At 43.5% G+C, this 57,671-nt stretch carries 47 protein-coding genes, 3 tRNA genes and 1 pseudogene (2 of these 51 cut by a window edge); 38 read left to right on the plus strand and 13 right to left on the minus strand.

Going from position 1 to position 57,671, the window contains the following annotated elements; genetic code table 11:
* Positions 1–1,127 carry the 3' portion of an MAC/perforin domain-containing protein gene (locus D3222_RS08145; RefSeq protein WP_118985707.1) on the plus strand. 409 nt of this gene lie to the left of the window's left edge, so 1,127 of the gene's 1,536 nt are visible here — the last part of the coding sequence; its start codon lies beyond the left edge, outside the window; the stop codon is at positions 1,125–1,127.
* A gap of 284 nt (positions 1,128–1,411) precedes the next feature.
* Here the strand turns inward: D3222_RS08145 and kdpE are convergent, their stop codons facing one another.
* The 7 genes from kdpE to D3222_RS08180 all read right to left on the minus strand — a co-directional run bounded on the left by kdpE (position 1,412) and on the right by D3222_RS08180 (position 10,361).
* Complete coding sequence (gene kdpE, locus D3222_RS08150) at positions 1,412–2,104, minus strand: two-component system response regulator KdpE (protein ID WP_118985708.1); 693 nt, start codon at positions 2,102–2,104, stop codon at positions 1,412–1,414.
* The gene (gene kdpD, locus D3222_RS08155; RefSeq protein ID WP_118985709.1) at positions 2,101–4,794 is read right to left on the minus strand and encodes a two-component system sensor histidine kinase KdpD; all 2,694 of its coding nucleotides are present in this window, start codon (positions 4,792–4,794) and stop codon (positions 2,101–2,103) included. The genes kdpE and kdpD overlap by 4 nt, the downstream gene beginning before the upstream one ends.
* A 2-nt stretch (positions 4,795–4,796) precedes the next feature.
* On the minus strand, positions 4,797–5,384 hold the full coding sequence (gene kdpC, locus D3222_RS08160; protein ID WP_118985710.1) for a potassium-transporting ATPase subunit KdpC: 588 nt from the start codon (positions 5,382–5,384) through the stop codon (positions 4,797–4,799).
* 11 nt (positions 5,385–5,395) lie between these two features.
* Positions 5,396–7,462 (minus strand): potassium-transporting ATPase subunit KdpB, encoded by a 2,067-nt coding sequence (kdpB, locus tag D3222_RS08165; RefSeq protein ID WP_118985711.1) that lies wholly within the window; start codon positions 7,460–7,462, stop codon positions 5,396–5,398.
* Between the two features lie 20 nt (positions 7,463–7,482).
* Positions 7,483–9,189, minus strand: a complete 1,707-nt coding sequence (gene kdpA, locus D3222_RS08170) for a potassium-transporting ATPase subunit KdpA (protein ID WP_118985712.1) — start codon at positions 9,187–9,189, stop codon at positions 7,483–7,485.
* Positions 9,190–9,279: a K(+)-transporting ATPase subunit F gene (kdpF, locus tag D3222_RS26650; protein WP_118985713.1), complete on the minus strand. Its 90-nt coding sequence runs from the start codon at positions 9,277–9,279 to the stop codon at positions 9,190–9,192.
* Between the two features lie 671 nt (positions 9,280–9,950).
* Positions 9,951–10,361: a hypothetical protein gene (locus D3222_RS08180; RefSeq protein WP_118985714.1), complete on the minus strand. Its 411-nt coding sequence runs from the start codon at positions 10,359–10,361 to the stop codon at positions 9,951–9,953.
* Between the two features lie 553 nt (positions 10,362–10,914).
* Between D3222_RS08180 and D3222_RS08185 the strand changes: the two genes are divergently transcribed.
* Together D3222_RS08185 and D3222_RS08190 are read left to right on the plus strand one after the other, a co-directional pair.
* On the plus strand, positions 10,915–11,124 hold the full coding sequence (locus D3222_RS08185; RefSeq protein ID WP_118985715.1) for a YbfA family protein: 210 nt from the start codon (positions 10,915–10,917) through the stop codon (positions 11,122–11,124).
* Between the two features lie 66 nt (positions 11,125–11,190).
* The gene (locus D3222_RS08190) at positions 11,191–11,934 is read left to right on the plus strand and encodes a type 2 GTP cyclohydrolase I (RefSeq protein ID WP_118985716.1); all 744 of its coding nucleotides are present in this window, start codon (positions 11,191–11,193) and stop codon (positions 11,932–11,934) included.
* A 346-nt stretch (positions 11,935–12,280) separates the two neighbouring features.
* On the opposite strand, the gene D3222_RS08200 is transcribed toward D3222_RS08190, so the two are convergent.
* On the minus strand, positions 12,281–13,585 hold the full coding sequence (locus tag D3222_RS08200; protein ID WP_118985718.1) for a citrate synthase: 1,305 nt from the start codon (positions 13,583–13,585) through the stop codon (positions 12,281–12,283).
* Positions 13,586–14,454: 869 nt separating this feature from the next.
* Between D3222_RS08200 and sdhC the strand changes: the two genes are divergently transcribed.
* The 8 genes from sdhC to sucD all read left to right on the plus strand — a co-directional run bounded on the left by sdhC (position 14,455) and on the right by sucD (position 24,339).
* Positions 14,455–14,844, plus strand: a complete 390-nt coding sequence (sdhC, locus tag D3222_RS08205) for a succinate dehydrogenase cytochrome b556 subunit (RefSeq protein ID WP_118985719.1) — start codon at positions 14,455–14,457, stop codon at positions 14,842–14,844.
* Complete coding sequence (sdhD, locus tag D3222_RS08210) at positions 14,838–15,185, plus strand: succinate dehydrogenase membrane anchor subunit (RefSeq protein WP_118985720.1); 348 nt, start codon at positions 14,838–14,840, stop codon at positions 15,183–15,185. Before sdhC ends, sdhD begins: the two co-directional genes overlap by 7 nt.
* Entirely contained in the window at positions 15,186–16,952 is a 1,767-nt protein-coding gene (sdhA, locus tag D3222_RS08215; protein WP_118985721.1) for a succinate dehydrogenase flavoprotein subunit, read from the plus strand. It begins immediately after the preceding gene.
* 36 nt (positions 16,953–16,988) lie between these two features.
* Positions 16,989–17,705, plus strand: coding sequence for a succinate dehydrogenase iron-sulfur subunit (locus D3222_RS08220; protein ID WP_118985722.1), 717 nt, complete (start codon positions 16,989–16,991; stop codon positions 17,703–17,705).
* Between the two features lie 266 nt (positions 17,706–17,971).
* Complete coding sequence (gene sucA / locus D3222_RS08225) at positions 17,972–20,779, plus strand: 2-oxoglutarate dehydrogenase E1 component (RefSeq protein ID WP_118985723.1); 2,808 nt, start codon at positions 17,972–17,974, stop codon at positions 20,777–20,779.
* 14 nt (positions 20,780–20,793) lie between these two features.
* Positions 20,794–22,014, plus strand: coding sequence for a 2-oxoglutarate dehydrogenase complex dihydrolipoyllysine-residue succinyltransferase (gene odhB, locus D3222_RS08230; protein WP_118985724.1), 1,221 nt, complete (start codon positions 20,794–20,796; stop codon positions 22,012–22,014).
* Positions 22,015–22,293: 279 nt separating this feature from the next.
* Positions 22,294–23,460, plus strand: coding sequence for an ADP-forming succinate--CoA ligase subunit beta (gene sucC, locus D3222_RS08235; protein WP_118985725.1), 1,167 nt, complete (start codon positions 22,294–22,296; stop codon positions 23,458–23,460).
* Between the two features lie 3 nt (positions 23,461–23,463).
* Entirely contained in the window at positions 23,464–24,339 is an 876-nt protein-coding gene (gene sucD / locus D3222_RS08240; RefSeq protein ID WP_118985726.1) for a succinate--CoA ligase subunit alpha, read from the plus strand.
* A gap of 65 nt (positions 24,340–24,404) precedes the next feature.
* On the opposite strand, the gene D3222_RS08245 is transcribed toward sucD, so the two are convergent.
* On the minus strand, positions 24,405–26,216 hold the full coding sequence (locus D3222_RS08245; RefSeq protein WP_118985727.1) for a Hint domain-containing protein: 1,812 nt from the start codon (positions 26,214–26,216) through the stop codon (positions 24,405–24,407).
* 685 nt (positions 26,217–26,901) lie between these two features.
* Between D3222_RS08245 and D3222_RS08250 the strand changes: the two genes are divergently transcribed.
* On the plus strand, positions 26,902–27,939 hold the full coding sequence (locus D3222_RS08250) for an IS5 family transposase (protein WP_118985763.1): 1,038 nt from the start codon (positions 26,902–26,904) through the stop codon (positions 27,937–27,939).
* A 319-nt stretch (positions 27,940–28,258) separates the two neighbouring features.
* Here the strand turns inward: D3222_RS08250 and D3222_RS08255 are convergent, their stop codons facing one another.
* The gene (locus tag D3222_RS08255; RefSeq protein ID WP_118985728.1) at positions 28,259–30,031 is read right to left on the minus strand and encodes a Hint domain-containing protein; all 1,773 of its coding nucleotides are present in this window, start codon (positions 30,029–30,031) and stop codon (positions 28,259–28,261) included.
* A 670-nt stretch (positions 30,032–30,701) separates the two neighbouring features.
* Positions 30,702–32,228: a phage tail fiber protein gene (locus D3222_RS08260; RefSeq protein ID WP_232832448.1), complete on the minus strand. Its 1,527-nt coding sequence runs from the start codon at positions 32,226–32,228 to the stop codon at positions 30,702–30,704.
* A gap of 1,055 nt (positions 32,229–33,283) precedes the next feature.
* Here D3222_RS08260 and cydA point away from each other — a divergent pair.
* The 14 genes from cydA to D3222_RS25010 all read left to right on the plus strand — a co-directional run bounded on the left by cydA (position 33,284) and on the right by D3222_RS25010 (position 42,440).
* A complete protein-coding gene (gene cydA, locus D3222_RS08270) occupies positions 33,284–34,852 on the plus strand; it encodes a cytochrome ubiquinol oxidase subunit I (protein ID WP_118985729.1) in 1,569 nt (522 codons plus the stop codon).
* Between the two features lie 14 nt (positions 34,853–34,866).
* Positions 34,867–36,006: a cytochrome d ubiquinol oxidase subunit II gene (gene cydB / locus D3222_RS08275; protein WP_118985730.1), complete on the plus strand. Its 1,140-nt coding sequence runs from the start codon at positions 34,867–34,869 to the stop codon at positions 36,004–36,006.
* A gap of 12 nt (positions 36,007–36,018) precedes the next feature.
* Complete coding sequence (gene cydX / locus D3222_RS08280) at positions 36,019–36,135, plus strand: cytochrome bd-I oxidase subunit CydX (RefSeq protein WP_021325053.1); 117 nt, start codon at positions 36,019–36,021, stop codon at positions 36,133–36,135.
* A complete protein-coding gene (gene ybgE / locus D3222_RS08285) occupies positions 36,135–36,425 on the plus strand; it encodes a cyd operon protein YbgE (RefSeq protein ID WP_118985731.1) in 291 nt (96 codons plus the stop codon). The genes cydX and ybgE overlap by 1 nt, the downstream gene beginning before the upstream one ends.
* A 112-nt stretch (positions 36,426–36,537) precedes the next feature.
* On the plus strand, positions 36,538–36,942 hold the full coding sequence (ybgC, locus tag D3222_RS08290; protein WP_118985732.1) for a tol-pal system-associated acyl-CoA thioesterase: 405 nt from the start codon (positions 36,538–36,540) through the stop codon (positions 36,940–36,942).
* Positions 36,939–37,634 (plus strand): Tol-Pal system protein TolQ, encoded by a 696-nt coding sequence (gene tolQ, locus D3222_RS08295; RefSeq protein ID WP_118985733.1) that lies wholly within the window; start codon positions 36,939–36,941, stop codon positions 37,632–37,634. Before ybgC ends, tolQ begins: the two co-directional genes overlap by 4 nt.
* A 14-nt stretch (positions 37,635–37,648) precedes the next feature.
* Positions 37,649–38,074 (plus strand): colicin uptake protein TolR, encoded by a 426-nt coding sequence (gene tolR, locus D3222_RS08300; RefSeq protein ID WP_118985734.1) that lies wholly within the window; start codon positions 37,649–37,651, stop codon positions 38,072–38,074.
* Between the two features lie 45 nt (positions 38,075–38,119).
* Complete coding sequence (gene tolA, locus D3222_RS08305) at positions 38,120–39,190, plus strand: cell envelope integrity protein TolA (protein WP_118985735.1); 1,071 nt, start codon at positions 38,120–38,122, stop codon at positions 39,188–39,190.
* A gap of 128 nt (positions 39,191–39,318) precedes the next feature.
* Entirely contained in the window at positions 39,319–40,611 is a 1,293-nt protein-coding gene (gene tolB / locus D3222_RS08310; RefSeq protein ID WP_118985736.1) for a Tol-Pal system beta propeller repeat protein TolB, read from the plus strand.
* A gap of 42 nt (positions 40,612–40,653) precedes the next feature.
* Entirely contained in the window at positions 40,654–41,154 is a 501-nt protein-coding gene (gene pal / locus D3222_RS08315; RefSeq protein WP_118985737.1) for a peptidoglycan-associated lipoprotein Pal, read from the plus strand.
* Between the two features lie 9 nt (positions 41,155–41,163).
* Positions 41,164–41,931 carry a cell division protein CpoB gene (cpoB, locus tag D3222_RS08320; protein WP_118985738.1) on the plus strand — a complete coding sequence of 256 codons (768 nt, stop codon included), beginning with the start codon at positions 41,164–41,166 and terminating at the stop codon, positions 41,929–41,931.
* A 147-nt stretch (positions 41,932–42,078) separates the two neighbouring features.
* A tRNA-Lys gene (locus D3222_RS08325) sits at positions 42,079–42,154 on the plus strand.
* A 35-nt stretch (positions 42,155–42,189) separates the two neighbouring features.
* Positions 42,190–42,265 (plus strand) — tRNA-Lys (locus D3222_RS08330).
* 35 nt (positions 42,266–42,300) lie between these two features.
* Positions 42,301–42,440, plus strand: a tRNA-Lys gene (locus D3222_RS25010).
* Between the two features lie 223 nt (positions 42,441–42,663).
* Here D3222_RS25010 and hmpA read toward each other — a convergent pair.
* Positions 42,664–43,857: pseudogene (hmpA, locus tag D3222_RS08340) on the minus strand (NO-inducible flavohemoprotein); the annotation flags it as partial.
* A gap of 367 nt (positions 43,858–44,224) precedes the next feature.
* On the opposite strand from hmpA, the gene glyA reads away from it, so the two are divergent.
* The 5 genes from glyA to treC all read left to right on the plus strand — a co-directional run bounded on the left by glyA (position 44,225) and on the right by treC (position 51,276).
* Positions 44,225–45,478 (plus strand): serine hydroxymethyltransferase, encoded by a 1,254-nt coding sequence (gene glyA, locus D3222_RS08345; protein ID WP_118985740.1) that lies wholly within the window; start codon positions 44,225–44,227, stop codon positions 45,476–45,478.
* Positions 45,479–45,794: 316 nt separating this feature from the next.
* On the plus strand, positions 45,795–46,940 hold the full coding sequence (locus D3222_RS08350; protein WP_118985741.1) for a 3-phenylpropionate MFS transporter: 1,146 nt from the start codon (positions 45,795–45,797) through the stop codon (positions 46,938–46,940).
* Positions 46,941–47,012: 72 nt separating this feature from the next.
* Positions 47,013–47,960 (plus strand): trehalose operon repressor TreR, encoded by a 948-nt coding sequence (treR, locus tag D3222_RS08355; RefSeq protein ID WP_118985742.1) that lies wholly within the window; start codon positions 47,013–47,015, stop codon positions 47,958–47,960.
* A gap of 148 nt (positions 47,961–48,108) precedes the next feature.
* Positions 48,109–49,530: a PTS trehalose transporter subunit IIBC gene (treB, locus tag D3222_RS08360; RefSeq protein WP_118985743.1), complete on the plus strand. Its 1,422-nt coding sequence runs from the start codon at positions 48,109–48,111 to the stop codon at positions 49,528–49,530.
* An 84-nt stretch (positions 49,531–49,614) separates the two neighbouring features.
* On the plus strand, positions 49,615–51,276 hold the full coding sequence (treC, locus tag D3222_RS08365; protein ID WP_118985744.1) for an alpha,alpha-phosphotrehalase: 1,662 nt from the start codon (positions 49,615–49,617) through the stop codon (positions 51,274–51,276).
* Between the two features lie 127 nt (positions 51,277–51,403).
* Here treC and suhB read toward each other — a convergent pair whose 3' ends face one another.
* Positions 51,404–52,207: an inositol-1-monophosphatase gene (suhB, locus tag D3222_RS08370; protein WP_118985745.1), complete on the minus strand. Its 804-nt coding sequence runs from the start codon at positions 52,205–52,207 to the stop codon at positions 51,404–51,406.
* A gap of 133 nt (positions 52,208–52,340) precedes the next feature.
* On the opposite strand from suhB, the gene trmJ reads away from it, so the two are divergent.
* The 7 genes from trmJ to hscA all read left to right on the plus strand — a co-directional run.
* Positions 52,341–53,066, plus strand: coding sequence for a tRNA (cytosine(32)/uridine(32)-2'-O)-methyltransferase TrmJ (gene trmJ / locus D3222_RS08375; RefSeq protein WP_118985746.1), 726 nt, complete (start codon positions 52,341–52,343; stop codon positions 53,064–53,066).
* Between the two features lie 86 nt (positions 53,067–53,152).
* Positions 53,153–53,647 carry a Fe-S cluster assembly transcriptional regulator IscR gene (gene iscR / locus D3222_RS08380; RefSeq protein ID WP_118985747.1) on the plus strand — a complete coding sequence of 165 codons (495 nt, stop codon included), beginning with the start codon at positions 53,153–53,155 and terminating at the stop codon, positions 53,645–53,647.
* Between the two features lie 49 nt (positions 53,648–53,696).
* Positions 53,697–54,911, plus strand: coding sequence for an IscS subfamily cysteine desulfurase (locus tag D3222_RS08385; protein WP_118985748.1), 1,215 nt, complete (start codon positions 53,697–53,699; stop codon positions 54,909–54,911).
* Positions 54,912–54,935: 24 nt separating this feature from the next.
* The gene (iscU, locus tag D3222_RS08390) at positions 54,936–55,322 is read left to right on the plus strand and encodes a Fe-S cluster assembly scaffold IscU (protein WP_118985749.1); all 387 of its coding nucleotides are present in this window, start codon (positions 54,936–54,938) and stop codon (positions 55,320–55,322) included.
* A 102-nt stretch (positions 55,323–55,424) separates the two neighbouring features.
* Positions 55,425–55,748, plus strand: a complete 324-nt coding sequence (gene iscA / locus D3222_RS08395) for an iron-sulfur cluster assembly protein IscA (RefSeq protein WP_118985750.1) — start codon at positions 55,425–55,427, stop codon at positions 55,746–55,748.
* A gap of 37 nt (positions 55,749–55,785) precedes the next feature.
* Positions 55,786–56,307: a co-chaperone HscB gene (hscB, locus tag D3222_RS08400; protein ID WP_118985751.1), complete on the plus strand. Its 522-nt coding sequence runs from the start codon at positions 55,786–55,788 to the stop codon at positions 56,305–56,307.
* Between the two features lie 11 nt (positions 56,308–56,318).
* A protein-coding gene (gene hscA / locus D3222_RS08405; RefSeq protein WP_118985752.1) for a Fe-S protein assembly chaperone HscA crosses the window boundary here: on the plus strand, positions 56,319–57,671 show its 5' portion. The gene runs 498 nt beyond the window's last position; only the first 1,353 of its 1,851 coding nucleotides appear in the window; its start codon is at positions 56,319–56,321; its stop codon lies off the right edge, out of view.

The raw sequence follows: 57,671 nt of genomic DNA on the forward strand, positions 1-57,671 counted from the left end.
TCGATTTTGATACAGATAGTCTGACCGCTTTTGAGAATGCGTTTTCCCGCATTCAGTATACTTATGATCTCTATATACTTAAAAGTTCAGCAGAAGCGTTAAAAGAGTTTCTGAAAGAGAGTGTTAAAACTGCCCTTGATAAGGCGGATACTGAGGAGGATATGAATGACCTCTTTGATACCTGGGGCTCTTACTTTCTGAGTGGCGTGGTCATGGGCGGCTGTGCGCAATATTCATCATCTACGGACAAATATACTTCGAATCTAACAAACTCTCTTGACGTGGTTGCCGTAGCCTCATTTGCGGGATTTATCGGTCTCTCTGTTCGTACAGGAAATTCATTTCAGGAGGATATAAAGAAATTTCGTTCAGCATCCAATATAAAAACCCACTCCATTGGCGGTGACTTGTCTCGATTTGATCCTTTTGGTGGCGCGATAAGCGCAGAACAACCTTCCGCAGAAGAAATAGCCGCAGCGAAAAAAGCATTTGAAGACTGGAAAGCGAGTGTTCCCAATGCCCCTGAATTAGTTAACTTTGCAGATTCCAATCCCTTGACGGGGATTTGGGAATTGTGTTCAGACAGAACACAAAAGGCCAAGCTTAAAAAGCATTTTGAAACTGTCTGGGCTCCGGCGGAGTCTGCTAAACGACGTATACATGCGGATTATATTGATGAGATTATTATTGGGGTCAATAACACTAACACTCCTCCTGAAGGGTATATTGGATTAAAATCCATTAAAGGCAACGAATATCTGAATAATAAGAATAAAATTTGTATTTTCGTGCATAAAGCAAAATATGATCCCATTATCGATAATAAGGATTGCATCACTGAGTTAAAGTTCATCACTGTAAAAGATAAAAATCCGGAGGGAGCTTGGGTTAGGATCCCTCAAGATATTTGTAGCGTATCCGGTCAATATTTATATTTGTGTTACTTACCAGCAAAATATTCCTCTGAGAAGGCGATAAAGGACATTCAATTGCTATGCAGCAGTTGTGGTTCCAGCATGATACTTCCTTATGGATATAAAGATGTCTTAGATGAAAGAGGTGAGAGAGCTAACGCTACTGATGATGCAGATGTTCATTACCTTATTTATAGCGCTGGATGGAACTGAAAAATCTGCATGGCTGAGTTTTAGCCATCTGGAAATTGCTGAAAACAGAGTCATCTTTGGGGGAATCTATTTCCCCTTTATTAATTCAAAATATTCTCACCCCGCGATCTCACCGTATCTTCATCATGAGTTTACGGATTTGTTCAAACTTTGCAGTTATTGTGAGTTTGAGCACCAGTAAATTGCAGTTAATGTCAGCCGAAAAACGCGATAAATACAGGTTTGCGATATTTCAAACGCGGATTACTGCAACTAGAATCTTGTGACTTAGCAATGGGAGCAAGTCATGGCATAAATCGATAACCAATACCGGTTTCAGTCAATAAATGTTTTGGTCTGGTTGGGTCGGTTTCTAATTTTTGCCGTAAATGTCCCATATAAATCCGTAAATAGTGGTTGTGTTCAACATAATTAGGGCCCCAAACCTGATTGAGTAATTGGCGTTGGGTCAGTACTTTGCCGCTATTTGCTAATAATTCGCCTAGCAACCGGAATTCAATCGGGGTGAGATGCAGTTCTTCATCGTTTTTGGTAATTCGGCGGTTAACCAGGTCGACAACTACATCAGAAAAATGGACGATCGATTCTTCTTTATTGGTTCTGGCAAAACGGCGTAAAGCAACTCGGACTCTTGCCAACAGTTCACTGATGCCAAAAGGTTTACTCAGGTAGTCATCAGCGCCGACATCCAATGCCGCAACTTTATCCGCTTCTTTATCGCGGGCAGAGAGCACAATAACGGGAATTGAGCTCCATTGGCGCAGATCACGGATCAGGTTGATACCGTCACCATCCGGCAAGCCTAAATCAAGAATAATTAAATCAGGCTTACGAGTTCCTGCTTCAATCAGGCCCCGTTTCAGCGTATCACTGTCAAATACGCGATAGCCTTCACCTTCCAACGCTAGCCGGACAAAGCGTCGGATCTCTTTTTCATCTTCAATAATTAAAATGGTGTTATTGTTGGTAATAATCACATCTCCTCAGTAATAATTTCCGGCGGTTTCTCTAACGGTAGAACAAAGTGAAAACTTGCTCCACCTTTTTCGTTATTGGTCGCCCAAATCTTTCCTTTGTGAATGTCAATAATTGCCCGGCAAATTGCTAACCCAAGGCCCACGCCCGGAATGGCGGATTCTTTGCGAGCGCGGGAGAATTTATCGAAAATTAACTGTTCTTGCTCCGGCGGAATGCCTTTACCTGCATCCCAAACTTCAATACGAATTTGATTTTTTTCTGTTGTCGCTTTAATGCCCAGTGGTGTTTGCTCATCAGTATATTTAATTGCGTTTTCCAACAGGTTGATAAATACCCGTTCCAGTAAACTGGCATCACAATGCAACAGTAAATCGGATGGCAGGGAAACCGCGACTGGGTGACGATTGAGTGCATATTCCAGTGAACGTAAGGTACTGCCGACGATCTCTTCTAGCGATTGCCATTCCAGATTGAGCTGAATTCCTCCTGATTGGATACGCGCCATGTCCAGTAAGTTATTAACTAGACGGGAAGTGCTGAGAATTTGTTGACGGATCTGATTCACCTGTTTGGTATGTGGAGAGCCTTCGGCCGATAAATCCAACATCAGGATTTCCGCTTGTCCGAACAGGACTGTCAGTGGTGTACGTAAATCGTGAGATAGGGCCGCCAGAAGCGAGTTACGTAACTGTTCCCTCTCTGTATCCAGTTTAGCGGATTCTGCCCGGCGTGAGAGTTGCAATCTTTCCAGTGCATTGGCGATCAGGCCGGTAAATGTTTGCAGCAATCGCTGTTGTTCAGGGATCAGTAATTGGCGCAAATAGGATGGCTCAATAGCCAATACAGCCAGTGTCTGAGAAGGTGTGGCGATAGGCTGTAGTTGGTAAGGTACGCTGGGTAGGGTATCTGTTCCCGCTCCGGCCGGCAGATTTTTATCAAAACTCCATTTTGCAATGGCATCATCAATCAGCATATGACCGCCATTATTGGTCGTCAGTTGATATAAATTGCCATCGTCGTTGGGTAAAAAGAGGCCGGTTTTAGCCTGAAAACTATTGGCAAGAAAATGGTAGCTGGTACGGGCAATATCTTCTTCATTCAGCGCCCGGCTTAGTTCACGGGTCATTTCATAGAGATTACGGGTTCGTTGTTCGCGGTAACGGGCAATTCGTGCCTGATATCTCATTCCCGCTGTTAAGTTTCCAACGACCACACCCACTATCAGCATGACACTAAAAGTCAGCAGATACTGCATATCGGTAACAGCAAGCGACCAATGAGGCTGTACAAAGAAGATATCGAAACTAATGACATTAATAAAAGCGGCAAAGATTGATGGTCGGCGTCCGTAAAATAGCGCAATGATGACGACGCCAAGCAGATAAAGCGTGACAAGATTGGCTTTATCGAGGGTTAGCAAGAATGTTCGGGAGAATAAGGTGATAAGGGTACAGAGCACAATAGCGATCAGGCAGCCCTGAATCTGTACTCGCCATTTTTCACTCACAGAGCGGTTGTCTTGTTCTTTATCCCAGTGGTTGCGTTCTTCTAATGCGACAATGACCAGATCCAAATCTGGCCCCAGTTTCCCCAGTCGGTCAGCAAAACCTGGACGCCATTGCCAGCCAAATAACTTCTGTTTGGATGTACAGCGACGGCCTATCAGAATTTTGCCGAGGTTATGTTCTCTGGCATAACGTAATACGGCTTTTTCTTTGCTTGGATCGGAAAGTGTCGCGGTTTCAGCGCCCAATTCATGCGCTAATCTGAGTGCTTTTAAAATAGTGCGCCGTTTACCTTCGGGTAATTGGTACAGTTTTGGGGTTTCAACATAGATTGCATGCCAGATACAGCCTAATCGGGCCGCAAGGCGAGCGGCAGTGCGGATGAGCTTTTCATTACCTGAGCTGTTACCAATGCATAGTAGGAGATTATCACGGGTATGCCAGACGGGTTCATGCCCTTGTGTGTCGCGGAAAGCACGCATTTGATCATCAACGCGATCAGCTGTCCGGCGCAAAGCGAGCTCTCGCAATGCAATCAAATTACCTTTGCGAAAAAAATTTTCAATAGCACGTTCTGCCTGGCTAGGAATATATACCTTACCTTCATTGAGCCGCTGGCGCAGATCATCTGGGGGCAGATCAACTAAGACAATTTCATTCGCCTGATCAAAGATATGATCCGGGATGGTTTCCCTGACCCGAATACCGGTAATATCCCCTACAACATCATTGAGGCTTTCCAGATGCTGAACGTTGATGGTAGTCAGTACATCTATACCAGCCTCAAGTAGTTCTTCAACGTCCTGCCAGCGTTTGGGGTGACGGCTGGTGTGAGGATTACTGAATGCCAACTCATCCATCAAGATGATGGCCGGGTGGCGGGCAATGGCGGCATCGAGATCAAAGACGCTGATTCTGCGCCGTCGGGAGTATATCTGTTTCAGTGGCAGTCGCGGCAGACCATCAAGTAAAGCGGCTGTTCCTTGCCGCTCATGGGTTTCTACTACGCCGATAACCACATCCAGCCCTTGAGCACGCAATCTTTGTGCTTCCTGCAACATGGCATAGGTTTTTCCCACACCAGCGCAGGCACCGAAAAATATTTTTAATTTACCGCGCTGTTTCTCGTTAACCAGTGTCAGTAATTCATCAGGGTCAGGGCGTTGTGGTTCGTGTTGATCCATGTTCAGCCTTTCTGTTTTTTCTTTTGCAAATTATCAAGGGCAAGATTAAGTTTTAACACATTAATCACTGGCTCACCGAGGAATTCCGATGGTGGTGGCTCAATATTATCCCTGATTAATTGTTTTATCACTTTAACGGGTAAATGGCGTGCATCAGCGACTCTCTGTGCTTGAAAGTCAGCGGCTTCGGGTGAAATGTGAGGATCAAGGCCGCTAGCGGATGCGGTGACCAGATCAACCGGAACAGGAATGTCTGGTTGGCGGTTAAATTGACGCAGTTGCTCAACTCTGCGTTTGATTTCATCATCCAATATCGGGTTGGAAGCCGCTAAATTGCTGCCGCCAGAGGACAGCGTGTTATAGGGATAATCTACGGTAGCGGAAGGGCGCCCCTGAAAATAGATCGCTTTAGTGAAGGGTTGACCCATCAGTTCAGAGCCAATGGTTTGACCATCTTGTTTGACCATTGAGCCTTGTGCTTGATAAGGGAACATCAGTTCTGACAAACCTGTTGCCAGCAATGGATAAGCTACGCCGGTAATCAGTGTCAGAAATATCAACAACACAACAGAGGAACGTAACCAAATCATTTTCATCACCTTTATTGAAGTATCAGCAAAGTCAGCAACATATCTATCAGTTTGATGCCGATGAAAGGCGCTATCAGACCACCCAGACCATAAATCCACAGGTTGCGGCGTAAAAGTGACAATGCATTCATGGGTCGGTAGCTCACGCCTTTTAGAGCTAGTGGGATCAAGAAAACAATAATCAGTGCATTAAAGATAACTGTCGATAAAACCGCCGAAGTAGGCGAGTGCAGATGCATGATATTCAAGACATTTAATTGTGGGTAAGTGACGGCAAACGCCGCCGGGATAATGGCGAAATATTTTGCGATATCATTGGCGATACTGAATGTGGTCAGCGAGCCCCGTGTCATCAGCATCTGTTTACCGATATGGACAACTTCAATCAGTTTGGTTGGGTTGGAATCCAGATCCACCATATTGCCTGCTTCCTTGGCTGCTTGAGTGCCTGAGTTCATGGCAACGGCAACATCGGCCTGAGCAAGAGCTGGGGCATCATTAGTGCCATCACCTGTCATGGCGACCAGACGCCCTTCGGATTGATATTGACGGATCAGGGCTAGTTTGGCTTCAGGGGTAGCTTCCGCCAGAAAATCATCTACCCCGGCTTCTGCGGCAATCGCAGCCGCGGTCAGACGGTTATCGCCGGTAATCATAACGGTCTTGATTCCCATACGGCGCATTTCACTGAACCGCTCTTTAATGCCGCCTTTTACGATATCTTTTAGCGCGACAACGCCCAGTACCTGTTGATTTTCTGCGACAACCAGCGGGGTACCCCCTTTACGTGCCACTGTCTGTACCAAAATTTCCACTACTTCTGGGAATTTTCCGTGATTGACTTCAATATGGCGACGGATTGCATCGACCGCGCCTTTGCGGATCATACGGTTTTCCACATTAACACCACTCATTCGAGTCATGGCAGAGAAAGGTACAAAAGTTGCGTTCAGTGAGCGCAGATCACGTTCACGCAGATTGAATCGCTGTTTTGCCAGAATGACAATGCTGCGGCCTTCTGGTGTTTCATCGGCTAAAGAAGAGAGTTGGGCGGCATCTGCCAACCGCTGTTCTGTTATGCCCGGCACGGGCAGAAACTGAGAGGCTTGGCGATTTCCCAAAGTGATGGTCCCCGTTTTATCCAGTAGCAGTACATCCACATCACCCGCTGCTTCAACGGCTCGTCCGCTGGTGGCAATAACATTCGCGCTTAACATGCGGCTCATGCCTGCGACACCAATGGCGGAAAGTAAACCGCCAATCGTGGTAGGAATAAGACAGACTAATAACGCTATCAATACCGTGACAGTGATAGGTTGGCCAGAATGGTTAATCTCCACGCTGAATATTGAAAATGGCAGCAGGGTGACACACACCAATAGAAAGATAATTGTCAGAGCCGTCAACAGGATAGTCAGTGCGATCTCGTTTGGGGTCTTACGACGTTTAGCCCCTTCCACCATTGAAATCATGCGATCAAGAAAAGTTTCACCGGGATTAACTGAACATTCGACCACCAGCCAGTCAGATAGTACATGTGTGCCGCCAGTCACAGAGGAAAAATCACCGCCAGATTCGCGGATAACTGGGGCAGATTCTCCAGTGATTGCACTTTCGTCAACAGAAGCGCCACCTTCGATAACTTCACCATCGCAAGGGATAGTTTCACCTGCTTCAATAATGACGATATCCCCTTTGCGTAGGCTGTCAGAAGGGACTTTTTCTCTGGAACCATTACGATTGGTTGAAGTGAGTTTAGTTGCCCAACTGGTTTTTCTTACCCCTTTAAGGCTGGCCGCCTGAGCTTTGCTTCTGCCTTCTGCCAGTGCTTCGGCAAAGTTAGCGAATAACACAGTAAACCACAGCCATAAGGCAATGCTACCGGTGAACAACGCATTTCCCTTAAATTGACCCGCTAACATGGCAATCCATAAAATGGTGGTTAACCCACTGCCTAGATAGACGACAAACATCACTGGGTTACGCCATTGTGCAGCCGGATGACATTTTTTGACTGAATCAATCAGGGCATTACGAATCAAAACAGGTTCGAATAATGTCTGTTGCTTGTTGGTCATGGTATTCCTCTCTTTGGCGCTTACCGGGCCATTAGCCAGATTTGTAAATGTTCAATTACCGGGCCAAGGATCAGAGCCGGAATAAAAGTCAACGCACCGATTAGCATGATGGTCAAAATCAATAGACTGATAAACAGTGGGCCATAGGTGGGGAGTGTACCGTTGCTGGTAGGCTGACGTTTTTTTACGACCAAAGAACCGGCAATAGCAAGTACTGGCAGGATCATGCCAAAGCGACCCAAAAATAGGATGATGGCTAGCAACAGGTTGTAGAACATGCTGTTGGTACCGAGGCCCGCGAAAGCACTGCCATTATTGTTGGCGGCAGAGGAGAGGGCATAGAGCACTTCACTGAAACCGTGAGCGCCGGGGTTCAAAATACCGGCACGTCCACTGGTGGTGGATATGGTAAGGGCTGTTCCTAAAAGAGCCAGTGTAGGGGTAACCAGAATCGCCAGTGCCACCATTTTCATCTCGAATACTTCGATCTTTTTACCGAGATATTCAGGCGCACGGCCTATCATTAAACCGGCGATAAAAACAGTCAGTAGAACAAACAGTAACATACCATATAAACCAGAACCTACACCGCCAAACACCACTTCGCCAATTTGTATCAACCACATTGGGATCATGCCGCCAAGCGCAGTGAAAGAATCATGCATAGCGTTGACTGCCCCACAAGAAGCGGCGGTTGTGACGACGGCATAAATTGAGGTTGCGAGGATGCCAAAGCGATTCTCTTTACCTTCCATATTGATATTACTGTTGGCACCTAACAGACTGAAATGGGGATTCCCTTTCAGTTCGGCATACATGACTCCTACGGTGGCAATGACAAAGATAATGCTCATTGCCCACAATAAAACGTGCCCCTGACGGTTATCACCAACCACTTGCCCAAAGGCAAAACAGAGGGCACAAGGGATCAAGAAGATAGACAGTATCTGAATGAAATTGCTGATAGCGGTTGGATTTTCAAAAGGGTGTGATGAGCTAGCCCCAAAGAATCCACCACCATTGGTGCCCAATAATTTGATGGCTTCCTGTGAAGCGACGGGGCCCATCGGGATCCATTGTTGTTGGCCTTCAATGGTATGAGCTAATTGATAGGGTTCGAAATTTTGAATCACGCCCTGGCTGACGAAAACTAGCGCGATAATCATAGACAGCGGTAACAGCAGATAAAGTGTAATACGTGTGATATCAACCCAGGCGTTTCCTACGGTGTTGACACCATGACGGGAAAATGCGCGTATCAACGCAAATGCCACCGCAATACCGGTCGCCGCGGAAAGAAAGTTCTGCGCGGTTAGACCTGTCATTTGGCTAAGGTAGCTTAGTGTGTTTTCTCCACTGTATGCTTGCCAATCCGTATTGGTGATAAAGCTGATTGCTGTATTCAGCGCCAGGTCCCATTTGAGTCCTGGGAAATGTTCGGGATTAAGGGGAAGGGCTTGTTGTGTGACTAAAAGCGTGAATAGCAGTAATAGTCCGGTCAGATTAAAAATAATGATAGCTAATGCGTATTGCCACCAGTTCATTTCTTTAACTGTGCCGCCAGGTTTCTGCAAACCACAGCAACGCCAAAGGCCAGATTCTGCTTTAGTCAGCCCGCGCGGAATATTACCGTCGATCATGTTAGCGATAACGTTTCCGAGTGGTTTTGCCAGCATCAGTAGAATCAGTAAAAAACTGGTGATCAATAAAAAAGCGGATGCGGCCATTTAAAAATCCTCCGCATGGAGTAACGCATAAATTAGATAAACCAGTAATAGGGCTACCATTAATACGCCGAAAATGAGGAATATGCTCACTGCTTATCTCCTGAAAACTTGGATAGATAAAGATTAGGGAAGGAGATGCAAAGAAGCTGATAAAAGAGTGAATGAATGTGTAAAAAAAATATAAAAATGACAATAAAAGGGTGTTAAGAAGGGCGGCAGTCAAAGGCTATCCAGCTTAGTGCTACTACCGTGTTTCCCTTTTTCAGCAGAAGATACATTTATACCCTTCATCTTTCAAGCTGCTGCTTTGTTGGCTGCTTTCACTCACCCCAGTCACATCGTTATCTATGCTCCTGGGGATTCGTTCACTTGCCGCCTCGCTGCAACTCGAAATCTATTTGGTATATAGGAAAGTTTAATATTATGGTAAAGAATCTGGGCACTCTTAAAGTATTGAATTCCTTTTTTATTAACTTTCTTACTCTGAAATTTTCCAATAGGTCATTAGTTGGATCTTGTTGCCTGAATTGTTAGGGCTATTAGATAATTTTAAATTAATAAATAATTCTGTGCATGAATGTTCTGATTATTCATATACTATTCAGGGTAATGATGGAGCGGGAGTCGATCGTATTCGTTTTAAAAGTCATTCACAAGGACAAATAATCACTGTTGAGTATTAATATGATTATTAGCATTTAGCAAAAAATATTTAATTAATCCATGGCTTTTTTTCGGGAAAAATAAGCCATGGATTTTCATCAATTTAAAGAGTTGACTATTTCTTCAAATGTTGTATTTGAGTCTATTGCCTGATAGAAGCCATTTTCGACATGCATTGGCGTAATGATATTGGTATTTTTCAATATTGGTTTATTGTTAAAGAAAACAGATAGTTTTTTTCCTACGTTTTGCTTTATAAGGAGATTAAATGGTTTACTGCAATGAGAGTTGTTTTTTACTTTGATGAAAATGGAATAGTAATTATCCCCTTTTTCCGGGGTAATTTCCTCTATGCATAATGGAGTCAAATGAAAAGTTTCGCCATTTGCTTTATAGTCAATAGAAAAAGAGTTTTTTTGGAGACACAACCTGAAACATTTGTTATTAATATCAATAATATAATAGTTAATACCTTCATCTTTCCTCCTATTATCTGTTATACCCTTCATCTTTCAAGCTGCTGCTTTGTTGGCTGCTTTCACTCACCCCAGTCACATCGTTATCTATGCTCCTGGGGATTCATTCATTTGCCGCCGCGCTGCAACTCGAAATCTATTAGGTATATAGTTAATCCATGATCATTCTGGAAAAATAGTATGGTGCAAAGGCTTACATTATTTTTCCATGCTCATATAATAATTATCAATGAAAATTTTCATATGAGCAATCCTTACTTTTATTGCCAGAGTCAAGCGGGTATTTTCAAATGCCCATATTGTTATCCGTAGGCATTTTTTTATTTTTTCCAATAGGATTATCTATTGAGTCCAATCCATTCTCTGATCGTTAATAAAATGTTCATAATTTGTTTGTAATATTACATCTTTACTCTATTTTATGTAATAAAATTACATAAAATAGAAAATATAGCGATAATAACGGCTTAAAAGTGGTCAGATAAGTGGTAAGTTTTCATTTTTTGCGATAAAATTTTAAACAATTTACAAATTGATTATTTTTAAGATTCTGCGGAAAAGTGGGATCATTTTAAGGAGGACTAATATGTCTTCATATCGTGAATATCCTTGGTATCAAGTTCTTTTGCGTCGTATTGGCGCTGTTACTTTCGGTATCCTGGCGTTTCCGGTTATGTTGTTTCGTCGTGATCGCGTCCGTTTTTACAGTTATTTGTATCGTATTTGGGTAAAAACCAGCGATAAACCCGTATGGTTAAAACAATCAGAGCAGGTTATGGCAGTCAGAAGTAGCTGACAACTGACAATTGGAGTCAGGTAACGGTATATTATTGTCATACAATCAATACACAGGACGAATATGATGCGTAATATTGAGCTGGAAAATGTGATTAACCAAGAGCTGAAAATTGACGAGTTTCAGGATTATGCCCCCAATGGTTTACAAGTTGAAGGGCGTGCTCATATTCAGCGGATTGTTACTGGTGTTACTGCTTGTCAAGCTTTATTGGATGAAGCGGTTCGTCATCAGGCTGATGCCATCATCGTTCATCATGGCTATTTTTGGAAAAATGAGCCAACAGTGATTCGTGGTATGAAACGTAATCGCCTGAAAACGTTGCTCTGTAATGATATAAATTTGTATGGTTATCATCTGCCCCTTGATGCCCATCCATCATTGGGAAACAACGTGCAATTGGCCCATCGGATCGGCGCGAAAGTCGTTGGATTAATTGATGCATTTGTGCCGCATGGGAAATTTGAACAGCCGATAACACCGGTGGAGTTAACTTCACGTATTGAACAGGCGCTTGGTCGCAAAGCGTTTCATGTCGGTGACAATGCGCCTGCGGAGATTCGCACGCTTGCCTGGTGTACCGGCGGTGGTCAGAGTTTTATTCAACAGGCGGCTGAATTTGGTGTTGATGCTTTTATTACCGGTGAAGTGTCTGAGCAGACGGTTCATATTGCCCGTGAAATGGGGCTACATTTTTATGCTGCGGGTCATCATGCTACTGAACGTTATGGCATTAAGGCTTTAGGTCAGTGGTTGGCGGATAATCATGGGTTGGATGTGACTTTTATCGACATTCCAAATCCAGCTTGACCACATTTTTCTGAGGCGGAAATAAACGAAGCCCACCAATGGTGGGCTTCAAAGCTTTCGATAAACTTTTCATAACTCACGTTTTTTTATCATTAACGCTATTCTATCCGATTCATGGAATTGTGAATTTTGATCTTGGCGATCTCGCTACACACGCAAATGGGGGCTACGTTCGAGAATTTAGAGAGCGAGCTGTTTATACCCACTCTTGGAGGACGAGCATACACAAGGAAGGTAATGAGATCAATTTTTACGATGCTTTAAACAGCACTGGTATAGCATCAAATTTCACCGAATAATCTTTCCAATTAAATAAAGCCCTAACTATCAAGTTAGAGCTTTGCCCTTATCGTAATCGGATTTTATTATTATTTTCCAACTGGCTTTCGAAATCACGTTTTGTGTAGCCGGTGTAGAGTTGACGTGGGCGAGCGATTTTCACGCCAGCATCATGCATTTCATTCCAGTGAGCGATCCAGCCGATAGTACGGGCAATGGCGAAAATAACAGTGAACATGGTGGATGGAATACCCATGGCTTTCAGGATAATGCCTGAGTAGAAATCCACGTTCGGATACAGTTTCTTCTCAATAAAGTAGGGGTCGTGTAGAGCGATACGTTCAAGCTCCATAGCAACTTCCAGCAGGCTGTCATTCAGGCCGAGTTCATCTAGCACTTCATGGCAGGTTTCACGCATGACGGTTGCACGAGGATCATAGTTTTTGTAAACACGATGACCAAATCCCATCAGACGGAAAGCATCATTCTTATCTTTGGCACGTTTAATAAATTCCGGAATATGTTCAACCGACTGAATTTCTTCCAGCATGCGCAGACAAGCTTCGTTTGCACCGCCATGAGCAGGCCCCCAAAGAGAAGCGATACCTGCGGCAATACAGGCAAATGGGTTAGCACCGGAAGAACCTGCGGTACGTACTGTTGAGGTAGACGCGTTCTGTTCATGGTCCGCATGTAGGATAAAGATGCGATCCATGGCACGTTCCAGTACTGGGTTCACTTTATATTCTTCACATGGTGTAGAGAACATCATGTTTAGGAAGTTGCCTGCATAGGAGAGATCATTGCGTGGATAAACGAATGGCTGACCAATAGAGTATTTGTAGCACATGGCGGCCACTGTCGGCATTTTTGACAACAGGCGGTATGCGGTAATGTCACGGTGACGTGGATTGTTCACATCCAGAGCATCATGATAGAAAGCAGCCAGAGCACCAGTAACACCGCACAGTACAGCCATTGGGTGCGAATCACGGCGGAAGCCGTTGAACAGGCGGTGGATCTGTTCGTGAATCATGGTGTGACGGGTAATGGTTTTTTGGAATTTATCAAACTGCTCTTGTGTTGGTATTTCACCATACAGCAGGATATAGCAGACTTCCAGATAAGAGGATTTTGTCGCTAGTTGGTCGATAGGGAAACCACGGTGCAACAATACACCTTCGTTACCATCAATGTAGGTGATCTTGGATTCGCAAGATGCTGTAGAAGTAAAACCAGGGTCGTAGGTATAGAAACCTTGAGAGCCGAGAGTACGAACGTCGATGACTTTAGACCCAAGGGTCGGTGTTAGCACGTCCAATTCAATAGCAACTGAACCATCTGGGGTTAGAGTTGCTTTGTTATCTGCCATTACAGTCTCCTTAGCGCTTTCATTTTTATAACTCTTAACAACCACGGCGGAAAGACACCGGATAGAATCTATCTTATCAGGCTATTTTATCGACCATTCCTTGTCATCAAGAACGGGCTTGGGCGGTGCTCTGACAAAAGCGGTCACTTTTGAATGCACTTTGGTGTGGCCCGCGCCGGTGAGCGATTCGTGAGTGAATCACCTCTTACAGACTGTGCGCATACTCCGGTTGCTGTGCAATCTGTGTTCCCAATTTATTGACAAGAATGGCCTACACCTACTGATGCCTGGTGGAATAGGTTCTTATACTGCGTCCCCTGACACTGTACTACCGGGGAAAAACTGAAATTAGGCCAATATCACATTTAAGGCTGAAATCTCACCCCGGACGACAATGGTTTTTAGATTGTTAGCGAATTTTTGAGAGTTATGTTTTATGCATTGACTACAAAAATGATTATGATTCGTGTGGACTATACAGTTACATAACTTTAGCTTTTCTTGAGGTCTTTCCTCTTATCAAAAATCAATCTCAAAAGTGTTTTCAACCATATATGTAAGATAAATGTTTAAAGTTTGTCAAACAAGATAATTAATTTTGTGCAATATGTTTGAATCGTGATCTTAATCACTGTTCAGTGGAAATGTAGCTAATCATATTGTGTTGTAATTGTAATAATAATGTGAAGCACATATACTGCCGCCAGGTCTCCGGATTACCCTGCTGTAGGAGCACCCAGCGTAACTAAATCACAACATTCTTTAACATGAAGGATCTATCGTTTGATTGAATGTTGTGTCTTTGTATCCTCTTATCGCTGTCTGATTTCCGCCCAGGTCCGGAGGAAGGAAAATAATAAAAGAGCTGTGTGGGCAAAATTGTGAAAAAACAAAGACCTGTCAACCTTGATTTGCAGACGATACACTTTCCAGTCTCTGCAATAGCCTCGATCTTGCACCGTGTCTCCGGCGTCATTACTTTCATGGCAGTAGGAATTCTCCTCTGGTTGTTAGGAATGTCTCTTTCCTCGCAAGAAGGGTTTCAGCAAGCCGCCGATATTATGACGGGATTTTTCGCTAAGTTTATTGTGTGGGGCATTCTGACCGCACTGGCTTACCATATCTGTGGTGGTGTCCGTCATATGCTGATGGATTTCGGCTACTTGGAAGAAAACTTAGCGGTCGGTAGTCTCTCTGCCAAAGTGGCAATCGGGATTGCTGTTATTCTGTCGATTCTGGCTGGAGTACTGGTATGGTAAGTAACGCATCTGCATTGGGTCGCACGGGTATCCATGATTGGCTATTATTGCGCGCGTCCGCAATGATTATTGTTTTATATGTTCTTTATATGCTGGGCTTTGTCGTTACAACGTCGGATATCACCTATGAAGTCTGGCGGGGTTTCTTCGCTTCATCCATCACTAAAGTCTTCACTGTGCTGGCACTATTTTCCATTCTGGCTCACGCTTGGATTGGAATGTGGCAAGTACTCACTGACTATGTAAAGCCGTTGGCACTGCGTTTAATGCTGCAATTGGCGATTATCGTTGTACTGATGGCTTACTTGATTTATGGAACAATTGTGGTGTGGGGGGTATAGATGAAACTGCCAGTAAGAGAGTTTGATGCAGTCGTGATTGGTGCGGGTGGCGCTGGCATGCGCGCCGCACTACAAATTTCACAAATGGGATTATCCTGTGCTTTGATTTCCAAAGTATTTCCAACCCGTTCTCATACGGTATCCGCGCAGGGGGGGATCACCGTTGCGTTGGGTAACTCCCATGACGATAACTGGGAATGGCACATGTATGACACGGTGAAAGGCTCCGACTATATCGGTGACCAGGATGCGATTGAGTACATGTGTAAGACCGGGCCCGAGGCAATTCTGGAACTGGAACACATGGGGTTGCCATTTTCGCGTTTGGATGACGGTCGTATTTATCAACGTCCATTCGGTGGCCAGTCAAGAAACTTTGGTGGTGAACAGGCCGCACGTACAGCCGCGGCGGCAGACCGTACCGGCCATGCCTTGTTGCATACGCTGTATCAGCAGAACTTAAAAAATCACACCACTATTTTTTCCGAATGGTATTCGTTGGATCTGGTTAAAAATCAGGATGGCAGTATTGTTGGTTGTACCGCGATCTGTATTGAAACCGGTGAAGTGGTTTATTTCAAAGCGAAGGCAACTATTCTGGCAACGGGTGGTGCGGGTCGTATTTATCAATCAACAACTAACGCCCACATTAACACTGGTGATGGTGTCGGTATGGCGCTGCGTGCGGGTGTACCTGTACAGGATATGGAAATGTGGCAATTCCACCCAACCGGTATTGCCGGGGCGGGTGTTCTGGTAACCGAAGGCTGCCGTGGTGAAGGTGGTTATTTGCTGAATAAAGATGGCGAGCGCTTTATGGAGCGTTACGCGCCAAATGCTAAAGATTTGGCTGGTCGTGATGTAGTGGCACGTTCCATTATGATCGAAATTCGTGAAGGCCGTGGTTGTGATGGCCCTTGGGGTCCTCATGCTAAGCTGAAATTGGATCATTTGGGCAAAGAAGTGCTGGAATCTCGTCTGCCGGGTATTCTTGAATTATCCCGTACTTTTGCTCACGTTGATCCGGTGAAAGAACCTATTCCGGTTATTCCAACTTGTCACTATATGATGGGGGGAATCCCGACTAAAGTTACCGGTCAAGCACTGACTATTAACGAGAAAGGCGAAGATGCGGTTATTCCGGGCTTGTTCGCTGTCGGTGAAATTGCCTGTGTATCGGTTCATGGCGCAAACCGTTTGGGGGGTAACTCGCTGTTGGACCTAGTGGTGTTTGGCCGTTCTGCCGGTTTGCACCTGAAAGAGTCTCTGATGGAGCAGGGTATCAGCCGCGAAGCCAGCGAATCTGATATTGAGGTATCAATGCAACGTCTGAACCGTTGGAATAATACCCGTACTGGTGAAGATCCAGTTAAAATTCGTAAAGATTTACAAGCGTGTATGCAGAACAACTTCTCGGTATTCCGTGCGGGTGATGCAATGGCGAAAGGGCTGGAAGAACTTAAAGTTATCCGTGAACGTTTGAAGAGTGCACGTTTGGATGATACTTCCTCAGAGTTCAATACTCAGAGAATTGAGTGTCTGGAGCTTGATAACCTGATGGAAACGGCATTTTCTACGGCTGTTGCTGCTAATTTCCGTACTGAGAGTCGTGGTGCTCATAGCCGTTTCGACTACCCGGATCGTGATGATGCGAACTGGTTATGCCATACCCTCTATCTACCGCAAACTGAAACTATGACTCGTCGTAATGTCAATATGCAGCCAAAACTGCGTGAAGCATTCCCGCCGAAAGCGCGTACTTACTAATGAGTTGCTGATGATCCAGTTGCGGAGGAATAGATTATGAAACTTGAATTTTCGATTTATCGTTACAACCCGGATATTGACAGCGCTCCTCATATGCAGGATTACACGCTGGAAGCAGAAGAAGGGCGTGACATGATGTTGCTGGATGCGTTAATCCAGCTTAAAGAGCAGGATCCAACACTCTCTTTCCGTCGTTCTTGCCGTGAAGGTGTTTGTGGTTCTGACGGCTTCAACATGAATGGTAAAAATGGTCTGGCCTGTATTATGCCTGTTTCGGCTTTGTGGCGTGGTAGCAAGAAAATTGTTATCCGTCCATTGCCGGGTTTGCCGGTTATTCGTGACCTGGTTGTAGATATGGGGCAATTCTATGCGCAATATGAGAAGATTCGCCCATATTTGCTGAATGACGGTAAAAACCCGCCGGCACGTGAACATTTACAATCACCTGCACAAAGGGAAAAACTCGATGGTCTGTACGAGTGTATTCTGTGTGCATGTTGTTCAACTTCCTGTCCGTCATTCTGGTGGAATCCTGATAAATTTATCGGGCCTGCGGGCTTACTGGCAGCCTATCGCTTCCTGATTGACAGCCGTGATACTGAAACGGCTTCACGATTAGATAAGCTGAATGATGCTTTCAGTGTTTTCCGCTGCCATAGCATCATGAATTGTGTCAGTGTGTGCCCTAAGGGGTTGAATCCAACAAAAGCTATAGGCCATATTAAGTCTATGTTGCTAAAGCATAGTGCATAATTAGGTCCGCCCTCCGCGAGATTTTCTCTGTGGAGGGCATAAAGAATTGAAGAGTATAAGTTGCCAACTGCTAATGATGACAAAAGCTTGAAGTGAGGAACCTTTAAAAACGGTTAGGCGGTTTTTAAAGGTTCCTTGAAGGGTTCCGAAACCCAAAAGAGAACATGCATAAAGCACGTCCAAATGAACCTTTTATCGATACCGTATTTAAGCGGTAACAGTTAACCACGGCGAAAACTAAAGCTTTTAAAGCTTAAGGGATCACAATGCAGAACGGCGCAATGAAGGACTGGCTGGATTCAAGCTTCCTGGCTGGTTCAAACCAGTCTTACGTAGAGCAGATCTATGAAGACTATATAACCGATCCAAACTCCGTTGATGCAAGTTGGAGAGAAATTTTCCAACAATTGCCGAATGCGGGACTCAGCGGTGAACAACTCCACTCGCAGACGCGTGATTACTTCCGCCGTCTTGCGAAAGATACTACGCGTTATCATTCCTCTGTCAGCGATCCAGCAATGGATGCAAAACAAGTTAAAGTTTTGCAGCTCATCAACGCATTCCGCTTCCGCGGTCATCAAAATGCGAATCTTGACCCGTTGGGATTATGGAAACAGGATAGTGTTCCTGATTTAGATCCTGCTTTCCATAATCTGACGGAAGCTGATTTTGCCGAGACATTTAACGTAGGTTCCTTTGCTCTTGGCAAAGAAACGATGAAGTTGGCTGATTTGTATGAAGCACTGAAACGCACTTATTGCGGTTCTATTGGTGCTGAATACATGCATATCACCAATACGGAAGAAAAACGTTGGATTCAGCAGCGTCTGGAGTCTGTTACTGTCAGCTCTCAGTTTAGCGTGGAGGAAAAGCAGCGTTTTCTGGCGGAACTGACGGCGGCCGAAGGTTTAGAGCGTTATTTGGGCGCTAAGTTTCCGGGAGCGAAACGTTTCTCTCTTGAAGGTGGTGATGCGCTGATCCCCATGTTGAAGGATCTTATCCGCCATGCGGGTAAACATGACACACGGGAAGTTGTGCTGGGAATGGCTCACCGTGGTCGCCTCAACGTCTTGGTTAATATTTTAGGTAAAAAACCAGCTGATCTGTTTGATGAGTTTGCGGGTAAGCATAAAGAGCACCTTGGTACCGGTGACGTGAAATATCATCAAGGCTTCTCGTCTGATTTTGCCACTGAGGGTGCTAAGGTTCATTTGGCGTTAGCATTTAACCCATCTCACCTTGAGATTGTCAGCCCTGTCGTTATTGGTTCAGTACGTGCCCGCCGTGACCGTCTGGATAAAGGCCGCAGTAATATGGTATTGCCAATCACTATCCACGGTGATGCTGCTGTTACCGGCCAGGGCGTCGTGCAGGAAACTCTGAACATGTCTCAAGCTCGTGGTTATGAGGTGGGCGGTACAATTCGTATCGTCATCAATAACCAGATCGGCTTCACAACGTCTAATCCGCAGGATGCCCGTTCAACACAATACTGTACCGATATTATCAAAATGGTACAGACGCCGATTTTCCATGTTAATGCAGACGATCCAGAAGCGGTGGCATTTGTTACCCGTCTAGCACTGGATTTTCGTAATACCTTCAAACGTGATGTGATGATCGATTTGGTCTGTTACCGCCGTCATGGTCATAACGAAGCTGATGAGCCAAGTGCAACTCAGCCAATGATGTATCAGAAAATTAAGAAACACCCAACGCCACGTAAAATCTATGGTGACAAGCTGGTGGCTGAGAACTTGATATCAGTCGATGATCTGACCGAGATAGTTAACCTGTATCGTGATGCCCTCGACCGTGGTGATTGTGTCGTTGATGAGTGGCGTTCAATGGGGCTGCACTCATTTACTTGGGAGCCTTATTTGAATCACGAATGGGATGAAGAATACCTATATAAAGTTGATATTAAGCGTTTGCAAGATCTAGGTAGACGCATCAGTTCTGCCCCGGAAGAAGTGACAATGCACTCCCGTGTAGCGAAAATTTATAACGACCGTGCAGAGATGGCAAACGGCGATAAATTGTTCGATTGGGGCGGCGCGGAAACATTGGCCTACGCCACTTTAGTGGATGAAGGGGTTCCGGTACGTTTGTCTGGTGAAGATGCCGGTCGTGGTACTTTCTTCCATCGTCATGCTGTTATCCATAATCAGGCTGACGGTTCTGTTTATGTTCCTCTAGCGAACGTTCATAACGGTCAGGGAGCATTCAATGTTTGGGATTCTGTTCTGTCTGAAGAAGCGGTGTTAGCGTTTGAGTATGGTTATGCAACAACAGAACCTCGCGCTCTGACAATCTGGGAAGCGCAATTTGGTGATTTTGCCAACGGTGCACAGGTTGTTATTGACCAATTCATCAGCTCTGGTGAACAGAAATGGGGCCGTATGTGCGGTCTGGTGATGTTATTACCTCATGGCTATGAAGGGCAGGGGCCTGAACACTCTTCAGCCCGTTTGGAGCGTTATCTGCAACTGTGTGCGGAACAGAACATGCAGGTTTGTGTGCCGTCAACGCCGGCTCAGGTCTACCACATGCTTCGCCGTCAGGCTCTGCGCGGTATGCGCCGTCCGTTGATCGTTATGTCACCAAAATCATTGTTGCGTCATCCATTAGCCGTTTCTAGCCTGGATGAGTTGGCTAACGGTAAATTCCAGACGGTTATTGGTGAAATTGATGAGTTTGATCCGAAAGGCGTTAAACGAGTTGTACTCTGCTCAGGTAAAGTCTATTACGACCTGTTGGAGCAACGCCGTAAAAATGAACAAACTGATGTCGCTATCGTGCGTATTGAGCAACTATATCCATTCCCTCATCAGGGTGTTCAGTCAACACTGGAACAGTATGCTCATGTACATGATTTTGTCTGGTGCCAGGAAGAGCCATTAAATCAGGGGGCCTGGTATTGCAGTCAGCACAACTTCCGTGAAGTGATCCCGTTCGGGGCTTCTTTACGTTATGCAGGTCGTCCTGCGTCTGCTTCCCCGGCAGTTGGATATATGTCAGTTCACCAGCAACAACAACAAGAGCTGGTTAATGACGCACTGAACGTTGAATAAATAAAGGATATAAAATGAGTAGCGTAGATATTCTGGTTCCGGATCTGCCTGAGTCTGTTGCTGATGCCACTGTGGCAGTCTGGCACAAAAAAGAGGGTGACCGTGTTGAACGTGATGAAGTGCTGGTTGAAATCGAAACAGATAAAGTTGTGCTGGAAGTGCCTGCCAGCGAGGCGGGTGTTTTAGAAGCCATTTTGGAAAAGAAAGATGCCACTGTTCTGTCCCGTCAGCTTCTTGGTCGTATCCGTTTGGGCGATAGCACTGGCAAGCCGATAGAAATAAAAGAAAAAACAGAAGCAACTTTGGCGAAACGTCAGACCGCGGGTTTAGAAGAAGAGAGCAATGATGCACTCAGCCCAGCGGTCCGCCGTTTGATTGCAGAGCATGATCTTGATGCTAAAGCGATTAAAGGTAGTGGTGTTGGTGGACGTATCGTCCGTGAAGACGTGGAAAAATACATGGCTGATAACGAAAAAGTGGCTAGCAAGCCAGCAGAAGCCCCTGCTGCTTCTGTCCAGGATTCTCTGTTGCCACACCGCAGTGAAAAACGTGTTCCAATGACTCGCCTGCGTAAGCGTGTGGCTGAACGTTTGCTGGAAGCGAAAAACAACACAGCGATGTTGACAACGTTTAATGAAGTTAACATGAAGCCGATTCAGGAAATGCGTAAACAGTACGGCGAAGCGTTTGAAAAACGCCACGGTGTGCGTCTGGGCTTTATGTCTTTCTATGTGAAAGCGGTGGTCGAAGCACTGAAACGCTATCCAGACGTGAATGCTTCTATTGATGGCACTGATGTGGTTTACCACAACTACTTCGATATCAGTATTGCGGTATCGACACCGCGTGGCTTGGTAACGCCGGTACTGCGTGATGCGGATGCACTGAGCATGGCTGAACTCGAAAAACGTATTAAAGAGCTGGCTATCAAAGGCCGTGACGGTAAATTGACCGTCGAAGAGCTGACCGGCGGTAATTTCACGATTACCAATGGTGGTGTATTCGGCTCTTTAATGTCTACGCCGATCATTAATCCGCCACAGAGCGCGATTCTTGGCATGCATGCCATTAAAGATCGTCCGATGGCGGTAAATGGTCAGGTGGAGATCCTTCCGATGATGTATCTGGCACTGTCTTATGACCACCGTCTGATAGATGGACGCGAGTCTGTAGGCTTTCTGGTGACCATCAAAGAGATGCTGGAAGATCCTGCACGTTTGCTGCTGGACGTATAGCAACATAATAAGGGCGGATACGCGCTAATATCTGCCCGGTCTGAAGTAAACAAATGTTTATACCCTATGGATTTCAAGATGCATCGAGACGGCAAGGGAGTGAATCCCCGGGAGCATAGCGAACTATGTGACCGGGGTGAGCGAGTGCAGCCAACAAAGAGGCAATTTGAAAGATAACGGGTACATGTACAGCCAGTCTTTGGACTGGCTATATCCAGAGCAACAAAAAAATTAAGAGAGCAATTTGCTCTTCTCAGACTAGATTATGGATAGAACATCATGAATTTACACGAGTATCAGGCAAAACAGCTTTTTGCACGGTATGGTTTACCCGCTCCGGCTGGTTATGCCTGCACGACACCGCGTGAAGCAGAAGAAGCTGCATCTAAAATCGGCTCTGGCCCTTGGGTGGTGAAGTGCCAGGTTCATGCTGGCGGTCGCGGTAAAGCGGGCGGCGTGAAAGTGGTTAACAGTAAAGAAGAAATTCGCGCTTTCGCAGAGCAGTGGTTAGGTAAACGTTTGGTTACTTACCAAACAGATGTGCAAGGGCAGCCTGTTCGTCAGATTTTAGTGGAAGCGGCAACTGATATTGCGAAGGAGCTGTATCTCGGTGCTGTGGTTGATCGTGGTACACGTCGTGTAGTGTTCATGGCTTCTACTGAAGGTGGTGTTGAAATTGAAAAAGTTGCGGAGGAGACACCGGAACTGATTCATAAAGCGATTATCGACCCGCTGATTGGTCCTATGCCTTATCAGGGGCGTGAACTGGCATTTAAATTAGGTTTAACCGGTAAACAAGTCAGCCAGTTCACTAAAATTTTCTTAGGGTTGGCAAATCTGTTCCTGGAGCGCGATCTGGCTCTGGTTGAAATTAACCCACTGGTTATTACTGCTCAAGGTGATTTGATTTGTTTGGATGGCAAATTGGGCGCTGATGGTAACGCACTGTTCCGTCAGGCTGAGTTGCGTGAAATGCATGACCCATCTCAGGAAGATCCTCGTGAAGCGCAGGCGGCACAGTGGGAGCTGAACTATGTTGCGCTGGATGGCAATATTGGTTGCATGGTAAACGGTGCAGGCTTGGCAATGGGAACGATGGATATCGTTAAATTGCACGGTGGTGCGCCAGCTAATTTCCTTGATGTAGGTGGTGGCGCAACCAAAGAGCGTGTTACAGAAGCGTTTAAGATCATTCTGTCAGATGAAAATGTGAAAGCGGTATTGGTTAACATCTTTGGTGGTATTGTTCGTTGTGACCTGATTGCTGACGGTATTATTGGTGCGGTGGAAGAAGTGGGTGTTCACGTACCGGTCGTAGTTCGTTTAGAAGGGAACAATGCTGAGCTGGGCGCGAAAAAACTGGCTGACAGTGGTTTAAATATCATTGCCGCAACCAGCTTGACAGATGCGGCTAAGCAAGCAGTAGCAGCAGTGGGGGCAAAATAAATAATGTCTATTTTAATTGATAAAAACACCAAAGTTATTTGTCAGGGTTTCACTGGCAGTCAAGGTACTTTCCATTCAGAGCAAGCCATTGCTTACGGTACCCAAATGGTGGGTGGGGTAACGCCGGGTAAAGGCGGTACTGAGCACCTAGGGTTACCTGTTTTCAATACCGTTCGCGAAGCGGTAGAAGCGACAGGGGCAACAGCTTCTGTTATCTATGTTCCCGCGCCATTTTGTAAAGATTCTATTCTGGAAGCGATCGACGCTGGTATTAAACTGATCATCACGATTACGGAAGGTATCCCGACTCTGGATATGCTGGCGGTTAAAGTGAAACTGGATGAAGCCGGTGTGCGTATGATCGGCCCTAACTGTCCGGGGGTCATTACGCCAGGTGAATGTAAGATCGGCATTATGCCGGGCCACATTCATCAAGCAGGTAAAGTTGGCATCGTTTCCCGCTCAGGCACACTGACTTATGAAGCGGTAAAACAGACGACTGATGCCGGTTTAGGGCAATCTACTTGTGTTGGTATCGGCGGCGACCCTATCCCCGGTTCTAACTTCATTGATATCCTGAAATTGTTCCAGCAAGATCCACAAACAGAAGCCATCGTAATGATTGGTGAAATTGGTGGTAATGCGGAAGAAGAAGCGGCGGCTTATATTAAACAGCACGTCACTAAGCCAGTTGTTGGCTACATCGCAGGTGTGACTGCGCCGAAAGGTAAGCGTATGGGACATGCTGGCGCCATCATCGCAGGTGGTAAAGGAACGGCGGACGAAAAATTTGCTGCTCTGGAAGCGGCTGGTGTGAAGACTGTTCGTAGCTTGGCAGACATTGGTGATGCGGTGAAAGATTTACTTGCTGGCAAGTAAGCGTTAATAAGAGATGCTTATCTATGAGGCCACTATGAAGTGGCCTCAGACCGTTAAAAAGCTGGTTAATTTGATATCGACACTTTTCTTTGCAGGTTATTATCACCGACCAGAATGCCACCGGCAAAAAGCACAGCGTCTTCAGGTAATAATTCATGTTGGCTATCTGTCTTTTCTAAGACAAAATTATACACGTTTGATGGTTCCGATTTTCTCTGTTTAACTGAATTAAGGGTAGTTTGACCATCACGTGTATGTATTGTATCACCGTCCTTAAGGTCTTCGGCTTTGACTATTCCTCGTAATGTTGAGACAGGATGTGTTGGGGTCAATGAAACCTGTTCACCATTATTGTAAATTAAATCAATAAATTCAGTATCGTGACCTACAATACGGCTTTTTACTTGTAAGATTCCTCCTTGCTTTGTTAAAACTTTATCGCCTGGGCGTATATTTTCGACTTTCCACTTCGAACCATCAGCCATATCTATTAATGTTCCTTCAGCAATACAACCATATTGGATTTGAATGGGTGGATAAATGAGTTGTGACGCGCTCTTCTTACTACCGGGGTTATTGGTATAAGAAAACAGCACAGGAAATGCGTTATCACCTTGCTCTGTTACAATAGTAGCTTGTAGGTCTAGTATATATCTTTCGTTATTTTTCCAGCATATTGGTCCAAAATCAGCGTAACCTGTGTTTTTAGAAAATTCCCATGATAAATTTATATTATTGCCTTTGAGACGATCATTATTGACTTTTTTATGTTTCCAAAATGTATCTTCATTTATATCTCTTGCTAATTTACATGCGCCGCCAGTATCGAGACCGACCAGTGTCAGATCTATCGCGGGTGAAATCCCTTGAGCTGCTTTAGGTTTCCTATTTTTATCAATGGCGATAGGGTTCTTAAATGTAACATTACCTATTATTTCCAGTTTGATTGTTGACTGATCATTTGGCTTACCTGGAGACGTAGGACCGTAATCACATTCACTAGGAGCTCCTGGTTCAGGGTTTGCTCTATTTAAGCAAACGATTATCGGTTTTTCGTTCTCGTTCTCTGGTGATGGTGATGGTGATGGTGAATTATTTACATAAGTTGGCGCTTTGTTTTCCATACTTTGAGGAAAAAAGTTGCTAAAAGAATTTTCAAGGTCTTGCAGCGGCAGTGACTTCTCTACTATTGGTGCGTTATTGAGTGGTATCCCATTTATTTCCCCTTGGAACAAAGAAATAGCTTGATACGTATTACCATGTTGTCCAGAGGTAGCAAAATTATATTCAGGGGTGGATAGTACAAAGTTCCGTACCCCATCATTCTTTGTACTTTCTTGTACGGATACATGTAGTGTTTTAACATCCTGGTTGTCAGAGCTAATAATTGAGAGGCCGCCCTGTAACTTTGCCTTTTCAGCGTTATTTTCAATTGTATTGCTGTTTGAAATATTAGAACCAGGAAAATATAGGGAAGCAAAAACAGTAGCTGAAATTGATTTGTTATTTTCGGAAAATACTATTCTAGGATGACTAATATAATTTTTTGGCTTTGTAACCGAATCTTGTATTTCAAGCCGTTGTCCATTTTTAAGTAATGCATTTTGGTGTATTTTCATAGTTTCGATATCTTCAAAAATATCAGGATGTGTCTGTTCTGTAATATTATGGGATTTTAATAATGCGATATATCCTTTCTCGTTTTGTGGTTGAGTTAAATCGATCAATGTGGGTTTATTAGGTTCAAGACTATTTAAAAGCTGAGATATAGCCTGGCTTTCTTCGGCAGATAACTTAATTTGGGTATCAGCAAAGCATGATATTATGGGGAAAAATAGCATGATGAAAAAAACAAGTGCTCTGTTGTATAGAGTCATAATTTTATCCTGTGAAATAATATAGGTTTTGTAAGGAATTAATTACATATACTTTATTTTTTAGTCAAAATAATATTAGCGCATTATTGTTTTAAACTGACAATTTATTAATTTAATTTGGAAATTATGAGTAAGATGAGTAGTAAAGATGCCTACTATATCAACTAACCGCCTTTCTGAAAAATTACACTTATTAGTCGAATCCGCCATATATATAATTAATAGTTCTTTGTAAAAGATTGTCAAGTTTTTCATGTCAGATTGTTAACAAATACCACTATTTTTCTCGTGGGACTCTTTATTTCACTTTATTAAGTGCTATTGCAGTATTCTTCTAGCTTTCATTTTAGAGAAAACCGGTTGACGTTGTAGGGCAAAAAGAAGTGCGCCCGGTAAAGGAGACGATAGAACAGAGTCTTGCGGATGCAAAGCCGCATCATAGTCACCGTTATGCTCTTTTCCTAAGCTTGCTGAAAGTACAGATACTGTGTCTGTTAGCAGTAATAGCCAGAAATACCAAGAAGAGAGCGTTACGGGTCGCGACGTTTTATGGTTTTTACCTCTGGATATAGAAGGTTATTTGGTGCAATAGGGATACAATAGGGAACCTCTAAAAACTTTTCATAGCCACCAAAATTGAGTAAAATACAGACACAATACCTCCCTGCAAGGTAACGCCATCATGATACCGCCTCGTTCTGCGTTAAAAAAAGACAAGCTGGCATCCGAATATCACCGTCGAAAAATCGATGAATTAGGTGATCCACTGCTTGTCCTTGATAAGTATGTTGATTTCTCGGCACTGGCTGACACCATAGACCGTGTCGTGCCACGGATTATTTCTCCCAAAGGCGGACGACCGCCATTCCCGACTGAGGTGATGGTTCGCATCATTATCCTGAAACATTTCCATAATCTTTCCGATGAAAAGATGGAATATCAATTGTTTGACCGAATGAGCTGGCAACGTTTTTGTCGCCTGACCGATGTCATTAATATTCCCGACCGTAACACGATTTGGGGTTTCGAAAAACGGATTGGCCTGGAAGGTGCCAAGGCATTGTTTGACGAGGCGAAGCATCAACTTTCGGCACAGGGATTCATTCCTCGAGGCGGACAACTCATTGATGCCACGTTGATCCCGGTTCCTAAGCAGCACAATAAGAAAGAAGAGAATGAACAAATCCGTCAGGGTAAAACCCCTGATGACTGGACGAAGAATAAACGATGCCAGAAAGATACGGATGCAACCTGGACGAAGAAACACGGTAAAAGTTATTTTGGCTACAAACTGACCATTAATGTCGATGCAAAATATAAAGTGATCCGTCACATAGCGACAGGAACCGCCGCTGTCCATGATAGCCTGTTTTTTGAAGCCGTTTTGGATCGGTCAAATACAAGCCGGGACATTTATGCGGATAAAGGGTATGCCAGTCAGATGCGTGAACGTGCGCTGAAGGAACAGGGCTATCGGGTCCATATTCAGAGAAAAGCGTCACGCAACAAGCCCTTATCAGACTGCCAGAAAGGACGAAATAAGAAAATAGCGAAACCCCGGGCACGGGTAGAACATATCTTTGGCTCATTCTCTCAGATGGGTGAAAAATTCATCCGAACGATAGGCCAGCTGCGAGCCAATTTTGCGATGACGCTGAAGGCCACCTGCTATGATTTGCCCCGTTTGGTTTATTTTAGAAAATCAGGTATTCATGCTTTTTAATCTCGGCATGTGATGAAAAAGCCATTAATTTATATTTTCCGCTGAAAAAGCAAGAAAAAGCCACACACAACAAGGTCAATTTTACGGCGAATGAGGGCAAAATTGACCTTATTTTTTGTATTGGGAGTTTTTAGAGGTTCCCAATAGTGTATCTGTAGGTGATCAAATTAACCTAAGGGAAAATGGAGTCAGAACATTTTTCATAATGGCTGTTTTTCGTTGGCTGGATTTTATTCTCAACCATAAAAATAATACAAATGCGTTACTTAGAAATTAGTGCTGACTAAAAAAGCCAGCACTTTGTTATTAATCTGAGAGATTAATTTGATATCGACACTTTTCTTTGCAGGTTATTATCACCGACCAAAATGCCACCGGCAAAAAGCACAGCATCTTCAGGTAATAATTCATTTTGGCTATCTGTCTTTTCTAAGACAAAATTATACACGTTTGATGGTTCTGATTTTCTCTGTTTAACTGAGGTAAGGGTAGTTTGGCCATCACGTGTATGTATTGTATCACCGATCTTAAGTTCATCGGTTTTGACTATTCCTCGTAATGTTGAGACAGGATGTGTTGGAGTCAGTGAAACCTGCTCACCATTATTGTAAATTAAATCAATAAATTCAGTATCGTGACCTACAATACGGCTTTTTACTTGTAAGATACCTCCTTGTTTTGTTAAAACTTTATCGCCTGGGCGGATATTTTCAACTTTCCACTTTGAACCATCAGCCATATCTATTAATGTGCCTTCTGCAATGCAACCATATTGGATTTGAATGGGTGGATAAATAAATTGTGACTCGTTCTTCACATGACCGCGGTTATTGGTATAAGTAAATTGGCTAGAAAATGGAGTATCACCTTGAATTGTTGGAACAGTAACTTGTAGGTCTAGTACATATCTTTCGTTATTTTTCCAGCATATTGGTCCAAAATCAGCGTAACCTGTGTTTTTAGAAAAATCCCATGATAACTTTGTATTATTACCTCTGGCAGGATCATTATTGACTTCTGTATGTTTCCAAAATGTATCTTCATCTATATTTTTTGCTAATTTACATGCGCCGCCAGTATCAAGACCGATCAGTGTCAGATTTGCATGTGGTTTCATACCTTGAAATTCTGTAGGTTTTCCCTTTTCATCAATCGCGATAGGGTTCTTGAATGTAACATCACCTATTATTTCCAGCTTGATTGTTGGATTACCGGGTGATGTTGGACCATAATCGCATTGACTATCAGCTCCTGGTTCAGGGTTTGCTCTATTCAAGCAAACGATTACCGGTTTCGTTAATGGATTCTTTACGTGAGTTGGTGCTGTGTTATTCATCTTGTGAGGCTGAAAGTATTGAGCAATATCTTCAGGGTCTGTCAGTGTATTTGACCGAATGATTACTGGTCCGTTAGTGATAGATATCCCATTTCTTTTCCCTTGAAAAGTAGCAACAGGTTTAAGATTACTAAATTTTTCTAATTTAACAATATCATATTCTTTGGTGTCTATTAAAAGGTCCCTTGCATCCTCGTTTTTTACCGGTTTGTATGCGGAGCTGATTAAGTGTTTAAATTTTCCATTTTTTTTGTCTGTGCCATAAATTGTGACGCCACCCTGCAATGATACAGAGCTAACGTCAGTTTTAGTTGTATTACTGTTTAAAATATTAGAACCAGGAAAATATAGGGAACCAAGGACTTCAGCTGAAATTGATTTGGAGCCATCAGAAATTAATATTGTAGGCTGACCAAAATAATCTTCTGGCTTTGCATTTGAGCTTTTTATTTCAAGTAGTTCTCCACGTCTAAACATTGTCTTTTGGTTTGCTTTCATAATCTCGATATCTTTAAAAATATCAGGATTTTTTTGTTTTGTAATACCATGGGAATGTAATAATGCGATATATCCTTTCTCATTTTCCGATTTAGTTAAATCGATCAGTGTCGGTTTATTAGGTTCAATCTTCTCTAATAGTTGAGATATAGCCTGACTTTGCTCGTCAGATAACTTAATTTCGGTATCTGCAAAGCTGGATATTATCGGAGCAAACATCATGATGAAAAAAATAAATATTCTGTTATATAGAGTCATAATTTTATTCCATGAAGTAATAAATGGTTTATAAATAATAAATTACACATATTTTATGTGATATTCTCTGTATATAAATATAATATTAGAGTGTCACTATTCACTGAATCTTAAACTGATAGTGAATTAATGTTGTAATTTCATATTGAAAGTTATGAGTAAGGATAAAGATGCATAATAACTCCTCTTAGTTAGACAAATAGTTGTAAGAATATATATGTAACATTTTGGTATTACAGGATTAAATGGATACTAAATAAAGATGGTATTATAATTAATAGTCCTTTGTAAAAAATTGTCAAGTTTCTCATGTTAAATTGTTAACAAACCCCACTGTTTTTCTTGTAGGACTTTTTTAATTTCATTCATCAGAGAAGACGATGCCCGGTGGATATACAGGTAATAAAGTGCTATTAATAAAGACACTTTCCTTATATTTTTCACTGCTGCAAGTAGATACTGTATCTGTGCTTTCGACAGATCACGGAGCCGAGTATAATAATGACCATGATATTGTTTCGTATCGGCAAAGTTCCATTTTCATCCACAGGAACCTGAGATAAACTGGGCATCACATTGTTATATCATTCCTGACTGGCATGAAAAGAACTTCAGTTACTTATCTTGAAGTTCAAAAAAGTAAGATATGGGGCCATATGGCCCCGTGTTACTACAATTTATTGCCAGAAACGCTGATACTTTCTATTTCTTCCTGTAACTTCTTTCGTTTCAAGTTCCAGAGTGAATCTTCTGGCATTTGGACACGAATATCCAAACGACAATATTCGGGAATATCACATGGCTCCCCATCTTTGTAGAACACCTGTTTGCCATTGTCATCAACAGATTTGAGCCGCCAGTTCTGAAATTTCTCAGGTAAATGCGAATGTTGGCGGTGACAGACTTCAATGATAATAGAACCGTCAGGTTGGATATTATCATCAACAAAAATCAATTCAAGATTATTATTGTTTTGGGGAACAGAAATACCGCCATGCACACCCCAGGCGCCATCAGTGTTATAGCCTGAGATATTTGATATACGGTATATTCCTGTTTCTTCTTTCCTTACTTCTGCACCCTCTGATTCTTCGTTAGTTGAAAATGTGCCATCAGGATAGATTTCTATTATCGGAGAGGATATTTTTAGGTATCCATTAAAATCTGGTTTAGCATTAATATTGTCCCAAAATTTACGTGTAAGTTTATAATATTCATTTATATGATCTGTACGATATGTATCGCCAAAATGGGTAAAAATCAGCCTGTGGCTCCATACATCGTCTTCCTCTTCGCTTGATTTACCATTTATATTGCTAATTCTTAATTGAACGCCACCATTGCCACGTGGCAGCCCATATTTAGTCAGGAACAACGCGGAGGGGTTAAACCCGGAACAACCATTATGTAGATTTTCCAATCCATCTAGATCACCGTGTTTCATTGAATGTATTACATTATCTGTTGATATCGCTCCTACATCCTCAGCATTAATAGTAATATCCCCGGTTAATACTTTCCCATTTATTTTTCGGGTGTTGGGTACTTTCTCATTAATGTTTTCATGCAATGAATTTATTTCTTTCTGGACAAGCTTTTGCGTCGCTGCCAGCGTGTCATTATCGCCAGGATCATTTGTTAGTTGAACAACACCTTTTTGTGTTAACGAAGCACTGGGAAGATCTGTATCTGTTGATATCGCTCCTACATCCTCAGCATTAATAGTAATATCCCCGGTTAATACTTTTCCATTTATTTTTCGGGTATTGGGTACTTTCTCATTAATGTTTTCATGCAATGAATTTATTTCTTTCTGAACAAGCTTTTGCGTAGCTGCCAGCGTGTCATTATCGCCAATTTCATTTGTTAGTTGAACAATTCCCTTTTGGGTTAATGAGGCATTGGGAATTTTTGCTGTGGTGACTTTTTCTAACGCTTTATTTAACTGCACGGTGAGTTTATCTCTATCTCCATCATCCAGAACATCCTCACTAGATTGTGTCGCAATAAAATCAGCCACCACCGATGATATGGTTGACGATTGACGCAATACCTTATTTAACAAATGAATGTGAGGGTTGATGTCACCTGCTGGAATTCCCTTTTGCAAATGTTCATTAATTTCATACTTTTCTTGGCTCACTACATTAGCATCGTTGCCGAAAGAAAAAGATTTAAAATCATTTTTTTGATTCATAAATACTCCTTAAATAAAATAACATTATTTTATAATCAACATATTGAATTATTGAAAAATACTTCAATAATTCATATCAATTACAGTCTAGTTCAGTTAATTAATAATTAAATTCTCTTATGCCTTAAAGGATTAACTATTTTTAGTTAATTGGTGAAAATGAAAAATTCAATATTTGAAAGCTATTGTTTTCTCTCTATTTATTTTGTAAGCCATACTCAATAATATCTGTGTTACCTCGTAATCAATTTACAGTGAAAAGATTGATGAAGTAAAATTTCATGCAAATTTAATTTCGGAATAAATGACCAGAAAAAATAATTATTCATTTAATGAGTGTATATACACCAAACCTTAAGTTTCTCAAAAATTCCATTTAGGCCAGTTAATGTTTGGTGACTGGCGCGAACTTGGAAGTGTCAGTTTGTGGGCATCGGGATACTAAGTCATTATCCTCAGTTTGGTGAGGCTTGTCACAAGAGGAAATTTTAATGCTCGAACTGAGAGTCGTTATTCTATCTGAGTGACTGCCAAACGGGGGTGATCTCACTGCTAATGCAACGTTAATAACAATATTTTCTTAAGGATGAAAATATGAAGTTAATTTTAAAAGTCATTTTACAGCAATATGGAAATCAACAATTATCTAAAGAAACAAATAATTAACAATATGCCAACCAAAATGAAATAATAGACAAAACAGTTAACACTGACCAGAAAAAAATTATTAAAATCAAGTTATTACTATAGCATTATTTTTCTAATTTGCTTAAATTGATCCTGATCAATAAGTTCCCATTAAACAATAACCGCAATTATTGACCTATATTCAGAATTCTAATCTGAATCACGTAAAACCTATTTATTGTATGGGAATATAAGCGTACTATACTATTAGTCTAATTAGTTTTTAATTTACTTAGTAATGAGTTGTTATTTTAGAGGCATTTATTGCTGGTAGTTATAAGGTTTCCGTTTTAGAGCCTTGAATAGGTTCTTGTACGAAGCCAGGTTGCCGCAAGCCGATGCTTTCCTGCTAGGAGCAAGGAGTCAAGATGTTTGATATTGTCGAACTGTCACGATTACAGTTTGCCTTAACCGCGATGTATCACTTCCTATTCGTTCCGCTAACGCTTGGTATGGCGTTTCTGCTGGCGATCATGGAAACGGTATATGTGCTCTCCGGTAAACAAATTTATAAAGATATGACAAAATTCTGGGGCAAGTTATTTGGTATTAACTTTGCTCTGGGGGTTGCAACAGGGTTGACCATGGAGTTCCAGTTCGGGACTAACTGGTCATACTTTTCTCACTACGTCGGTGACATTTTCGGCGCGCCTCTGGCGATCGAAGGTCTGATGGCGTTCTTCCTAGAGTCCACATTCGTAGGCTTGTTTTTCTTCGGTTGGGATCGTCTCAGTAAAAAACAGCACTTGGCGGTAACCTGGCTGGTTGCTTTAGGCTCTAACTTCTCTGCACTTTGGATTCTGGTTGCTAATGGTTGGATGCAAAACCCGATTGCTTCTGATTTCAACTTTGAAACCATGCGTATGGAGATGGTAAGTTTTGCTGAACTGGTACTGAACCCGGTTGCTCAGGTGAAATTTGTTCATACCGTTGCAGCGGGCTATGTGACAGGGGCGATCTTCGTTCTTGGCGTCAGCTCTTACTACCTGCTTAAAGGTCGTGATATTCCATTTGCTAAACGTTCATTTGCGATTGCTTCAAGTTTTGGTATCGCGGCTGTGCTGTCTGTTATTGTGTTGGGTGATGAATCTGGTTACGAAATGGGCGATGTACAGAAAACTAAGCTGGCCGCCATCGAAGCTGAATGGGAAACCCAGCCACCGCCGGCAGCTTTTACACTGATAGGTATCCCAGATCAGGATAAAATGGAAAACAAATATGCCATTCAGATCCCTTATCTTATGGGGCTGATTGCTACCCGTTCTGTTGATACTCCGGTTATTGGTCTGCGCGATCTGATGGACCAGCATGAGCAGCGTATTCGTAATGGTATAAAGGCTTATCATCTGTTGGAAGAATTGCGTGCAGGTAACACAGACCCAACTGTTCGTACCGCATTCAATGAAAATAAACAAGATCTGGGTTATGGCATGTTGCTGAAACGTTATACCAGCAAAGTGACTGATGCCAGTGAAGAACAGATCAAAGCAGCCGCAAAAGATTCTATTCCTCGTGTTGCACCACTCTATTTTGCATTCCGTATCATGGTTGCAGCAGGTTTCCTGATGTTACTGTTGATCGGTCTGGCGTTTTGGAGTGTTATCCGTGGCCGCATTGGTAAACAAAAATGGTTACTACGTGCAGCACTGTACAGTATTCCATTGCCGTGGATTGCCATAGAATCAGGCTGGTTTGTGGCGGAATATGGTCGTCAACCGTGGGCAATTGGTGAAGTTCTGCCAACTGCGGTGGCGAGTTCAAATTTAGCCGCCGGCGATATCTTGTTCTCTATGGCGCTGATTTGTGGCCTTTATACCTTGTTCCTGATTGCGGAAATGTTTTTGATGTTCAAATTTGCCCGCCTTGGCCCAAGTAGCCTGAAAACGGGTCGTTACCATTTTGAACAGAAAACAACTTTAGCACCTGAAGCTCAGTAAACAGGAGTCCACTTATGTTTGATTATGAAGTACTACGGTTTATATGGTGGCTGCTGATTGGTGTGTTGCTAATCGGTTTCGCGGTAACTGATGGTTTTGACATGGGCGTGGGTGTCCTGTTACGCATCATTGGTAAAAACGATACTGAGCGTCGCATCATGATTAACTCAGTGGCGCCACACTGGGATGGTAACCAGGTTTGGCTGATCACCGCTGGTGGCGCATTGTTCGCAGCATGGCCGACGGTTTATGCCGCCGCGTTTTCTGGCTTTTATGTTGCCATGATCCTGGTGTTATCCGCGTTGTTTTTCCGTCCGGTGGGTTTTGACTACCGTTCCAAACTGGAAAGCCGTAAGTGGCGCAACATGTGGGATTGGGGGATATTTGTCGGTAGTTTTGTTCCGCCATTAGTTATCGGTGTCGCATTCGGTAATCTGTTACAAGGGGTGCCGTTCAACGTTGATTCTCAACTACGCCTGTTCTATAGCGGTTCGTTCTTCGGATTGCTAAATCCATACGGTTTATTGGCGGGTGTGATCAGCCTGATGATGATTGTGACTCAGGGGGCAACTTATCTGCAAATGCGTACTACCGGTGAACTGCGTCTGCGTTCCCGTGGCGCAACTTATCTCTGTGCGTTGGTGACAATGGTTGCTTTCCTGCTGGCGGGTGTATGGCTGATTTATGGTATTGATGGCTATATTGTGACTGGCGGCTTGGATACCATGGGGCAGTCTAACCCATTGCATAAAGAAGTTGCTCATCAGGCGGGCGCCTGGATGACCAATTTTAATCACTATCCGTGGTTGTGGGCGTTACCGACACTGGGTGTTGTTTCTCCTCTGCTGACGATATTGATGACCGGTATGAATCGGGCAGGATGGGCATTTCTGTTCTCTTCACTGACTATTGCTTGCATCATTCTGACCTGCGGTGTGACGATGTTCCCATTTGTTATGCCTTCAATCACTAATCCTAATGTCAGCCTGACGATGTGGGATGCGACTTCAAGCCTGATGACGTTGCGCGTCATGTTTGTGGTTGCACTGATTTTTGTCCCAATCATTCTGGGATACACCATTTGGTGTTACTACAAAATGTTTGGGCGTTTGGACAAAAGCTTTATTGAAGATAACAAACATTCACTGTACTAAGGAGCACAGAGCATGTGGTATTTTGCTTGGATTCTCGGAACGCTCTTGGCGTGTAGTTTCGCTATAATCGCTGCCTTAGCACTTGAGCATAATGAAGCGGAAAAAACCGCTGAAAATAGTGAGAAATAATGTTGATAGATAAATGCTATCGGCTAATGGATAAGGGCCCTGTTCGGGGCCTTATCCTTATTATGGCATTAGTGTTTGCTGCTTGTGTATTCTGGGACCCTGCTCGTTTTGCGGCTAATACCAGTTCATTGCAGATTTGGCAAAGTATTTTGCTAATATGGTCTGTATGTACAGGCGTGACTTTTGGGGTGGGTTTTCAGCCAAGAAATATTGTTTGGCGTATCTTTTTTTCTCCTCTGCCGGCATTCTTGATTGTGATTTGGGGTTTGTATCATTTCTTTGTGCGTTAATTTTGCATGCTATGGGGCTTTTAACCCATAAATTTTTTATTTGCACATTATTCCAAAGCCTCATTGTCTTGAGTATAGTGGCAGCGTTAATTCGCCTTATGTAGGATTGAAAGTGAGTAATACGTTGTTCCGGTGGCCGATCCGTATTTATTACGAAGATACAGATGTAAGTGGGATAGTTTATAACGGTCGTTATGTCGTCTTTTATGAAAGAGCACGTACTGAGATGTTACGTCAACATGGAATTCATCAACAGCGTTTACTTGATGAACAAATTGCATTTGTTGTTCGGCGTATGGTGGTTGATTACCGTGCCCCGGCCCGGCTTGATGATATGTTGGAGGTGCAGAGCGAAATTACCGATATTCGTAGAGCGTCTTTGACATTTACTCAACGCATTGTTGATGGTAATGGAACAATTCTTAACAGCGCAGAAGTTTTAATTGCCTGCGTGAATACATCTCAAATGAAGCCGATTGCGCTTCCAAAGTCTATTGTCGCGGAGTTTAAGCAGTGACTGACATGAACATTCTTGATTTATTCCTGAAGGCGGGCCTTTTGGTGCAGCTGATCATGCTTATTTTGATCTGCTTTTCCGTTGCTTCATGGGCGATCATTATTCAAAGGACCAAAATTCTCAATGCAGCAACTCGTGAGGCGGAAGCATTTGAAGACAAATTCTGGTCGGGTATTGAATTATCACGCTTGTATAAGGAAAGTCAGTCGCGTCGAGATTCTTTAGGTGGAACGGAACAAATTTTTTATTCTGGGTTCAAAGAATTTGCCCGTTTGCGCCATGCAAATAACCATGCTCCAGAAGCGGTGGTAACAGGGGCCACACGTGCAATGCGCATCTCAATGAATCGCGAATTGGAATCGTTGGAAAGCCATATTCCATTCTTGGGCACGGTTGGTTCAATTAGCCCATATATCGGTCTGTTTGGTACCGTTTGGGGGATTATGCATGCATTTATCGCGTTAGGCGCGGTAAAACAGGCTACTCTCCAGATGGTGGCGCCGGGTATTGCAGAAGCGTTGATTGCAACGGCGATTGGTCTGTTTGCGGCGATTCCGGCAGTTATGGCATACAACCGCTTGAATCAGCGTGTTAATAAGCTGGAGCAAAATTACGATAACTTTATGGAAGAGTTTCTGGCTATTTTGCATCGTCAGGCTTTCGCTGCTGAAAATAAAGCAGAGAACAAATAGTAAGGGGGGAAGCTATGGCACGCACTCGTAGTCGCAAGCGTGAGCTGAAATCCGAAATCAATATCGTTCCCTTACTGGACGTATTGTTGGTTCTGTTGCTGATTTTTATGGCAACAGCCCCGATTATCACTCAGAGCGTAGAAGTTGATCTGCCGGATGCGGTAGATTCTAAAACGGTTTCCAACTCCGACAATCCACCGGTAATCGTGGAGGTTTCAGGTGTTGGTCAGTACACCATGATAATTAACCATGAACGATTGGAATTATTGCCTGAGCCGCAGATTATTGCGGAAGCGCAGGCACGAATAAAAGAGAATCCAAAAACTGTTTTCTTGATTGGTGGTTCGAAGGAAGTGCCTTACGATGAGATTATTAAGGCACTCAACATGCTGCATCAGGCAGGTGTGAAATCCGTTGGTTTAATGACTCAGGCTATCTGAGTTTAGCCGGCAGTTGCTGTTATTTGAAAATCTTGGATATCGAGCGTGGGAAAGACAAACGGGCAAAACAATAAATTAAATCGCGCTGTTATCGTTTCGGTTGTGTTGCATATTATTTTGATTGGGTTACTTATTTGGGGGTCCCTGACACGAAAAACTGAGATGGGTGGCGGTGGTCAGGATGGTTCTGTTATTGATGCTGTTATGGTCGATCCGAATGTGGTAGTACAACAGTACAATCAACACCAGCAACAGCAAGCTGACGCTAAACGTGCAGAACAGTTACGTAACAAGAAAGCGGAGCAGCAAGCAGCCGAATTGAGAGAAAAACAGGCTGAAGAGCAGGAACGTTTAAAAGCGGTGGAAGAAGAGCGAATTAAAGTGCAACAGGCTGCGGAAGAACAGAAAAAGCAAGCCGAGGAAGCCGCGAAAAAGGCCCGTGAAGAGCAAAAATTGGCAGAAGAAGCGGCAGCTAAAGCCAAAGCTGAAAAAGAAAGATTGATTAGAGAGCAGGCTGAGGCACAGAAAAAAGCAGAAGCCGAAGCTAAAAAAGAAGCTGAAGCCTCTGCTGCTAAACAAAAGGCCACAGAAGAAGCGAAAGCTAAAGCGGAGGCTGAAGCAAAAGCCAAGGCTAAAGCTGAATTGGATGCTAAAGCCAAAGCGGAAGCAGATGCAAAAGCTAAAGCCAAGGCCGAAGCTGATGCCAAGAAAAAAGCTGCTGCACAAGCGGCCAAACAGGAAAATGAAGTTGATGATTTACTCGGTGGTTTAACCTCTAATGCACCAAAACAGCAGGGAGGGGCTTCTGCCGCCGGTAAAGGTGGTGGTAAGAAAAGTGGAGCTTCAAATGCCGATATTAATAACTATCTAGGGCAGATCCAGATAGCGATACAGAATAAGTTTTACGATGCGGACATGTATCGTGGACGTACCTGTATATTACGGATTAAACTTGCTCCTGATGGCTTGTTAATTGATGTAAAACCAGAAGGGGGCGATCAGGCGTTGTGTCAGGCTGCGGTAGCGGCGGCTAAACAAGCGAAAATACCGAAGCCACCAAGCAAGGAGGTTTACGAAGTGTTTAAAAATGCTCCACTTGATTTCAAACCACAATAAAATTGTTATTGAGAAGTTATTAATAACAAACAAAACCATTCAATGTTATTAAGCTATCTAGTTTTGTTTGTTGACGTTTGTTAATATTCTGCGAATTATTGCGTTCCATCGTGATAAGGGAGAGATTAATGAGGCAGGCTTTTAAAGTAGTGTTAGGCATTTTAATGTTGTGGGCCACAGTTGTTCACGCAGAAGTTCGTATTGAGATCACCCAAGGCGTCGATTCTGCACGTCCTATTGGTGTTGTGCCATTTAAATGGACTGGCGCGGGCAATGCACCTGAAGAGATAGGGGCGATTGTTGGGGCCGATCTTCGCAACAGTGGTAAATTTAACCCTATTGATATCAGCCGTATGCCACAGCAACCAACGACGGCATCTGAGGTGACACCTGCTGCGTGGTCGGCGTTGGGGATTGATGCTGTTGTTGTTGGGCAGATTCAACCTAGTGCGGATGGTGGTTTTTTAATCTCTTATCAGTTGGTTGATACTTCGAGTGCTCCGGGCACGGTACTTGCTCAGGATCAGTTTAAAGTGACCAAACAGTGGTTGCGTTATGCTGCACATACAGCCAGTGATCAAGTATTTGAAAAACTGACGGGCATCAAAGGCGCATTCCGTACTCGTCTGGCTTATATTGTCAAAACCAATGGCGGTAAGTATCCATATGAACTGCGTGTATCTGATTACGATGGTTACAACCAGTTCACTGTTCACCGTTCGCCAGAACCGTTGATGTCACCGGCATGGTCTTCTGATGGCGCCAAACTGGCTTATGTGACTTTTGAGAGTGGCCGTTCTGCTTTGGTTATTCAAACCTTGGCGAGTGGTGAAGTACGTCAGGTTGCTTCTTTCCCGCGTCATAATGGTGCACCTGCATTTTCCCCTGATGGCAGCAAATTGGCATTTGCTCTATCTAAATCGGGTAGTTTGAATCTTTACGTGATGGATTTGGGTTCAGCTCAGATTCGTCAGGTTACAGATGGCCGCAGTAATAATACTGAGCCAAGTTGGATGCCAGATAACCAGACTTTGGTTTATACCTCTGATCAGGGTGGCCGTCCACAGTTATACAAAATCGATATTAATGGCGGTGCTCCGCAACGTCTCACTTGGGAAGGCACACAAAACCAGGATGCTGATGTAAGCGCAGATGGTAATTTTGTGGTGATGGTCAGCTCAGAGAGTGGGAAGCAGCACATTGCTAAACAAGATCTGGCAACGGGAGCCGTTCAAACTTTGACGGATACGTTCCTGGATGAAACGCCGAGTATCGCACCTAACGGCACTATGGTGATTTATAGCTCCACCCAAGGGTTGGGGACTGTATTGCAGCTAGTTTCGACTGACGGGCGTTTCAAAGCGCGTCTTCCGGCAACCGATGGACAGGTAAAATTTCCTGCCTGGTCGCCGTATCTGTGATGCATAATAATATGTATGGCAAATTTTAAAAGGATCAAAGAGATGCAACTGAACAAAGTGCTAAAAGGGCTGATGTTAGCTTTACCCGTTATGGCCGTAGCAGCGTGTAGTTCTAACAAGAATGCTGATAACGATCAGACTGGTGTAGGCACTGTTAATGAAACTAATGCGGGTCTATCAGCAGAGGAATTAGCTCGTCAGCAAATGCAAGAGCTACAAAACAATAACATCGTATATTTTGGTTTTGACAAATACGACATCAACTCAGATTTTACTCAGCTGTTAGACGCTCACGCAGCATTCCTGCGCAGCAACCCATCTTACAAAGTTGTTGTGGAAGGTCATGCTGACGAACGTGGTACTCCTGAGTACAACATCGCATTAGGTGAACGCCGTGCTAATGCAGTGAAAATGTACCTGCAAGGCAAAGGTGTTTCCGGTGAGCAAATCTCTATCGTCTCTTACGGTAAAGAGAAACCAGCTGTACTGGGTCACGACGAAACAGCCTATGCTAAAAACCGTCGCGCAGTATTGGCATACTAAGAGTAGTTCATGAACAGTAACTTCAGACATCATTTTTTGGGTCTGTCGTTATTGGTTGGCGTAGCGGTTCCTTGGGCCGCTATTGCCCAAGCGCCAATCAGTAATGTCGGATCGGGTTCCACCGATGAGCGCCTTACCCAATTAGAGCGTATTTCCAATGCTCACAGTCAGCTATTAACTCAGCTCCAGCAACAACTAGCTGATTCTCAACGTGATATTGACATGCTTCGAGGGCAGATTCAGGAAAACCAATATCAGCTCAATCAGATTATAGAACGGCAGAAGGATATTTATCAGCAACTGGAAGGGGCTACCAGTTCTGAGGGGAGTAAACCTACTGCAAATACCCCTTCTTCAACGGCAAATAATAGTGGCAATCAAACATTATCATCTGTCGGCATGGGTAGTGAGAAAGGTGATTATGACGCGGCTGTTCATTTGGCAGTGAATACCAAAGAGTATGATAAAGCGATTGTGGCCTTTCAGAATTTCGTGAAGAGTTACCCAAAATCGAGTTACATGCCTAATGCTAATTACTGGTTAGGGCAACTTCATTATAACAAGGGTAAGAAAGACGAAGCCGCTTATTACTTTGCTACGGTAGTAAAAGAGTATCCTAAGTCGCAGAAGAGTGGTGAATCGCTTTATAAAGTTGGTTTAATTATGCAAGACAAGGGACAAAAGGATAAAGCGAGATCGGTTTATCAACAGGTCATGAAACAATACCCTGGTTCGAATGCAGCTAAACTGGCGGAGAAAAAGCTTTCTACGCTGTAATTATTGGCCCCGGAAGGGCGTAGTAATACATTTTCGGGGTTAATCGAGTGCTTAGTAAGCATTTAAACGTAATTTTTAAAAATAATTATTGCGTGGCGCGGAGAAATCAGTAATATATGCCGCCGTTGCCGAGATAAGTCACAAGATGGGTCGTTAGCTCAGTCGGTAGAGCAGTTGACTTTTAATCAATTGGTCGCAGGTTCGAATCCTGCACGACCCACCATCTTGAAGCTTCATTCAAAACAAATCCCCCTAGATGGGTCGTTAGCTCAGTCGGTAGAGTAGTTGACTTTTAATCAATTGGTCGCAGGTTCGAATCCTGCACGACCCACCATCTTAAAGCTTCATTCAAAACCAATTCCTCCAGATGGATCGTTAGCTCAGTCGGTAGAGCCGTTGATTTTTAATCAATTGATTGCAGGTTCGAGCCGAGCGAAGCGAGACAACAGCGCGTGAGCGCTGGCCCGAAGGGCGAGGCCGTGGGCCGAGTCATCCTGCACGACCCACCATCTTAAAGCTTCATTCAAAACCAACGAATATACATTACGGAATAAACAGGTTTTCCCTGATCGCCTAAGTGTCGGCTGGATGCTTTTGAAATCAATGGAGCTGACGTCCAATAGGACGGGCTCCATGATAAACAAACGCCATAAAGTCTCTAAGATAGTTTCTGTTCAGTTCACTTTATTGGCTATTATCACCGTATAGCGTTTTTAATATTAAGTTGAAAATTTAAATCACTTTATGTGGACCAAAACATTCATAGTGAATAAATTGTTTATCAATTCCCATATCCAATAACTGTTTCGCTACATATTGCATAAAGGGGACTGGGCCACAGAAATAGAAATGCATTCCTTCTGTTTTCAACGCCTCATTCAGAACCGTCAGATCCATAAAACCTTTGTGTTGATAATGAATACCTTGTTGATCTTTATCTTTTGGTTCACGATACCAAATTGTGCTAGCAAAATTCGGCATTGCCTGCGCAATCGCTGCGACTTCATTGCTAAACGCGTGATGGCCGCCGTGTTCCGCCGCATGTAACCAATTAATCTGGCTATTATGGTTTTGCTGGTGGAGGTGATGCAACATGCTCATCATGGGAGTCAGGCCAACCCCCGCTGAAATCAGAGTAACCGGCGTGTCTGGCTTAATATCGAGGAAAAAATCGCCGCGCGGGGCGGCCAGCCAAACGGTATCACCTTGTTGCAGCTTATCGTGCATATGGTTGGAAACGATTCCTTGTGGTTCACGTTTAATCGCAATCCGGTAGCTGGAGCCGTTTGGTGCTGCCGTCAGTGAATATTGGCGAATTTCTCGGTTAGCAAAACTATCATCTTGCAGATAGATACTGAGATACTGACCAGGTTTGTAATCCATCACTTTCCCGCCATCTTGTGGTACAAATTCAAAGCTGCAAATGACATCACTTTTTAGCTCTTTCCGGCTGATACGGAATGGACGCAAACCACGCCAGCCGCCGTCTGTTGATTCACCACTATGATAGATTTGCTCTTCACGATTGATAAAAACATCAGCGAGCACACCATAAGCTTTTCCCCAAGCGTCCAGAATTTCATTTCCCGGCTGGAACATTTCATCCAACGTTGCCAACAGGTGAGTACCGACAATCTGATAGTGCTCTGGTTGAATATTCAGACTAGCGTGTTTATGCGCGATTTTTTCCACTGCGGGTAGTAGTACCTCTAAGTTATCAATATTGGCTGCATAGGCGCAGATCGCATTGAACAAGGCTTCACGCTGATCACCATTAAGTTGATGGCTCATATTAAAGGTGTTTTTCAACTCAGGATTATGTTTAAACATCCGCTCATAGAAATGTGCTGTCAGTTTTGGACCAGTAGCAGAAAGTAGTGGAATAGTTGATTTGACAGTTGCAATAGTTTGGCTATCCAGCATGGTGAAACTCCTGAATTTCTTTCAAGTGGGTAACGAAAGTTATAACATGTAATTTAAATGAAACTTATACTCTTTTGGAGACTTTGTAAATATAGCGTGTGGTCTTTATGGCGAAAAAAATATTCATAAAAGATATTTACACTAAGGAAATGGCTACTTTAGGTCATAAATTCCGACAAAAGAGGAAAAATGCAGCGTAATTTTCATTACACTATTTAGAACCGATACCTTGCTTGTAATGGATATGCAATCGTTTGCGTAAAATATTTTGTCAAGACTATCTCATTCGGTGAAAAGGGTTTACACTGTGTGCCATTCGGCCCTTTGGGGGTGTTGTTTGAAGAGAAGTTAGCTGAGTCAGGAGAACCCAATGTTAAAGCGTGAAATGAATATTGCTAATTATGATCCCGAACTATGGCAGGCGATGGAGCAAGAAGTTGTTCGTCAGGAAGAACATATCGAGTTAATTGCTTCTGAAAACTATACCAGCCCAAGAGTTATGCAGGCACAGGGCTCTCAACTCACTAACAAATATGCTGAAGGTTATCCGGGTAAACGCTACTACGGTGGTTGTGAATATGTAGATGTTGTTGAACAGCTAGCTATTGATCGTGCTAAGGCACTGTTTGGTGCTGATTATGCCAACGTTCAGCCACACTCTGGTTCTCAGGCGAATGCGGCCGTTTATATGGCTTTGCTGCAACCGGGCGATACGGTGCTGGGGATGAATTTGGCACATGGCGGCCATTTGACTCACGGCTCTCCGGTTAACTTTTCTGGTAAGTTATACAACGTTGTACCTTATGGTATCGATGAAAGCGGTAAAATCGATTATGACGATATCGCGGTACAAGCTCAAAAACACCAGCCAAAAATGATTATCGGCGGTTTCTCGGCTTATTCTGGTGTGGTTGATTGGGCAAAGATGCGTGAAATTGCAGACAGCATTGGTGCTTATCTGTTCGTTGATATGGCACACGTTGCTGGCCTAATCGCTGCGGGGGTATACCCTAACCCGGTTCCTCATGCTCACATCGTCACTACCACGACGCATAAAACACTGGCGGGTCCACGTGGTGGTTTGATCCTGGCGAAAGGTGGCGACGAAGAGTTGTATAAAAAACTGAACTCTTCTGTATTCCCTGGTTGTCAGGGTGGTCCTTTGATGCATGTTATTGCAGGCAAAGCGGTGGCATTGAAAGAAGCAATGGAACCAGAATTCAAAGCGTATCAACATCAGGTTGCTGATAACGCAAAAGCCATGGTTGAAGTGTTTTTGGCACGTGGTTACAAAGTAGTTTCTGGCGGTACAGAGAACCACCTGTTCCTGTTGGATCTGGTTGATAAAGACATCACCGGTAAAGATGCCGATGCTGCGTTGGGCCGAGCCAACATTACGGTAAATAAAAATAGCGTGCCTAATGATCCGAAAAGCCCATTTGTCACTTCTGGTGTGCGTGTTGGTACGCCGGCGATTACCCGCCGTGGCTTTAAACAAGCAGAAGCGCGTGAATTGGCTGGCTGGATGTGCGATGTATTGGACAACATCAATGATGAAGCGACCATTGAAACAACTAAGCAGAAAGTTCTGGCTATTTGCGCAAAATATCCGGTTTACGCATAAATTAAAATTTCAATAATTCATTATATACCCAATGGATTTCAAGATGCATCGCGACGGCAAGGGAGCGAATCCCCGGGAGCATAGGGAACTATGTGACCGGGGTGAGTGAGTGCAGCCAACAAAGAGGCAACTTGAAAGATGACGGGTATAAAACCTGCTCCGGCTAACATTGTTTGCTTAAGTGAGAAATTGAAGAGTGATGTGTGGATTTTTCCTGAGAAATATCCATTTCAAGATAACTCTCAATATCTTAATTGCTTGAGTTAACTAAGTTAGTTAAGGGCGGGTTTTTTGCATTTTTTACCAGGGAGGACTAATGGTTATTCGATCGACGCGCTGGCTGGCGTTAGATTATTTCACGTATTTCTTTTCTTACGGGATATTTTTGCCTTTCTGGGCAGTCTGGCTCCAGGGTGAGGGAATAAAACCCGATATGATGGGGATTTTATTGGGTGCGGGCTTGGTTTCCCGTTTCTTGGGGAGTTTATTAATCACGCCTACCGTTAAAGATCCCGCAAAACTTATTTTTGCGTTGCGCATATCGGCATTACTAACCTTTATTTTCGTTGTTGCCTTTACATTAGGAAATCATTGGGCGTGGCTCCTGTTCGTCATGATTGGCTTCAACCTATTTTTTTCGCCGATGATGCCATTGAGTGATGCGCTGGCAGGAACATGGCAGAAACAATTTCCCTTTGATTACGGTAAAATACGCGTCTGGGGTTCAATTGCCTTTATTATCAGTTCAGCATTAACCGGGGAATTAATTTCTGTCTGGGGACATCGTGCCATCCTCATCACGATATTGTTTAGCGTCTTCTCTACGTTGTTGGTGACATTACTTAGGCCCTCTATCATGCCTGTTGGTGAAACCAAATCTACCAAAATGGATGTTGTGTCATTTAAACAGTTGTTGTCTGAAAAATCGGTACGTCGATTCCTATTATGTGTGGCTTTATTGCAGGGAGCCCACGCGGGATATTACAGCTTCAGTGCGATTTACTGGGAAAAGGCAGGTTATTCCGCCTCGGTAGTCGGTTATCTCTGGTCATTGGGCGTAGTGGCTGAAGTGATTATTTTTACTTTGAGTAATAAATTATTTCGGCGCTGGAGTGCCCGTAATCTTCTGTTGCTTTCTGGTATATGTGGTGTTGTTCGTTGGGGATTGATGGGAACATTCACTTCATTACCGGTGTTGATTATCGTTCAAATCTTGCATTGTGGTACGTTCACTGTCTGCCATTTGGCAGCGATGCGTTTTATCGGTGCGAGAAAGGAAGGGGAAATTGTGCGTTTGCAAGCGGCCTATTCCGCACTGGCAATGGGGGGCGGTATCGCTGTCATGACGGTAATTGCCGGATTTATGTATGATTATCTTCACAGTGGAATTTTCTGGATGATGGCCTTAGTTGCTTTTCCTGCTATCTTCTTGCGACCACAGGTTAAAGCTCATAATTATTAACAATATAAATTTAGTTTCTTACAATATTTTTGTAAGAAACTAAAGACCTCAATAATATTTTTATGAGATATTATGTCGAATAAATTAACAATAAAAGATATCGCCCGCTTGGCTAATGTCGGTAAATCAACAGTCTCGCGGGTATTAAACAATGAAAATAGTGTAAGCCCACAAGTACGTCAAAGAGTTGAAGCGATTATCCAACAAAATAATTTTATTCCGTCTAAATCAGCAAGAGCGATGCGAGTAAAGAGTGACAAAATCATTGCCTTAATTGTGTCACGTCTGGGATCTTTTTCAGAGAATTTATCGATAAGTACCATGTTACCCCTGTTTTACCAGCGTGGTTACGACCCCATTATTATGGAAAGCAATTTTGATCCACAGCTTTTACAGGAACATCTACGTCAGTTGGCATTACGTCATGCAGATGGCATTATTTTGTTCGGTTTTACTGGATTGTCAGAAGAGTCCCTTTTCCCTTGGCGGGACAAAATAGTGGTATTTGCCCGTGAATATACGGGTTTTTCTTCTGTATGTTATGACGATATTGGTGCTGTCCGTTTATTGATGAATGAATTCTATCGGCGGGGGCACAGAGATATTAGTTTTCTTGGCGTAGATGATTGTGATACCACGACAGGTTTTCTGCGCCATCAATCCTATCTAGCTTGTTGTGAACAGCAAGATTTGCGCCCACTTTCTGTTCAATGTGATTTAAGCTATCAGAGTGGGTTTCAGCATGTTAATAAGGTATTGAGAGAGAAAACAACAGCTTTAATCTGTGCAACCGATAGTTTGGCGTTAGGTGCATATAAATATTTGCAGCAAAATAATCGGGAAGATATACAAATAGGTAGCATTGGTAATACGCCTTTATTGAATTTTTTATACCCTAACACGCTTTCTATTGATTTGGGTTATAGTGAGGCAGGTAAATATGCGGCTGGTCAATTAATTGCTCAAATAAATCGCCAATACCCCAAACAACAAGTAATCATTCCGAGTAAGTTGGCTTAAAAATAAGAAATATTTCCGTCTCAATGTGATCTTCAACCCACTTTTGGGAACGTTCCCATGACAAGCATAACCAAATGATATTAGGATGAAATTAGTTTACTAAGCATGCTAATTAGTAATTGATACTAACTTATGATGACTGGCTATTATGAAAAATAAAATAAATTCTAAAGATATAGAAAAACTAATTACATTAATCGGTGGTTGTGAAAATATAGCCAGTGTAACTCATTGCATTACCCGATTGAGGTTTATATTAGTTGAACCAGTTAAAGCCAAACCGGATGAGATAAAGAATTTACCGATGGTTAAAGGCTGTTTTACCAATGCAGGGCAATTCCAGGTAGTGATAGGTACCAATGTTGGTGATTATTATCAGGTTTTAAATCGTTATCTTGGTCAATCTGAATTGAATAAAAAAGATAAACAACAGGTTGAGAAAAAAAATATGAAATGGCAAGAGCGTTTCATTTCTAAGTTTGCGGAAATATTTTTTCCTCTCTTACCGGCATTAATTAGCGGCGGGCTTATTCTAGGTTTCCGTAACATTATTGGTGATATTCCTTTTAGTGAAGGTAAAACCTTAGCTCAAATATATCCTATTTGGAAAACAATATATGATTTTTTATGGCTACTAGGAGAAGCAATATTCTTCTATCTGCCAGTGGGTATTTGTTGGTCGGCGGTTAGGATGATGGGTGGAACACCGATATTAGGCATTATATTGGGAATAACACTGGTCTCTCCGCAATTAATGAGCGCTTATCTCTTAGGGCAACAAATTCCTGATATATGGAATTTTGGCCTGTTCACGATTGGAAAAGTGGGTTATCAGGCGCAGGTTATTCCGTCACTTTTGGCGGGTATTACTTTGGGGTGGATTGAAGTTCAGTTAAAACGGGTGGTTCCTAGTTATCTCTATTTAGTGATTGTTCCGGTAGTCTCGTTAATATTGGCAACCTTTTTAGCACATAGCCTTATTGGGCCATTTGGTCGGTTACTTGGTGATGGGGTAGCTTGGGTTGTTAAAGCGTTGATGACCGGAAGTTTTGCTCCTATTGGCGCTGCTTTATTTGGATTCTTTTACGCGCCGTTGGTGATTACCGGTATACATCAGACCACATTAGCCATAGATATGCAGATGGTTCAAAGTATAGGTGGAACACCGATCTGGCCTATTATTGCATTATCTAATATTGCTCAGGGATCGGCGGTTGTTGGTATTATTTTAGTCAGTAAGAAGCATAATGAACGTGAATTATCCGTGCCTGCGGCTATCTCCGCCTATTTAGGCGTCACTGAGCCGGCAATGTACGGTATTAACATTAAATATCGATTCCCTATGTTCTGTGCCATGATTGGTTCCGGTTTAGCTGGGTTGATTTGTGGGTTGAGTGGTGTATTGGCAAACGGTATTGGTGTGGGTGGTCTGCCAGGTATTCTTTCGATTAAACCGCAATTTTGGCTAATTTACGCATTAGCTATGCTTGTCGCCATCATTGTTCCGTTGATTCTCACGACCGTTGTTTATCGAAAGAAGAATATGACTGGTATGCTAGCTGTTGAATAATGTTGTTAAATCTTCACAAATGACAGATATAAAAATAACCATTTGGTTATTCAATTCAGGAAATATATTGATAAGGTGTTTTTGATGGACAAAATCATTCCATGGTGGTTACAAGGTGTCATCTATCAGATATATCCTAAGAGTTTCCAGGATACTACGGGTAGCGGAACAGGCGATCTTAATGGCATTACTTATCGGCTTGATTATTTGAAGAAACTGGGCGTGGATGCTATTTGGGTGACGCCTTTTTACTGCTCACCACAGGTAGATAACGGTTATGATGTCGCTGATTATTATGCGATTGACCCGGCTTACGGCTCAAAGGATGATTTTAAGCGTTTGGTTGATGAGGCACATCAACGTGATATCCGTGTTATCGTGGATATTGTTTTCAACCATACCTCGACTCAACATCCTTGGTTTAAACAAGCGCAGGATATTGATAGTCCTTATCGGCAATATTACATTTGGCGAGATGGGGTACCGGGGACACCTCCCAATAATTGGGTGTCGAAATTTGGCGGTAATGCTTGGGCGTGGCATGAAGCAAGCAAACAGTATTATTTGCACCTGTTTGCTGTTGAACAGGCCGATCTAAACTGGGAACATGAGCCAGTACGGGCTGAAATGAAAAAGATTTGTGAATTCTGGGCTGGCCTTGGTGTTGATGGCTTCCGTCTGGATGTCATTAACTTGGTTTCTAAGCAGCAAGATTTTCCTGAATCAACTCAGGGGGATGGGCGTCAGTTCTACACCGATGGCCCGCGTATTCATGAATTTCTGCAAGAAATGAACAGAGAAGTATTCCAGCCTGCCGGTGTGATGACGGTCGGGGAAATGTCTTCTACTTCACTGGAACATTGTCAGCGTTATTCTTCATTGGATGGCGAAGAGTTGTCGATGGTTTTTGCTTTTCATCACTTAAAAGTCGATTACCCCAATGGTGAAAAATGGGTTGCAGCGCCGCCCGATTTTATTGAATTGAAGAAAATTTTTGCCAAGTGGCAACAAGGCATGCACGAGCGGGCATGGAATGCGCTGTTCTGGTGTAATCACGATCAACCCCGTATTGTTTCACGCTTTGGCGGTGAAGGTGCTTGGCGGGTGCCGTCCGCTAAAATGTTGGCAATGGTACTGCATGGTATGCAGGGAACCCCTTATATCTATCAAGGGGAAGAGCTGGGAATGACTAACCCTCGCTTTTCTCACATTGAAGCGTACCGGGATATAGAAAGTTTAAATATTTATCAAGAGAAGATTGAGCAGGGTAATAATAAACAGCAAATCTTATCGGTCCTGGCGAAGAAATCTCGTGATAATGGGCGAACTCCAATGCAGTGGGATACGACGGCTAATGCAGGGTTTACTCAAGGGGAGCCGTGGATAGCGCTGAATAGTGATTATCAGGATGTGAATGCTGAAAACGCTATGCAGGATGATGATTCAGTTTTTCATTGTTATGCACGCTTAATCAAGCTGCGTAAGGAATATCCTGTATTGACTTATGGCAGCTATGAAGACTTATTACCGTCTCATCCTTCTCTTTGGTGCTATGTGCGTCGTTGGGAAAATCAGACGTTGTTGGTTATTGCCAATCTCAGTGTTGAAGTGCGGGAATGGTCGCTGGACGCTTCTTTATCCGATTGCTCATGGGTTAAATTGATGGGGAACTATTCTGAAAACCATTTACCTGCAAAAGATATGCAGCTACAGCCTTATGAAGCCGTTTACTGGTTAGCGGAGTAACAATTTATTGGTTAACGAAGTAACAATGGTCTTTGTTGTTAAATGAATTGTAGGAGCGGAGGGTAGACCGCATTTTTGCAGTCTACCTGATTACCGTCTTGCCATTCTTATTTAAAATTAACTGGAATTAACGTTTCAACGCTTCTGATAATTCATCACGCATTTCAGCCAGAATATCTTTAACAACGCGTGGATTACCTGCAACAATGTTGCCAGAATGAATATAATTATGACCGCCAACGAAATCAGTTACGATACCGCCAGATTCACGAACTAACAGTTCGCCACCCATGAAATCCCACGGTTTTAGGCCAATTTCAAAGAAACCATCTACCCGGCCAGCCGCAACATAAGCCAGATCCAGAGCAGCCGAACCTGTACGACGGAAATCAGCACAACTAACAAATAATTTACTCAAAATATTAATAAAAACAGTGGAATGATGTTTTGCTTTGAATGGGAAACCTGTTGCCAGAATAGTACCATCCAGATCACGGGCATTGGTGCCACGCAGACGGTAGCCATTTAACTGTGCCCCTTGACCACGGGTTGAGGTGAAAAGCTCATTACGCATTGGATCATAAACAACCGCAACTTCAGTACGGCCTTTAATGCGTACTGCAATAGAAACGGCGAAGTGAGGGAGGCGTTTGATAAAGTTAGTCGTGCCATCCAGTGGATCGATTACCCATTGAATATCAGTATCTTCTCCTAACAACTCGCCACTCTCTTCGGTAATAATCGAGTGTTTGGGATAAGATTTGCGAATAACGTCGATAATGAGCGCTTCCGCGGCTTTGTCAACGTTGGTAACAAAGTCGTTATTGCCTTTTTGGCTAGCTTCAACCGCATCGGGAGTTTCATAATTTTTGGCAATTAGGTTGCCGGCTTTACGCGCTGCGCGTATGGCGATAGTCAGCATTGGATGCATGGGATATCTTCCACCAGGATGTTAAAGAACGGGTAATTAATCGGCGCATAGTATAGCAGTAATTCGGAAAAATGACTAATGCTGTGTTAAGATATTTGGCTCTTATAACCATCCAGACTATTCAGAAGTTGTCATGTTAGAAAATATCCGCATTATCCTGGTTGAAACTTCCCACACCGGAAATATGGGGTCAACCGCCCGGGCAATGAAAACCATGGGATTAACCAATCTTTATCTAGTTAATCCTTTGGTTCAGCCAGACTCTCATGCGATTGCACTTTCTGCGGGTGCTAGCGATGTTATTGGTAATGCGACGATTGTCGATAGTTTGGATAAAGCGCTGGCGGGTTGCGGTTTGGTGATTGGTACCAGCGCCCGTTCAAGAACGTTATCATGGCCGGTGGTCGAACCTCGTGAATGTGGTGAGCGTAGTGTTCAGGAGGCTGCACATGCGCCAGTTGCCATTGTTTTTGGCCGTGAGCGGGTAGGGTTGATCAATGAAGAATTGCAGAAGTGCCATTATCATCTGAATATTCCAACTAATCCGGAGTACGGTTCATTAAATCTGGCAATGGCGGTTCAGCTTGTCAGTTATGAAATCCGTATGGCCTATTTGGCGCGTCAGGATAAAACCGAGCAAAAAAACGATGAAGTGGAATATCCATTAGCTGATGATATGGAACGCTTTTATCATCATTTTGAACGTGTATTAAATGATTCAGGTTTTATTCGAAAAGCGCACCCAGGCCAAATAATGAATAGATTAAGGCGGCTTTTTACCCGTGCCCGGCCTGAGATGCAGGAACTGAATATTCTGCGTGGCATCCTGTCCTCCGTTGAAAAATGGGCGAAGAAATAGTTGAGTAAATTACTAGGTTAAATAGTTGACTAAAATACTCAGGAATGACACAATTTATTCATATTTCACCACGGGGTAATTCATTTATGAGATTGACATCTAAAGGGCGTTATGCGGTAACTGCCATGCTTGATGTGGCGTTACACTCACAAGAAGGTCCGGTACCATTGGCCGACATTTCTGAACGTCAGGGTATTTCCCTCTCCTATCTTGAACAGTTATTTTCTCGCTTGCGCAAAAATGGTCTGGTTTCAAGTGTCCGTGGTCCGGGTGGCGGTTACTTGTTGGGTAAAGATGCCAGTGAAATTGTTGTTGCCGAAGTGATTTTCGCAGTTGATGAATCAGTAGATGCTACCCGTTGTCAGGGTAGAGAAGGGTGTCAGAGCGGTGATCGCTGTCTGACTCATGCTTTATGGCGCGATTTAAGTGATCGTATTACCGGTTTCCTGAGCGGTATCAGTTTAGAAGAATTAGTCAATAACCAAGAAGTATTGGACGTTGCTGGTCGCCAGGATAACGATAAACGCCGTGCACCTAACGGCAGAGCACAAGAAACAATTAATGTCAATCTGCGCCCATAAGCAGAACTTGTGATGAATTGAAGTATTAGAAGTAGGGAGTATGTGAGCAATGAAATTACCAATTTATTTAGATTACTCAGCAACGACACCGGTTGATCCGCGTGTTGCTGAAAAGATGATGAACTATCTGACCAGGGACGGGATATTTGGTAACCCCGCTTCTCGTTCACATCGTTTTGGCTGGCAGGCTGAAGAAGCGGTTGATATTGCCCGTAATCAGATTGCTGATTTAGTGGGTGCGGATCCGCGTGAAATTGTTTTTACTTCTGGCGCAACGGAATCTGACAACCTTGCCATTAAAGGGGCGGCTAATTTTTACCAGAAAAAGGGCAAGCACATCATCACCAGCAAAACCGAGCATAAAGCGGTGCTGGATACTTGCCGTCAATTGGAACGTGAAGGATTTGAAGTCACTTATTTGGCACCTCAGAGCAACGGGTTGATTGATTTAAATGATCTGGAAGCCGCGGTGCGTGATGACACTATTCTGATTTCTATCATGCATGTTAACAATGAAATTGGTGTGGTACAGGATATTGCCGCTATCGGCGAAATGTGTCGCGGTCGCGGTATCGTTTTCCATGTTGATGCTACTCAGAGCGTAGGCAAGCTGCCAATTGACTTAACCAAATTGAAAGTCGATCTGATGTCTTTCTCGGCCCATAAGATTTATGGGCCGATGGGGATTGGCGCGCTGTACGTTCGCCGTAAACCACGCATTCGTATTGAGGCACAACAACATGGTGGCGGTCATGAACGTGGAATGCGTTCTGGTACTTTGCCTGTTCATCAGATTGTGGGTATGGGTGAAGCTTACCGTATTGCCAAGCAGGAAATGGAGAGTGAATCTCAGCGTCTGCGTGGTCTGCGGTTGCGCCTGTGGCAGGGTATCAAAGATATCGAAGAGGTCTTCCTTAACGGAGATTTAGAGCACGGTGCGCCGCATATTCTGAATGTCAGCTTCAACTATGTTGAAGGTGAATCACTGATGATGTCATTAAAAGATCTGGCGGTTTCTTCGGGTTCCGCATGTACTTCCGCCAGCTTGGAGCCTTCCTACGTATTGCGTGCGTTGGGGATGAATGACGAACTGGCTCACAGCTCTATCCGTTTCTCTTTAGGGCGCTTTACGACAGAAGAAGAGATCGACTATGCCATTGAACTGATTCACAAATCTATTGGCCGCCTGCGTGAACTTTCTCCACTGTGGGAAATGTTTAGACAAGGTGTGGATCTAAATAGTATCGAATGGTCTCATCATTAATCAGACGGTTTCAGGAGTAATAACATGGCTTACAGCGAAAAAGTAATTGATCACTATGAAAATCCACGTAACGTCGGTTCTTTCGATAGTGAAGATCCCATGGTTGGCAGCGGCATGGTTGGTGCCCCTGCGTGTGGTGATGTGATGAAACTGCAAATCAAAGTCAATAATGAAGGCATTATTGAAGATGCGCGTTTCAAAACTTACGGTTGCGGTTCTGCGATTGCTTCCAGCTCTTTAGTGACTGAATGGATGAAGGGCAAATCTCTGGATCAGGCGGAAGCGATTAAAAATACTGAAATTGCAGATGAATTAGAACTGCCACCAGTGAAAATCCACTGCTCTATTCTGGCGGAAGATGCGATTAAAGCAGCGATTGCGGATTACAAGAGTAAACGCCAGGGCAAATAATTGCCCTTGATAATAAGAAAATAGAAAAAAATTTGGTGGATACTGGCTGTTACATACCATCCGGTATCCACCTTTGCTGGTTTTAATAAGTGAGGTTGTTGTATGTCAATTTCCCTTACAGAAAGTGCCGCGCAACGCGTTTCGTCATTCCTGGGTAACCGTGGAACAGGTGTTGGTTTGCGTCTGGGCGTCAGAACATCAGGCTGCTCAGGTATGGCCTATTTGCTTGAATTTGCCGATATGATTAACGAAGATGACACGGTATTTGAAGATAAGGGTGTCAAAGTTATCGTAGATGGCAAGAGCATGGTCTATCTCGACGGTACGGAACTGGATTTTGTTAAAGAGGGCCTTAACGAAGGCTTTAAATTCAACAACCCAAATGTTTCCAGCGAATGTGGTTGTGGAGAGAGTTTTAACGTTTAATTCCGTTTTTCGGCCAAATCCAGAGTAAGTTTAGATTATGGACTATTTCACTTTATTTGGGCTGCCGGCTCGTTATGCTGTTGATCGTGAACAACTGGCAAGCTGTTATCAAGAATTGCAGCGTCAGTTTCATCCGGATCGCTTTGCTAGTCAGCCAGAGCGTGAAAAAACGCTGGCGTTGCAGCAGGCAGTGACTATCAATGACGGTTATCAAACGCTCAAACATCCACTGAAACGCGCTGAATATATGCTCTCTCTGCATGGTTTTGATTTAGCCAATGAACAGCACACCATGAATGACAACGCTTTCCTGATGGAACAGCTTATGTTGCGGGAAGAATTGGAATGTATTGCCAGTGAAACCGATGCAGAAGTGGCATTGGCTGATTTTGCTGCTCGTCTGGACGGGATGCTTAAAACCCGTAGCCAGCAAATGGAGCAACAATTGAATGAGCAGCAGTGGGAGCAAGCAGCCGATACGGTACGTAAATTACGTTTTCTCGATAAATTGCAACAGCAGATTGAGCAACTGGAAGAACGTTTACTGGACGACTTTTAAGGAAAGCGCATATGGCTTTATTACAAATTAGCGAGCCGGGTTTATCCGCTGCACCACATCAACGTCGTTTAGCTGTCGGTATTGATTTAGGCACGACACATTCATTAGTTGCCACTGTTCGCAGTGGGCAAGCGGAAACATTGATGGATAGTGAAGATCGTTACCTGCTTCCTTCGGTTGTTCGCTACCATGAAAAGGGCCCTGAAATTGGTTGGCGGGCCCGTCAACAGGCTGCGTGTGATCCCGCGAATACCATCAGTTCAGTAAAACGTATGATGGGCCGCTCTCTGGCTGACATTCAGCAACGTTATCCAAATCTTCCTTATCAATTTCAAGCGAGTGAAAACGGGTTGCCGTTGATCAATACCGCAATGGGTTTGGTCGATCCTATTCAGGTTTCTGCTGAAATTCTTAAATCTCTAGCGCAGCGTGCAGAAGAAACACTGGATGGGAAGCTTGATGGTATTGTGATCACTGTTCCTGCCTACTTTGATGATGCACAGCGTCAGGGAACAAAAGATGCGGCGCGTTTAGCCGGGTTACATGTTCTGCGTTTGCTTAATGAACCGACGGCCGCTGCGATTGCCTACGGACTGGATTCTGGTCAAGAAGGTGTGATTGCGGTTTATGATTTAGGTGGCGGAACATTTGACGTTTCTATTCTGCGGTTAAGTCGTGGTGTTTTTGAAGTGCTGGCAACCGGTGGCGATACTGCCCTTGGCGGTGATGATTTCGATTTGATACTGGCTGACTGGATCCGTGAACAGGCGGGGATTGGCGATCGAGACGACCATAGTTTGCAACGTCAGCTACTGGATATGGCTACTCAGGTAAAAATCACCTTGAGTGATGCTGATATTGCAGAGATAAACATTGCCGGTTGGCAAGGAAAAATCACTCGTTGTGAATTTGAAGCCCTGATAACCCCGTTGATAAAACGGACTTTACTGGCAAGTCGCCGGGCATTGAAAGATGCAGAAGTCTCTGCGGATGAGGTTCTACAGGTGATTATGGTGGGCGGTTCAACCCGTGTACCGTTGGTTCGTCACATGGTTGGTGAATTTTTTGGCCGCGAACCGCTGACTTCCATTGATCCTGATAAAGTGGTGGCTGTGGGTGCTTCGATTCAGGCGGATATTTTGGTGGGTAACAAGCCAGATAGCGACATGCTACTGTTGGATGTGATCCCGCTTTCACTTGGGCTAGAAACGATGGGGGGCTTGGTTGAGAAAGTTATCCCACGTAACACGACCATTCCGGTTGCCAAAGCGCAGGAATTCACCACCTTCAAAGACGGCCAGAGTGCAATGAGTATTCATGTGGTGCAAGGGGAAAGAGAATTGGTAAGTGATTGCCGTTCACTG

The sequence above is a fragment of the Photorhabdus sp. CRCIA-P01 genome, from assembly GCF_003545805.1.
GTDB lineage: Bacteria > Pseudomonadota > Gammaproteobacteria > Enterobacterales > Enterobacteriaceae > Photorhabdus > Photorhabdus antumapuensis.

Coding starts and splice junctions, on each gene's coding strand:
- D3222_RS08350 (WP_118985741.1), top strand. CDS start 45,795: ATGGTTATTCGATCGACGCGCTGGCTGGCGTTAGATTATTTCACGTAT.
- sucD (WP_118985726.1), top strand. CDS start 23,464: ATGTCTATTTTAATTGATAAAAACACCAAAGTTATTTGTCAGGGTTTC.
- D3222_RS08200 (WP_118985718.1), bottom strand. CDS start 13,585: ATGGCAGATAACAAAGCAACTCTAACCCCAGATGGTTCAGTTGCTATT.
- D3222_RS08190 (WP_118985716.1), top strand. CDS start 11,191: ATGCGTAATATTGAGCTGGAAAATGTGATTAACCAAGAGCTGAAAATT.
- ybgE (WP_118985731.1), top strand. CDS start 36,135: ATGTTGATAGATAAATGCTATCGGCTAATGGATAAGGGCCCTGTTCGG.
- kdpA (WP_118985712.1), bottom strand. CDS start 9,189: ATGGCCGCATCCGCTTTTTTATTGATCACCAGTTTTTTACTGATTCTA.
- treR (WP_118985742.1), top strand. CDS start 47,013: ATGTCGAATAAATTAACAATAAAAGATATCGCCCGCTTGGCTAATGTC.
- suhB (WP_118985745.1), bottom strand. CDS start 52,207: ATGCATCCAATGCTGACTATCGCCATACGCGCAGCGCGTAAAGCCGGC.
- kdpD (WP_118985709.1), bottom strand. CDS start 4,794: ATGGATCAACACGAACCACAACGCCCTGACCCTGATGAATTACTGACA.
- treC (WP_118985744.1), top strand. CDS start 49,615: ATGGACAAAATCATTCCATGGTGGTTACAAGGTGTCATCTATCAGATA.
- iscA (WP_118985750.1), top strand. CDS start 55,425: ATGTCAATTTCCCTTACAGAAAGTGCCGCGCAACGCGTTTCGTCATTC.
- D3222_RS08180 (WP_118985714.1), bottom strand. CDS start 10,361: ATGAAGGGTATAACAGATAATAGGAGGAAAGATGAAGGTATTAACTAT.
- sdhA (WP_118985721.1), top strand. CDS start 15,186: ATGAAACTGCCAGTAAGAGAGTTTGATGCAGTCGTGATTGGTGCGGGT.
- iscR (WP_118985747.1), top strand. CDS start 53,153: ATGAGATTGACATCTAAAGGGCGTTATGCGGTAACTGCCATGCTTGAT.
- cydA (WP_118985729.1), top strand. CDS start 33,284: ATGTTTGATATTGTCGAACTGTCACGATTACAGTTTGCCTTAACCGCG.
- sucC (WP_118985725.1), top strand. CDS start 22,294: ATGAATTTACACGAGTATCAGGCAAAACAGCTTTTTGCACGGTATGGT.
- tolR (WP_118985734.1), top strand. CDS start 37,649: ATGGCACGCACTCGTAGTCGCAAGCGTGAGCTGAAATCCGAAATCAAT.
- odhB (WP_118985724.1), top strand. CDS start 20,794: ATGAGTAGCGTAGATATTCTGGTTCCGGATCTGCCTGAGTCTGTTGCT.
- D3222_RS08260 (WP_232832448.1), bottom strand. CDS start 32,228: ATGAATCAAAAAAATGATTTTAAATCTTTTTCTTTCGGCAACGATGCT.
- cpoB (WP_118985738.1), top strand. CDS start 41,164: ATGAACAGTAACTTCAGACATCATTTTTTGGGTCTGTCGTTATTGGTT.
- tolB (WP_118985736.1), top strand. CDS start 39,319: ATGAGGCAGGCTTTTAAAGTAGTGTTAGGCATTTTAATGTTGTGGGCC.
- cydB (WP_118985730.1), top strand. CDS start 34,867: ATGTTTGATTATGAAGTACTACGGTTTATATGGTGGCTGCTGATTGGT.
- pal (WP_118985737.1), top strand. CDS start 40,654: ATGCAACTGAACAAAGTGCTAAAAGGGCTGATGTTAGCTTTACCCGTT.
- hscB (WP_118985751.1), top strand. CDS start 55,786: ATGGACTATTTCACTTTATTTGGGCTGCCGGCTCGTTATGCTGTTGAT.
- trmJ (WP_118985746.1), top strand. CDS start 52,341: ATGTTAGAAAATATCCGCATTATCCTGGTTGAAACTTCCCACACCGGA.
- D3222_RS08255 (WP_118985728.1), bottom strand. CDS start 30,031: ATGACTCTATATAACAGAATATTTATTTTTTTCATCATGATGTTTGCT.
- iscU (WP_118985749.1), top strand. CDS start 54,936: ATGGCTTACAGCGAAAAAGTAATTGATCACTATGAAAATCCACGTAAC.
- D3222_RS08220 (WP_118985722.1), top strand. CDS start 16,989: ATGAAACTTGAATTTTCGATTTATCGTTACAACCCGGATATTGACAGC.
- kdpC (WP_118985710.1), bottom strand. CDS start 5,384: ATGATTTGGTTACGTTCCTCTGTTGTGTTGTTGATATTTCTGACACTG.
- glyA (WP_118985740.1), top strand. CDS start 44,225: ATGTTAAAGCGTGAAATGAATATTGCTAATTATGATCCCGAACTATGG.
- treB (WP_118985743.1), top strand. CDS start 48,109: ATGAAAAATAAAATAAATTCTAAAGATATAGAAAAACTAATTACATTA.
- D3222_RS08185 (WP_118985715.1), top strand. CDS start 10,915: ATGTCTTCATATCGTGAATATCCTTGGTATCAAGTTCTTTTGCGTCGT.
- sdhD (WP_118985720.1), top strand. CDS start 14,838: ATGGTAAGTAACGCATCTGCATTGGGTCGCACGGGTATCCATGATTGG.
- D3222_RS08245 (WP_118985727.1), bottom strand. CDS start 26,216: ATGACTCTATACAACAGAGCACTTGTTTTTTTCATCATGCTATTTTTC.
- D3222_RS08385 (WP_118985748.1), top strand. CDS start 53,697: ATGAAATTACCAATTTATTTAGATTACTCAGCAACGACACCGGTTGAT.
- cydX (WP_021325053.1), top strand. CDS start 36,019: ATGTGGTATTTTGCTTGGATTCTCGGAACGCTCTTGGCGTGTAGTTTC.
- kdpB (WP_118985711.1), bottom strand. CDS start 7,462: ATGACCAACAAGCAACAGACATTATTCGAACCTGTTTTGATTCGTAAT.
- sucA (WP_118985723.1), top strand. CDS start 17,972: ATGCAGAACGGCGCAATGAAGGACTGGCTGGATTCAAGCTTCCTGGCT.